Genomic DNA, 57,671 nt, shown 5'->3' with positions numbered 1-57,671 from the left:
ACACATGACGATGTGTATCGACAAGCCCTGGCATGATCACCATATCGGATGCATCGACAATGTCTGCATCACTTGCTTCAATCGAAGGTGCGACTTTTACAATGTGGGTTCCTTCAATTAATAGATCTCCCTTTTCCAGAAAACCTAAAGAAGAATCGAGTGTTAATAGGGCCGCATCTTTAAACAACGTTTTCTTCATTCATATCCCCCTTTTCAAATGACGAGGATCATAATCCTATCCTCACTGTCATTTTAAACCACAAAAGGATCAAATTAGAAGAAAAGTGACTCAAGGCAATTGTTTTACTTGGTCAGTCGGCGGAATAGTGTTAGACGCGTTTGAGCTTGGCGTGATGTCTCCCTTTAAGGAAGTAGTGGAAATCCAAAGATTCACGAATTAAAGATGTTCTCATTGTTTATACGCCTCACCACAATCGTTTGAACGGTGCTTTTATTGAAGGGAATCGACTTGACGAAAAACAGTTGATTGACAGACAAGAAGACCGTGATAACAAACGTTTTTATGCTATCTAGTAGATTGAATCGACCGTCCACGAACATCTACTTCAACCGAATGGATGACACCGTACAGGCTCTCAAATGAAAAAGGCATGAGCTGATCGCTCATGCAAATGATTTTTATTCTTTAATGTAAAGATGCTAATAGATACGTAATGAACCCAACGATTGGAATCAGTGGGATCATTAATTTTAATGTTTTATTCGTATTCTTATATAGATTCCAAAGTAATACTGGTACACCAAATGTCATTGTATCAAAAACAGCCAATATTGCCCCTTTACGCTGTTCTTTATGAGCCATTATAACAACCTCCAATTCACCAAACTTTTTTTACACAATAACCTGCTATTCCGGCGGATATCCCTGCATTAATGACTGTACATGCTATGCAGCCAGCAGGTCCTGTCAAACAAATATAATAACAAGCCCCAAGAACCATTGAACGGAGCGGAAGAGATTCATTCGGTCCACTTTTCTTTTTTAAACATTTCCAAAACTTGTTCCAATTAAAGCTCGTTTGAATTTCTGAATCCTCTACATTCGTCATTTCCTTATTTAACTCCATCATATCTTTTTTAAAATCATTTTCACCATAGGTAAAAGATCCTTTTAAAAACTCACCATTGGGATTGATATGAAATTCATTTTTTAATTTTCCATTTTGAATGAATGATGAATGCAAATTACCTTGGTCGTCGTATTCAGCTAGTTGAATATAATGAGACTTTTTTTTGTTCAATGACACTGAAATGAAAGAAGCTGTACTAAGCAAAAGTTGATCTGAGCCCTGCTTTGTCAAATAAAAATAAACAACATCCGTTTTGGCATCATTTAGATGAACTGCTACACTTTCTCCACTTAAATGATAGCCCTTTTGTTCGACTATTTCTTTTGCTTGTAAGAATTCAGAGCTCCTTTTTGCTTTTTTTATGAGCTTCTCAGCCAATTTATTATTTTGTATCTTTCCAAAAGGAATGTCCTCTTTTATGCTAACAGCCTTTCCTGCTGGGTACTGTCCACATAGAAGAGAAAACAATAATAATACAAAAAACATATTCTTTATCTTCATTAAACAGCCTCCTTTTACAAAATATCACAAGAAAATTATACCTATTCCTAACAAAAGGTATAAGAGGCTAATTTACCAAAAAAATACATTGTAAATAATGTAGCATATGTCCTGCTTTTTTTCATTTCCACTAGGCAATTGAAACATCAACATTTCTAATAAAATAAATTTGATGTTTCCGGAGCACCTTAAGAAAATGGTATACAACAAAAAAACGCTGGATGCTTTCCATCCAACGCTTCTTTCTACTTGTTATGAGGTTGCTTTTCTTGCCAGTTCTCTCTCCCTCAGCTCGACACGACGGATTTTCGCTGATGGTGTTTTTGGCAGTTCGTCAATGAATTCAATTTCTCTCGGATATTTGTAAGGTGCTGTTGTATTTTTCACGTGGGTTTGCAGTTCTTTTATCAGCTCGTCACTTTGTGTCGCTGAATCGCGTAACACCACGTATGCTTTAACGATTGAGCCTCTGATTTCATCTGGGCTCGCCACAACCGCACATTCTTTGACGTCAGGATGCTTGATGAGCGCATCTTCTACTTCAAACGGCCCAATCGTATAGCCTGAGCTGACGATGATGTCATCTCTGCGGCTTTCAAACCAGAAATACCCGTCTTCGTCTTTTTTCGCACGATCACCCGTGATAAAGTATTCGCCTCGGTGCTGTGCCTTTGTACGTTCTTCATCTTTATAGTATTCCTTAAAAAGTGCCGGCGTTTCAAGGTGAACGGCAATGTCACCAATTTCTCCTGCTGCACATACGTTGCCTTCTTCATCAATGATGTCTACTTCGTTTCCAGGAGTTGGTTTCCCCATACTACCTGGTTTGATTTCCATGCCTTTTAATACACCGACTAAGAGTGTGCTTTCTGTTTGCCCATAGCCATCGCGCACTTCTATATCAAAATGTTTTTTGAATGTATCAATGACTTCACGGTTGAGCGGCTCTCCCGCAGACACGGCACTATGAAGCTTTGGCAGCTTGTATTGACTCAAGTCATCTACTTTTGCCATAAATCGATATTCTGTTGGCGTACAGCATAAAACATTGATTTCATTTTTTTGAAGCAATTCTAAGTACGTATTCGGGTTAAATTTGCCTCCGTAGACAAAGCCTTCTGCTCCGCTCCCCAAGACAGATAAGAGAGGACTCCATACCCACTTCTGCCAGCCTGGTCCTGCTGTTGCCCACACTTTATCTCCTTCATGTATGGAAAGCCAGGCTTTAGCAGCCGTGCGTAAATGGGCATAAGCCCAGCCATGTGTATGTACAACGCCTTTCGGGTTACCTGTTGTTCCTGATGTATAGGATAAAAACGCCATGTCAGTCCGGTCTGTTTGTGCGATTTGCAATTCCTTTGATTGATGATCTTTTCGTTCTAGAATATTCGCCCAGCCATGATCATTCTCACCAATCGAGAAGGTTTTAAAATCCTCTGGTTGATTCGTTCCTTGAAACGATTGAATGAATGACTTGTAGACGATCGCACCCTTTGCTTCTGCATGGGCGATTCGGTAATCTAGATCCTTCGCACGAAGCATCTCTGAACAAGGAATAACGACCATTCCTGTTTTTAAAATCGCTAAATAAATGCTGTATGCCTCTAGCATGCGTGGCACCATCACAATGATTTTATCACCTTTTTTGAAGCCAGCTTCTAACAGAGCATGACCAATTTGATTGGCCTCTTCCACTAATGCGGCATAAGTCACATGCGCTTCATGACCATTTCCATCTTGCCAATGAAGAGCGATCTTTTCACGATCTTGAGTAAAAGCTTCTATCTCACTCACTAAGTTATATTGTGCTGGTGCAATTAAGTCTTCTCTTTTCATGGGTACAGCTCCTTTTGACTCTTTCTTGAAACCCATTCGTGTTTCAATTCCCCTATTCTAACACTCCTCACAGAAAAATGTTTGAATTAGTACCTACTCCTAGTATTATGCCATAATTTTTTGATTCCGTCTTTATTTTTTAAAAATATTCAAATAATTCCTCTGTATGTACAAAAAGAAAAGAGCGGGAATGATCCCGCTCTAAAGCCATCGCTTTTTCATTTTTTTGTCTTAGAAAGATCCGCCACCCATATGTTGTTGAGCGTAAGATACTAGACGTTTTGTGATTTCTCCACCAACTGATCCGTTAGCGCGAGATGTTGTTTCTGGACCAAGGTTTACACCAAATTCAGAAGCAATTTCGTACTTCATTTGGTCGATCGCTTGTGCAGCGCCTGGTACTAGTAATTGGTTAGAACTGCTTTGTCTGTTTTGTTGAGCCATGTGTTCTCACCTCCTTGTGAATATAGAATGTGTAGAAACACATGACTTCATGCGATCGTTCTCATGGTAATTATTATGAAATTTCGCTCTTAAAATAAATCAGCAAATTCAGCAGCTGCTTTCTTTTCATTAGTGACCACAATCGTTTCAATGTTCTCAACGGCTTCGTCAAGTAACGGCTCGAAATCAGCAAAGCTTTCGTATCTTTCTACTTTTTCCAGCTTTGGTTTTGTTTTTGGAGATGGTGGTGTAAAAATCGTACAGCAATCTTCAAATGGCTGAATGCTTGTATCGTAGGTACCAATTCGTCTTGCTTCTTCGATAATGTCATTTTTATCAACAGCAATGAGTGGACGAATGATTGGTGTGTTTGTGACATGGTTAATGGCATACATGCTTTCGAGCGTTTGACTTGCTACTTGGCCAAGACTTTCACCAGTCACAATGGCAAGGGCGTCACGCTCCGCTCTAATTTTATCAGCGATTTTTAGCATCATTCTTCTCGTCGATGTCATCGTATAGTTTTCTGGCACTTGTTTGTGTATGAGTTCTTGGATTTTTGTAAAAGGCACAATGTGTAGCTTGACCTCGCCTCCATAGGCAGCAAGACAGCTTGCAAGATCAATGACTTTTTGCTTTGCACGTACACTTGTATATGGCGGGCTAAAGAAATGGACCGCCTCAATTTGAATGCCTCGTTTCATCGCCTGATAGCCAGCAACTGGGCTGTCAAATCCGCCTGAAAGCATGAGCATCGCTCTTCCGCTCGAACCTACTGGCAGTCCGCCTGCTCCTTTTACATCTTTAAACGTAATGTAAGTCGCATTCTCTCTGATCTCAATTCGCAAATGGACATCCGGCTGTTTGACATTGACTGTTAATTGTTCAGTATGTCTCAATACATGACCGCCTATTTCACGGTTCATTTCGTTTGAATCTAGCTCAAATTGTTTGTATGAGCGTTTCGTTGAGACTTTGAATGTATTCCCCTTCTCATATACTTCTTGAACAGCAGTAAGTGCCGCCTTCTTAATGGCGTCAAGGTTTGTTTCACATTTAACAGCAAGACTAAAGCTCTGAATACCAAACACACCTTTCAGCGCGTCTGAAATAGGCTCAGGATCTTCTCCGTTCAACATGATGGTGATGCGGTCTCGATCTGATGTATACTTTAATGCTTCAAAGTCCTTTAATACGAGCCTGATATGCTGTCTTAGCTTTTCAATAAATTTCTTTCGGTTTTTCCCTTTTGTTGAAATCTCTCCAAAACGGACCAAAATATGATCATATTTCATGTTGTTATCTCATTCCTTTTAATTTTTTCACACTTTTCGTGATGGCTGTCATGATATGCGGCACAAGTTCAGAATCTTGTCCATACGTTAAACTAATTCTCATACTGCTTTTTGCGATCTCTTCTGATTTCCCCATCGCCAATAGCACATGGCTTGGTTCTTTTTTCTTGGCAGAACAGGCAGAAGTCGTCGATACGAAGATTCCCTCTTTTTCAAGCATATGAAGAAGCACTTCGATTTGAATATCTGGGACTGAAAAATTGACAATGTGCGGCGCACTTTGCATAAGTGGTGTGTTGATGACAACACCTTCTATTTCACCAAGCTGATTTTGCAGTTGTGTTTTTAGTGCCAGCATCTCATCCTCATGTTTGTCGAGGTTTTCTAATGAGTGCTTAATGGCTTTCGCTAAACTAACGGCTCCAGCAGGGTTTTCTGTACCTGAACGCACACCAAACTCCTGCTCTCCGCCTGTCATAAGCGGCGTGAGTGCAGTCCCTTTTTTTACAAAGAGAGCTCCTGTCCCTTTTAGACCATGAATTTTATGTCCTGACATCGTGAACAAATCGATATCGGTCTGTGGATGAATGGCTACCTTTCCCATTCCCTGAACACCATCGACATGGAAGAGTGCGTCTTTTGCATGCTCACGTATGATAGAGGCAGCGGCTTCAATTGGCTGAATAGCGCCTGTTTCATTGTTTACATGCATGATACTGACGAGTACTGTATCAGGACGCAGTATGTCTTTTAAATGCACCAAATCAAGATGTCCATGGGCATCGACTTGAATATAGGAGATCTCAAAGCCGAATAATGACCGTAACTGTTCGAATGACTCACGGACGGAAGGATGCTCAATCGCTGTTGTGACAATGTGTTTGCCACGATTCATTTTAGAAAGCGCAGCCCCTTTGATCGCGATATTATTGCCCTCTGTAGCACCAGAGGTGAATATAATCTCATATTGTTTGAATCCTGTATAGTGAAGGGTTTGTTTTCTTGTTTCATCAAGTAAACGGCTTGCATCAATGCCGAGTTGATGGAGTGAAGATGGATTTCCAAAAAAACGTTCACTCACTTGTTGATACACTTGTAAAACCTCAGGATAAGGTTTGGTTGTTGCACTATTATCAAGATAAATCATAACGGAAACTCCTTACAAAAAGCTTTAAAATCATGTGTCTATCTATGTTATCATATCGATATTAATCAGAGAATTTTCTGAAAATGAAGTTGACAACTTTTCATTTCCACTATATCATGCATAGTACAAACGTCACATAAAAAAATAAATTGTCTGAATTTTTAAATTTAGGACATAACATTGGATGAGGAGGGACTATTTTGAAAAATAGTTTAAGTATAAAAGAAACATTAGCCATCGGTTTAATGCTATTTGCATTATTCTTTGGTGCAGGAAATATGATTTTCCCACCTGTCCTTGGACAATATGCAGGTGACAATGTCTGGCTTGCCATCGGAGGATTCTTACTGACAGGGGTGGGACTTCCACTTCTAGGAGTCGTCGCTGTCGCACTGACAGGTACCGGTGCAAAAGGACTTGCCGATAAGGCTCACCCTAAATTCGGAACCATTTTTACCGTGATCCTGTATTTATCAATCGGGCCATTTTTCGCCATACCTCGAACTGGAACGGTTTCTTATGAAATTGGTTTAGCACCATTTCTGAATGAAACACAATCCTCTTCTTGGATTCCGCTATTTTTGTTTACTGTTGTCTTTTTCACTGTTACTTACTTATTAGCGTTAAACCCTTCGAAGCTAGTTGATCGAATCGGGAAAGTATTGACACCTATTTTATTAGCTGTTATTGCCATTATTGTGATTAAAGCGATTGCTACACCTATGGGCGACATTGGTAATCCAGATGCCACTTATAAAGCAAATCCACTCTTCACTGGATTTTTAGAAGGCTATAAAACGATGGATGCCCTTGCTTCTATTGTGTTTGGAATCGTTGTTGTCACTGCCGTGAAAGCAAGAGGCATTACAGAACGAAAATCTATTGCTGCTGCATGTATCAAGGCTGGTGTTGTTGCAGCCATTGGACTTGCGCTCGTGTATATTTCACTCGCATATGTTGGTGCATCAAGTACTGATTCAACAGGAATGGTGAACGCAAATGAAGGAGGCAAACTGCTGTCTCTGTCTGCTAGTGTCTTATTCGGATCTGCAGGTAATATTGTCCTCGGCGCTGCCATTTTATTTGCTTGCTTAACGACAAGCGTCGGACTCGTTTCATCTTGTGGCGAATATTTCTCAAGATTATTCCCTGCTTTTTCCTATAAGACTGTCATTCTAATCGTTTCTTTATTCAGTACGTTCGTTGCAAACTTAGGTTTGACTCAAATCATTTCGTTATCCGTTCCAGTGCTATCTGCCATCTATCCACTGGCAATTGTGATCATTTTATTATCATTCCTTGATCGCTGGATTAACGGTAGACGAGTGATTTATATCGCATCGTTGGTGTTCACAGGTTTCTTCTCCATCATCGATGGATTAACGGCTGCCAATATCAATCTTGGTGCATTGCCTGAAGTATTGAACATATATGTACCGTTTTACAATCTAGGTGTTGGCTGGATCATTCCTGCAATCCTTGGAGCAGTGATTGGTGTACTCATTTCCATCTTCACTAGCCCACCTAAACAGCTTGCTTCATAATACGTTTGTACATCCCCTTCAAAGATGAAGGGGATGTTTTTTTGTCGTTGTTCATATACTAAAATAGAAATAATCATGATTTTTGTATGAAAACATATGTTGACATCAGACGTACATCCTTTATAATTAGTGATTGTTCATGATGAAAAACATTTAGCAACTAATTAACAGAATATTTCAACATAATATTGGAGGCTTTATATTCAATGAAAGCAACATTGTCAACAAAAGATACGGTGATTATAGGGTTTATGTTATTTGCCCTATTCTTTGGCGCCGGTAATATGATTTATCCGCCCGAGCTTGGTCAATATGCAGGCGAAAATGTGTGGAAAGCCATGGGTGGATTTTTACTAACGGGGGTTGGATTACCTCTCCTTGGGATTATTGCGATTGCGTTAACAGGTCGCGATGCCAAAGGACTTGCAGATAAGGCTCATCCTGTATTCGGTACCGTGTTTACTGTCATTTTATATTTATCAATCGGACCACTTTTTGCTATTCCTCGTACAGGAACCGTTTCTTATGGCGTTGGAGCATTACCATTTTTAACAGGTATACCTGCCTGGTTGTCACTTTTCTTGTTCACACTCGTCTTTTTTGGAATTACGTATTATCTTGCTTTGAATCCAACAAAGATTGTCGACCGTGTTGGGAAAATTTTGACACCGATTAAATTCGCGATTATTTTTATTATTATTATGAAAGCCATTTTAACGCCGATGGGTGTCATTGGCACACCAGATGCATCGTATCAAGATGGTTCATTTTTTAAAGGATTTCTAGAGGGCTATAAAACAATGGATGCTCTTGCCTCTATTGTGTTTGGGATTGTCATCATCAATGCCATTAAAGGACAAGGGGTTACAAGTAAAAAGGCACTGGCTACTGCTTGTATTAAAGCAGGTTTGATTGCAGCTGCTGGCTTAACATTTGTTTATCTGTCACTTGCTTACTTAGGTGCTTCTAGTACACAGGCCATTGGATTCGTTGGAGACGGCAGTAAAATCTTAGCGCAATCTTCACAATTACTCTTTGGTAGTTTAGGGAATCTTGTATTAGGGCTAGCGATCACAGTAGCATGCTTAACAACAAGTGTTGGACTTGTGACATCATGTGGTGAGTATTTCTCAAAGTTAATACCGAAACTTTCTTATAAAACAGTTGTGACGCTTGTGACGCTATTTAGTTTCATTATTTCAAACTTTGGATTGCAACGTATTGTCGCTTTTTCCGTACCCGTTTTAACTGCGATTTATCCGCTGGCCATCGTGATCATTGTTCTGTCACTTGCCGATAAATGGTTTGGACATCGTAGACCTGTTTATGTCCTTTCTCTCATTCTCACGGGTTGTGTGAGCTTATTCGATGGCTTAGCAGCGGCCAAGCTTTCAATTGGTCCACTCAAAGACATCTTCAAGGCTTTGTTACCATTTTATGACCTTGGGATTGGCTGGATCGTACCTGCTTTACTTGGAGTTGCGATTGGATTTGTTATTTCTCTATTTACATCTTCTGCTCCCGAAAAAGGGCAGAAACAAGCATCATAAGATAAAAAAAGCTGAAGTCCGTATTAGGACTTCAGCTTTTTTATTGATGTTGATAGTCTGTTTCCAGAAGCTTTTGAACAGCTCCAGGTGATGCTTTTTCAACTGCTGCTGCGGCTACGTCAAATGAACCTGCATAGTCATAGGCGTAGAATCTTCGTTCTGCTTCTTTTAGTTGTTCAGATAGAATGTGATTTTGACTTCTAAAACGGTTGCCGTATTGAATGATTCGTTCAATTTGGTTTACTTTATTGAGCATATCTTGCGTATCGTCATAGGTACTTTTTACAGTGTCAGACGCATCTTTTAATTGTTGATTGACTGCCGGCATGTTTAAAGGGAGGTTCTCAAGCTGTTCGTGAACTCGCTGAATCAGCTCTTGTGCTTTTTCTATACGCTCCTTTATGTCAGCAGGTATGCCTGGGATATTGCTTTTTTGCAACTGGCGCACCGCATCCGTCACCATGGTTTTCAGATCAGATAGTGTTTCTCTCGCTTGTAGCTCTTCTTTTCTTAATGATCGGAGATGATCTTTAAACGTTTCATGAAGTGATTTTGCTTCTTCGATAAATGTGCTCAGTTGATTGATTTCATCCATGATCAATGAATATGCGACGTGATCACGATCAAGCTTTTCGCGTATTTGCTTCATGAGCGTTTCAATTTCTTCTAAACGTTTCTCGAACGCTTTTTGTTGATCAAGCTCGCCTGACGTCAATTTGTAGCTCTCTTTCACAAGAGCCGTCTCTTCCTTCGTCTGCTCGTGATCTTGTTTGAGATTCTCGTAGGCTTCAGTCAGATGTGGCATCTTGCTTTTGATTTCATGACCCGCTTCCACTTCTGCTTCTAGCTGATCATACAATGTTTGAATCGCATCATCTATCATTTGAAGCGTACTTGATGCCTCATCGAGATTGAGCTCATCAATGAGCAATTTTTCAGCTCGTTGAAGCTGTTTATTTAAATTCTCCAGCTCTTTTATGATTTGAATATGCTCGAGCTTGTAGCCTTTATCTGTCATTTCTTTATAACCGTCTTTTAGCTTTGTCAGCTGTCCTGGTACGGTTTGTTTACAATCTGCAATCAGCTTCGGTACGTCATTGATATATACTTGGAGCTGATCCAGTTTACGGTCTTGTTCTAGAAGGATTTTTCTCGCCTTCATGTAGTTTCCGTTCTCTGTCTCTTCTTCGTACTGCTTCATGCCTTCCCAGGCCTCATCTAAGTCCTGCTCCATTTTGTCATAAAGAGTGCCATAAAGGTGACTGTACGCAAGTAGATTTTTTCGAACGGTTTGATACTGTTCTTTGACCTTTTCGATGTCCTTGCGATTTTGTTCCTCGCTTGTGACAAGATCTGCAATTTCCTTTAAAATGTCTTCAATATTTGAATCAGCAGCAGTTAGCAATTCTTGAATATGCGCCAGTACTTGCTTGGCTTTGGAGAATCGATATTTATCAGAATACTCTTCTGCATCATATAAAAGCTCCTCTACCTTTGGAAGATGGGCAGTGACGATATCGTCCCACTCTGCACGCCATCTTTCAAAAAACTGCTCTGTTTCTCCGGTCATTTTTAAGTGTTTGATTTTTGAAATTTCTTCTACAATTGATCTGTTTAAAATTTCAATTTTCCATGCTTCCAATCGGTCGATCTCTTTATATATATTTTTCCGTAGAAAATAACCGACTGAAAACAAGGCAAGCAAAATGACAATTAAACCGATGATTAACTCCATAATGAGCCCCCTTGTTGTGATCTAAGTGATGTCAGGGTAAATGTGTCCCGAGTAGACCTGAGAACCCTTTCGTGTCCGCTTTGCATGTGTTTTTATCAGCAGGATCATCTGTCATCCAAAAATGATCCTTTCACAGTTTTATGTATGTTTTTTCAAGAAAGTTAAAACACTTTCTATCATTTGATCACACGTATCCTGTGTGACCTCATTTTATGTATGCGGATGCTGTCGTTTTCATTGTTATTATGATACCATGTAACCAGCATTTTGGGTCATGATTTTTCATTATTTTCGCTATACATATCACGTTTTTCAAAAAATCGACAAGAGGTGACGACATGCTGAAACAAGATGCACATGTACATACACCATTTTGCCCGCACGGCTCGCTTGATTCCTTTCATTCTTATATTGAAAAAGCCATTAAAAAGGGATTTGATTCCATCACCTTTACCGAACATGCCCCGCTACCTCCTTCGTTTCAAGATCCAACCCCGCAAAAGGATAGTGCCATGAAACAACAAGATCTCGAATCTTATTTGACTACACTGGATCGGCTGAAACAGGAGTACAAAGGGGAATTAATAGTAAAAACTGGGCTTGAGGTTGACTATATCAAAGCGTACGAAGAGGAAACAAGTGCCTTTTTAGACTGCTACGGTCCCGAATTAGATGACGGGATATTATCTGTTCACTTTCTTCCTGCTGGTCATGACTACATTTGCCTTGATTTCGACGAACATGCCTTCAAGGAGCTCATCAAAATCTATGGACATGTAGAAGGCGTCTATCAAAGCTACTATGAGCAAATTCATGCTTCTATTCTATCATCTTTAGGTCACTATAAGCCAAAGAGAATCGGTCATATCACACTTGTCCAGAAATTCAAACAGCTTTTCCCATACGATATGTCTCCTAGGCTCTGTGAAATGGCCACCCTTTGTCTTGAAGAAACGGCAAAAAAAGGCATGTCCTTAGATTTTAATACATCAGGACTCCGTAAAACATATGCCAGAAGTATCTATTTAGATCCATGGATGATTGACCTTGCCAAAAAGAAAAAAATTCCGCTCATTTTTGGGTCTGATGCCCATCAAGCGGAAGATGTCGGGTATGCCTATGATCAATTTGAAGACATGATAAGATTCATATGAACATCTAAGCTCTGTTCCTTCGGTTCTAGCAAATGGTGAAGCGACCGGCAGAGTTCCTTGTAATACATCTGATAGAAGTAAGGCTCACTTGGGTTCAGAAAAAGCACCTCTGTTAAATATTGCGGCTGTAAATAAGGCATCATCAAAAGTGATTTTAATTGAATCATGAACGATGAGAGTGAGAGCTGCTCACAAATCACATGGGTGTTTTTCCCTTTTTCTATCATAAGCTGAAACAAATATTTCTCCTTTGTTAAATAGGTCGACATGATTTCTCTGATTAACGTAGAGTCAATCGTCACCTCTCGATAAACGAAACGGGTTAATTGACGATGTTCGTGCTGATAAGATAAAATATCAAAAACCACATGAAGTAAACATTCTCTTGCGTGACAAGGCTCCATGTGATGGACTTGTGATTCGATCATGTGAATGTACCCTTCATAAAAATTGGAGACGAGGTGTTCAAGCAACCCTCCCTTCCCTTGAAAGTAATACGATATGTGGGCAACGTTGACGTTTGCTTCCTTTGCAATCTCACGGACAGAGGTTCCAGAAAATCCTTTTTGGTTAAAAAGTCTGATGGCAGCATCAATAATACGGTCTTTTGTTTGCACGGTTGTTGATGTTTTCATCCGCTCACCCCTCTTCATACGTACATACTTCAAGATGGAAGCCGAAGTTCCTTTTACATTCGCTCGACAAATCCTTCACGAAAGACGCAAGTGTTGTATTTTTTAGATAGAAAGTAGGAGATTTTCATGTTTCATGTCGAAAAACAGTCTGGCGATCCATCGAAAGACTACCAAATGATGATTAAGCAAGTAGAAGCGATTACGGAAGGCGAACCAGATCTCATCGCCAACTTAGCAAATGCGGCCGCTTTATTGTATCACTCGCTGCCTGAAGTCAACTGGGCCGGTTTTTATTTGGCAAAAGACGGCGAACTTGTGCTTGGACCGTTTAACGGGCTCCCTGCATGTGTGCGTATCCCTTCTGGAAAGGGCGTTTGTGGCACAGCCTTTGCAACAGGTGACGTCCAGCGAATCGCAGATGTACATGCATTCCCTGGACATATTGCATGCGATGCGGCTTCACAATCTGAGATTGTCATTCCCCTCAAAGTAAACGGCCAAATCATCGGGGTGCTTGATATTGATAGCCCTGTGAAAGATCGTTTCAGTGAAGTGGATGAGACATACTTAATTCAATTTACAGAGGCTCTTCAACATGCTTTGTCAGCCTCTACGGATGCATCATCATGACGAAAAGCAGACAATTGTCTGCTTTTTTCTATTTTAGTGATAGTCCCTTGATGCTTCCCTTCTAATATAGGTTGACTTCTCCAGATCAGCGTCATATAATAGAGTTTGTGTGAAATATGGCAGCCTTTTTGTTCGGCTTTTTTGTATCATTTTGTTCCTTCTATTAGGAGGTGCATCTTGTAACTCCCTGCTGCTGGAGCGAGGGTGCATGAAAACATAATGACGAAAAAGAGGAAGAACAGACGGTTTTTATTTTTCACAAATAAAAACAATAAGGAGGAGTCACATTATGGCTCGCTATACAGGTCCAAGTTGGAAGATTTCCCGCCGTTTAGGCATTTCATTAAGCGGAACAGGTAAGGAACTTGAAAAACGCCCTTACGCTCCAGGCCCACATGGTCCAGGACAACGCAAAAAACTATCTGAATACGGTTTACAATTACAAGAGAAGCAAAAGCTTCGTCACATGTACGGTGTGAACGAACGTCAATTCCGTACACTATATGACAGAGCTGCTAAGATTCCTGGTAAACAAGGTGAAAACTTCATGATCCTTCTTGAAACTCGCCTTGACAACCTAGTATACCGTCTTGGCCTTGCACGTACTCGTCGCCAAGCTCGTCAGCTAGTAAACCATGGTCACATCCTTGTTGATGGAAGCCGTGTAGATATCCCATCTTTCTCTGTGAAACCAGGTCAAACGATTTCTCTTCGTGAAAAATCTCAAAACCTTGCAATTGTGAAAGAATCAGTTGAAGTAAACAACTTCGTTCCTGAATACCTTTCTTTCGATGCTGAAAAGCTTGAAGGTACTTTCACTCGTCTTCCAGAGCGTTCTGAATTATCACCAGAAATCAGCGAACAACTTATCGTTGAGTTCTACTCTCGTTAATTTCACTACAGTGATCAAACAAACCCTAGAGACCTTGATTATTCAAGGATATCTAGGGTTTTTTGTTTCATTCGTTTTCTCCCTGACCATATTGTCCCAACGGTCATGCGCTATTGGACTTTACCCCCTCTCCCATTTTCCTTATAATGGGCATAGACAGACATGCTTTCAAAAAACAAAATGCTGATGATAAACTTAATAGCACGTTGCTCGTCTTATTCGCTTGAACTGGGGGAAATTCATTTGAATATCATCACGATTCTTTTAGTGCTACTGCTTATCGCTCTAATTTTCTATACGATTTTAAGAAAGACACATGTGATAGATGAACCACCTGGCGTGATAGCTTCCATCCTACTCATTTTCCTTCTCTTTGTTTCCTTGAGTTTTGCTGTCATGTTACCAAGCGCGATCCTTTACGTTGTCTCCATCGGAGTGAACTTTCTTTTCGGTGAATATATCACCTATGATTCGTTTATATCGCTGTTGACGTTCTCTTTATTGGTCAGCCTCATTGTGATATTCTGGTCAACCTTCTTGCTATTCATCGGGAAAGGCATTTTCTATTTATTGAAATTCCCCGAGTGGCTCAAATATGTACTTGAATTTATCAGTTCGTGGATCGTGATGTACCTTTCAATTCGATTTGTACTCGACATGGACGTAGTGAATGTTTCTATTTGGGGCAACGGCACATTGATTTTATCTTTCTTTGTTTGCTTTTTATTCGTGGGAATTGACATCATTTATTCAGGTATTGAGCATAGAAAACAATCTCGGGATGTGCAAGCTTAATAGGTGAAGATGAAAAGCTCCTAGATGTGATTCTAGGAGCTTTTCATTGTATTGGCACATTTTCATTTATACGCGATGAGGGGTTGTCAATTAGCATTTTTGAATTTGACTTGAAGTAAAAACAAGAAAAACATACTAGCTATGAGATAATAGATCCCAATGATTGATGTACAGTTAGAAAACACATCCAATAATTTAGCTGATTTGACTACATACATCCATATGAAATAAATGATGAAAAAAGATATCGGGAAGTAAAGGAAATACCCTAAGAAATATAACTTTAGTTTTTGCGTCATTGTCTCACTCCTATTATATTAAACCCTTCCGTCCATTTAGCTGAATACCAATTAAGGAAAAATAGTTAACCTAAGATCAAAAAGACAGCACATTTCGCTGTCTTTTTTAATTTACCAATTCGTATTCTGTCCCCCGCCATTCAGCCCTTCTTTCAAATAGCCATTCACTTGGCTGGAGGCTAATAGGCCGACATGTCCGACGCCGTGGATGAGGACGTTTCTTGCTCCGATTAAGCGGGAAAGGCTGTTGACAACGATGAGATCGGCTGAGCTATAGATAGAAGTGTAAAGAATTTTTTGGTTTGGATCAGTGCCTGGCAATGCTCTGAGTGAAACGAGTCCGTTTGCTCCACCTAGTGTCACGACGTTCTCTATTTTATTTCCACCGTCTAGGTGTTTGATATAGTACAACGTATTGGCACCACCCATGCTATGCGCCACAATATCTACTTTTTTCGCGCCCGTTTTTGCTAGTACATCTTTGACATATCTTGATAGACGTGGGCCATTGTTTAAGTTGTTGCCAGTTTTGTCTAGGAAATCAATAGCATATAATTGGTTACTGTCCCAGCCCTGTGACACCAAATATCTTTTGATTGAAGCAAAGTTATAAGAAGCTCCGCCCATACCATGAACCATCACAACTGGATTATGCTTAGCCGCTTTGATCTCTTTCGGCTGGATGAAAACCATTGAACCAACCACCAATGCAAGTGCAACGAGAATCTGCAAACTCCTTTTCATCAATAATGACACTTTCATTCCCCCTTATTTATCTTGTTCGTCTCTATTTTAAACAAGAAAAATATGACAAAAAAGTGAACAAGGCACTGTTTGTCCAATCATTTAATAGACATTAAATAATGAAAAAGCACCTTTGACTTTCGCAGCGTTCAATGCCAAAAGACTAGACAACCTCTCTTCTAACAGCCTTTTAGTCTCTATGTGGCCTCTCATAGCTCAATTTGCATAAAAAAGCAGCCGGTTTTTCGCAGACCGGCTGCACACATTCTTACTTGTAAGTCACGAGGAAGTATTTCTTTTTCCCTCTTCTTAAGACCGTAAATTGGTTCTCAATTCGGTCTTCAGCTGAAAGGACATAGTCTTTATCCGTTTGTCTCTCTCCGTTGATGTAAACTGCACCATTGGTAATGTCCTCACGTGCTTGACGCTTCGATGGAGACAGCTTTGATTCAACAAGTGCATCGACAAGTGTTAATTCTTCTGTGTTGCTTTTCTCCATTGATGGAACATCTTTAAAGCCTACTTTGACTTCGTCAGCTGTTAGAGATTTGATGTCGCCTTTAAATAGCGCATTTGAGATGTTCACAGCCTGTTCTAGCGATTCACGTCCATGAACAAGTGTTGTGACTTCTTCTGCTAAACGGCGCTGTGCTTCACGTTTTTCAGGCGCTGTTTGCACTTTTTCTTCGTACGATGCAATCTCTTCTTTTGATAGGAACGTAAAGTATTTTAAGTAATTCACGACGTCTCGGTCATCTGAGTTGATCCAGAATTGGTAGAATTCATATGGTGACGTTTTTTCCTTATCTAGCCAGATCGCGCCACCTTCTGTTTTACCAAATTTCGTGCCATCTGCTTTTGTCACTAGAGGCATTGTCAGACCGAATGCTTTTGCGCCTTCTTCTTCGGATTTACGGATGAGCTCTAGTCCAGATGTGATATTCCCCCACTGATCACTTCCACCGATTTGCAGCTTACAGTTTTCATTTCTGTAAAGGTTTAAGAAGTCTAACGATTGCAGGATGACGTAGCTGAACTCTGTGTAAGAAATTCCTGTCTCAATACGTGAGCTGACGATATCCTTTGCTAGCATGAAGTTCACACCGAAGTTCTTCCCGATATCACGAAGGAATGTGATGACATTCATTTGGCTGATCCAGTCATAGTTGTTGACGATGACTGCTGGGTTTTCTCCTGCTTCAAAGTCAAGAAATTGAGAAAGTTGGCCTTTGATTTTTTCTGACCACTGTTCCACGATCTCTGATGGATTTAAAGAACGCTCTGCTTTTTTGAAACTTGGATCACCGATCAATCCAGTAGCGCCTCCAACAAGTGCGATTGGGTGATGACCCGCTTCTTGGAAACGACGTAATGTTAAAATCGGCAGTAAGTGACCGATATGCAAGCTGTCGGCTGTTGGGTCAAAACCAGAGTACAGTTTGATTTTTTCTTCTGATAATAATTTTTTTAGCCCTTCTTCATCTGTTTGTTGCTGAATTAATCCTCTGTATGATAAATCTTCCATCAATTGACTCATGTTCAAATCTCCTTTTTTTACAATTCAACATAAAAAACGCCCCTTCGAATGAACGAAGGGACGATATAGATCGCGGTACCACCCTGCTTAAAAGACGAAACATCATGTCTTTTCACTTACACTGATAACGGATAGATCCGTTCTTTCACTAATCAGGCAGCTGATAGGCTCCTTTTCGTAAAAGCGGTTCGTGAGGGTAATTCGAATATCTCTTTGTACTGACTCGCACCGACCGTCAGCTCTCTTAAACAGGGAAAGATGATTCTACTGAATCTCAGTCAAAACCTTTTCATATTCAACTAATGTCATTTTTAACATACTTTCAGAATCAAGTCAACTGAAGAAAGAGATTAATCTTCCATTGTTGAAAGATCGCCAGCAGGTAAATTGAGCTCCCATGCTTTCAGCACACGTCTCATAATTTTTCCGCTGCGCGTCTTTGGCAGTTTGTCTTTAAACTCAATTTCTCTTGGTGCAGCATGTGCTGCGAGTCCCTTCTTCACAAAGGAACGAATCTCTTCTTTTAGCTCGTCTGTTGCTTCATATCCGCTTCGAAGGGCGATAAATGCTTTGATGATTTCACCGCGAACTGGATCTGGTTTTCCAATGACACCCGCCTCTGCGATCGCTGGATGTTCGACGAGTTTGCTTTCGACCTCAAATGGACCGACACGTTCTCCTGACGTCATGATGACATCATCTACACGCCCCTGGAACCAAAAGTATCCGTCTTCGTCCATATAGGCTGAATCTCCTGAAACATACCAATCTCCCGGCATAAAGTAAGATTCATATTTTTCAGGATTATTCCAAATGGCATGCATCATGGACGGCCAGCCTTTTTTAATCGCAAGGTTCCCCATCCGGTACGGAGGAAGTTCATTCCCTGCATGATCCACAATCGCTGCCTGTACGCCTGGAATTGGTTTCCCCATTGACCCTGGTTTGATGTCCATACATGGATAATTACAAATCAGCTGTGCACCTGTTTCTGTCATCCACCATGTATCATGAATTCGTTTTCCAAAAACGGCATCCCCCCAGCGGATCACTTCAGGATTAAGAGGTTCTCCTACACTTAATACGTGACGAAGTGAGCTCAGATCATATTTTTGAACAAGGTCATCCCCTGCCCCCATCAGCATTCTAAATGCAGTAGGCGCACTGTACCAAACGGTTACACCTAACGAATCAATCGTTTCATACCAAGTCTCAGGATGAAACCGTCCGCCTAAAATGACATTGGTTGCCCCATTTAACCATGGTGAAAAAATGCCGTACACTGTGCCTGTTACCCAGCCTGGATCTGCTGTACACCAGTACACATCATCTTCCTTCAGGTCTAGCACCCATTTACCAGTCTGTTTTTGCTGTACCATAGCGCCATGTACATGCAATACTCCTTTTGGCGTACCGGTAGATCCAGACGTGTAATGGAGCAGGAATCCGTCCTTTTCATCCATCCATTCAATCTCGAGTTCCTTCGCTGCTCGCTCAAACGTTTCCTCATATTGAATCGTCCGCACGCCATCAATGACTTGCTTCTCACCACCGACAATGATCACTGATTCAAGGTTTGGTAGCTCTGCAAACGGAATTCGCTCTAGTAAATCAGGCGTTGTCACAATGACTTTTGCATCACTGTTTTCTAAGCGATCTTTCACTGCTCCTTCCATAAATGCTTCAAATAATGGGCCAACGATTGCACCTATTTTGATCGCACCGAGTAAAAGGAAATACAATTCAGGCGATCTTGGCATAAAGATAAAGACGCGATCTCCTTTTTGGACGTGTGCGGTTTCTCTTAACATATTTCCTGCTTTGTTTGTATTTACTTTCATATCCCTGAACGTATACTTTTCATCTCGCTGTGAATCTTTGTAGTGAAGCGCCACCTTGTTCTTTCGAAACGAGTCTGCATGTCTGTCAATCGCTTCATAGGCTGCATTTATTTTTCCTGTTTCATACCAAGAGAAATCTTTTCTCGCTTCCTCCCATGTAAATTCTTTGTATGCCCGATCATAATCATTTAAATGATAGTCCCCTTTAACCGATGGTAGCGTTTTCAATTTCATCAAACAGTCCCCCTTTGCATACGTTTACAATGACCATTATAGTATAGATGACTTTTTTTCTCAATTTTTAAAAAACTTATGCTGAAACCGTTTTAATTACGACAAGATTTAAGATAGAATAGAAGCGACTCACTAGAATTTGAGGCGGTGGATACGTGGAGCATCCTAAAACTTATTATTCAAAAACAATTGAACGAGAAACAGTCACCATTCTGATTGAAGGCCCAGTACCTGCTAAAGAGCTAGCGACCTATACGTTTCACGAAGGGCTAACGGCTTTTCGTACACCTGACGAACAAAAACAAGCACTCGTTGAAATAGCAGATCTTCCGGAAGGACGTATGATTATTGCTAGAGTAGATGAGCTTGTCGTAGGGTATGTCACGTATTTGTATCCTGATCCGCTTGAGCGCTGGTCAGAGGGGAACATGGCAAACTTAATTGAGCTTGGTGCAATTGAAGTCGCACCTCCATTTAGGGGATGTTCACTCGGCAAGCATTTACTTGATGTGAGCATGATGGATGAGCAAATGGAGAACTACATTATCATTACAACTGAATATTATTGGCATTGGGATTTAAAGGGGACGAAGAAAAATGTCTGGGAGTATCGAAAAATGATGGAAAAAATGATGAACGCAGGAGGACTCGTTTGGTTTGCAACAGACGATCCTGAAATCAGCTCACACCCTGCCAATTGTTTAATGGCAAGAATCGGAAAAAACGTGAGTCCTGATTCAATTGAGCGCTTCGATCGCCTTCGTTTCCATCAGCGTTTTATGTATTAACGTTCATTCGTTTTTTTGGCAAAGGGGATTGGTAAAACATGATGATTGAACAAATTATGGTGCGTGATGTCATTACGCTTCGAAAAACCGATACGATTGAAACAGCGATTCAAAAGATGAGATCACATCATATTCGGCATATTCCCATCGTCTCTGATCAAGGGTCTGTGATTGGGATGGTGACAGATCGGGATATCAAAAATGCCAGTCCGAGTATTTTTGAAACAGAAAAAAGACATCTGTTTATTCAACGACCAGTTGAAGACATTATGGTACTAGAGACGGTGACTGCACACCCGCTTGATTTTGTGGAGGAGATTTCTAGTGTCTTTTTTGAACACGGCATTGGCTGTCTACCTGTGGTTAGACGGGGCAAGCTCGTAGGCATTATTACGAAAACAGATTTACTACGCACATTTGTCAGACTGACAGGAGCAGATCAACCTGGATCACATGTAGAAGTTGAAGTGGAGCACATGACAGAAGGACTCGCAGACATTACAGCGATTTTAAAGGAGCAACATATTCAAATGCTAAGTGTCCTTGTCTATCCACATGCAAATGAGGCGACGAAAGTGCTTGTATTCCGCCTTCAGACCATACATGCGGATCATGTGGCGAAATTGATTCGTGCCAAAGGATACAAGGTGCTCTGGCCTTTGGAGCAGACGATCAAATGAAGGAAGCAACCTTCGTTTTTTCACCCTCTTTTCAAACGTATCAATTTCACCAAGATCACCCTTTCAATCAGCTTCGCGTCTACTTAACCTATGATCTTCTTCAAAAGATGGGGGCATTGCAAGATGAAGAGATTGTCTTGCCGCGTATGGCGACACTCGAAGAGTTAAAGCTCGTACATACGGGAGATTATATTCAAGCCGTGCAAAAAGCAAGCGAAGGCAAGCTGTCGATAGAAGAAGGCGAGCGATATGGTCTTGGAACTGAAGATACACCGATGTTTTCAGGAATGCATGAAGCGGCTTCCCTCCTTGTTGGCGGGACATTAACCGCAGTCGATCAAGTCATGCTTGGACATGCCCAGCATGCTGTCAATCTTGGCGGAGGTCTTCATCACGGATTTAAAGGGCGTGCATCTGGTTTCTGTATTTATAATGACAGCTCGGTCGCAATTCAATATATTCAAAAAACATATGGAGCAAAAATCCTATATATTGATACGGATGCCCACCATGGGGATGGTGTCCAATTTAGCTTTTATGATGATCCACAGGTGTGTACCGTATCATTACATGAAACAGGTCGTTACTTATTCCCTGGTACAGGACAAGTACAAGAGAGAGGGCATGATCAAGGCTACGGCTATGCATATAATATTCCGCTTGATGCCTTTACAGAAGACGAATCGTTCCTTGAAGCATATCGACACGCAGTGACTGAGATTGCTGCTTTTTTTAAACCAGATGTCATATTGACACAAAACGGTGCAGATGCCCATTATTACGATCCATTAACTCATTTATCTTGTACCATGAAAATATATGAAGAAATTCCTAAGCTCGCACATCAGCTTGCACATCAATATTGTGATGGTAAATGGATCGCTGTTGGTGGAGGCGGCTATGATATTTGGCGGGTTGTCCCAAGAGCTTGGAGCCGCATTTGGCTTGAAATGAAAGGTATCACACCACCACATACTCTTCCGCAAGATTGGCTCAATGCCTGGGGGAAGCAATCGCCTGTCACGCTTCCATCCACATGGGCAGACGATGACAAATTATATTCACCGATCCCAAGAAAAGCAGAAATCACAGAAAAAAATGCACAAACAGTTGAAAAAGCACTCATGCCTGTCAGAAGAGAAAAGAAAAATGTGTGACAGAATTAAATCAATCATGCTTTCAACCAAAAAAAAGCAGGCGTTCACTGATCATGTGCGCCTGCTTTTTTTCTTATGATTTTGTTGATTGTCTCTCTTCAATTCTGTGTGGAAGTTCCACGATATGATCTTCTACTTGTTCTTTATTCATTAACTTTGTCAATAATCTCATGGCTACTGCACCAATATCATATGTCGGCTGAACCACTGTTGTCAGCTGCGGACGTACCATGAGTGATAGTCTTGTGTTATCAAAACCAATCACTTCTAAGTCTTCAGGAATCGATACGCCTCTATCCTGTGCGCCGTGAATGACACCTAGCGCCATTTCATCTGTTGACGCAATGACAGCTGTTGGCTTGTTTGATTGTTCAAGCAAATGAGCGACAGCTTCGACACCTGAATCATAGGAATAATCACCTTCTGCGACTAAGCTTTCGTCAAAAGCGATTCCGGCTTCTTCTAACGCGCGCTTATATCCAGTAAGCTTTCTAACCGAGTTAATCGGTTCTGACATTGGACCAGATACAAATGCCACTCGTTTATGTCCCTTTTCAACTAGAAATTGGACAGAATCATGGATCGCTTGTTCATAGTTAATATTCACAGATGGCGTTTGACCTTGCTCTTCAACTGAAGCGGCTAGGACAATCGGAACAGGAGAGCGCTTAAATTCTTCGACAAGCACATCCGTAATGTTTCCACCCATAAACACAATGCCATCTACTTGTTTACCTAACATGGTATTTAATAGGTGTAGTTCTTTGTCTGTATTTTGGTCTGAGTTGCTTAAAATGATATTGTACTTATACATCGTCGCAATATCTTCAATTCCACGTGCAAGCTCTGAGTAGAAAATACTAGAAATATCAGGGATGATAACCCCAACAGTCGTTGTTTTTTTACTCGCAAGTCCACGCGCCACAGCGTTCGGGCGGTAGCCAAGACGATCAATCGCTTCTAGTACCTTTTTTCTAGTTGTTGGTTTCACGTTTGGATTCCCGTTGACGACACGTGATACGGTTGCCATACTTACGTTTGCTTCTCTTGCTACATCATATATTGTAACATTATTCACATAAATCACTCCTTCAAATACACTTCATATCTATATAGCATTCACCAATTAGATACAGACATGTCAGATATGTGGAAAATAATATCCTATTTGTCATCAAAACGATGAAAAGAGACACATAATTTTTCAATCTACATCAAAATTACATTCTTTTAAGAAATTATACACGTTTTTTCGAGATATGAAAACGTTCCCTTTCTTTTTATAACTAAATTAAACAAACTTTTATCCGTTTATGATCGGTTCATTCAATGATCGATTATAAAAAAATGTCGTGAACGCCAGCTATGACAATGATCTTAGCAGATTTTGTCGAATAATAAAAATGAAAACATTGTGAACAAGTCCTTTTTGGCTTGCAATGTGCTATCTCGCTTTTTCTTCCATTTTCAATCTTTTTTTTCCATTAAAATAGCCACCGGTATGATCCGGCGGCTTTTCATGCAATTGTTATGCGTGAATGTTTACAAGTGGTCTTAAAGCATCTAACCATTTTTCGAATTCAGGAATATCCATTTGCTGCGCTGAATCTGATAGGGCAACGGATGGATCTGGATGTACTTCTGCCATCACACCGTCTGCTCCAATTGCAAGGGCTGCTTTTGCCGTTGGAAGGAGAAGATCTCTACGTCCAGTTGAGTGCGTCACGTCAACGAAGACTGGTAAATGCGTCTCTTGTTTTAAGATTGGCACAGCAGAAATATCTAATGTATTACGTGTCGCTGTTTCGTATGTGCGAATACCACGCTCACAAAGGATAATTTGATCGTTCCCTTGGGCAATGATGTATTCAGCTGCATTGATGAATTCTGAGATCGTTGCTGCAAGACCGCGTTTTAATAGAACGGGTTTATTCACAGATCCAGCTTCTTTTAATAGTTCGAAGTTTTGCATGTTACGAGCACCGATTTGAATCACATCGATATGTTCAATCGCTTCTTCAATATGCGCTGGATTTACGATTTCACTAATGACCGCAAGACCGTATTCATCAGCAACACGCTTCAAAATTTTCAAACCATCTACACCAAGGCCTTGGAAGTCGTATGGACTTGTACGAGGTTTAAAGGCACCACCACGAAGTAGCTTAATCCCCTGTTGTTTCGCTGCAGCTGCTACTTCTGCGACTTGCTCATAGCTCTCAACAGCACACGGTCCAACGATGAAGCGTTGTTTACCATCACCGATGGTTTCCCCATTTATGTTCACAATTGTATTTTCCGGTTTTTTCTTACGAGAAACAAGTAGCGCCTTACTGTGATCATCTTCTTGAAGCTCTAGGCCTGCTTTGAAAATTTCTTTGAAAATATGCTGAATGGTTGAGTTCTCAAATGGGCCATCATTTTTCTCAAGAATTTGGTTCAGCATTGTGCGCTCTCTGACAGGATCATAACGGTTGACACCTTGCGCTTCTTTCGTCTTTCCTATTTCTTTTACAATGTTTCCTCTTTCATTGATCAGTTTTAAGATTTGTAGATTTAGATCATCTGCTTGCTGTCTCAATTGTTCTAGTTCATTATTGCTCATTTTTGTCATCCTTTCCTCTGCCTGCTCTCGCTTTTTATTTTTTATTGTCGTATGATAGGGTTTATTATAAACAAAGATTTCGGAATTGTCACGAAAAATTTCTTTATTACCCAAACGCTTTTAAGCGATAAAGTATTGTGTGTAAGATTATAACATACTTTTGTTTTAAATAAACCTTTTTTATAAAAAAACGTCAGCAAATGCTGACGTTTTTTGTTTGACTACATATTTTGTTCAAGTGCTTCTTTTGTAATGTTGGAATGTGATGCATGCCATTTGACTTTTCCACCACTAAAAATGAGTGCCTGCGGGCTTTCGTGCTTGATCCCTGACGCTTCTGTTACATACGCTGAAAGCTCTCTCGTGTTTTGGATTTGTAAGAAATATGATGGGACGTCTTCGTGTGCAGACGCAAATGCATCAAACTCTTGAAAAGCCGCTTGGCTGATTGGGCATGTCAAACTATGCTTAAAAAAGACAAAGGTTCCATCTTGATTCTTTAGTTGATCAAACTGTTCTTCTGTTTCAATGAGTTGTTTAGACATGGTGTGCTCCTCCTAATGTTGAACCGCGTTAGCTTTTTGTCGTTTGTTCTACTTTTTCTTTCGCATCCTGGATGCCTTGTTCAATGTCTGACTTTGTTTCCTGCGCTCTATTTCTTGCTTCGGTTGCCACATCTGAAACGTCACTAGCAAGATCTGCCGCTGCATCTTCTGTTTCACTTTTCAGTTGATTAGCTTTTCCAGCTGCACGGTCTTTTATGTCTTTCACTTTGTCTAAAATTTGGCTTGATTGCTCTGCTACCAATTGAGACAATTCAGACGTTTTATCTTTTGCAATTGTCACATATTCAGTGCCTTTTTCTTTCGCTTCTGTTGTGAGTCGATCTGTTCTTTCTTTTAATGCATTCGCTTGGGTATTCAAATCATCGCGAAGCTCTTTCCCTGACTTCGGAGCTAAAAAGAGTGCTGTTGTTGCCCCAATAATGCCACCGATCAATGTTCCAATCAAAAAGTCTTTACTATTGATACCGTCTTTGCTCATGATTATTCCTCCTATGCGAAATTAGGTTTATTTTTGGTTTTTGCGTTCTTTCCACTTTTTATAAATTTCAAGTGCCGCATTACTCCAGCTTACAACGTCCGTTACTTTTTCTTGATTTCTTTCAACGGATGATGAAACCGCACCAGCTGCCTGCTTTATGCTTGTATTGAATTGGTTGATTGAACCGCCAATTCCCTGCACCGCATCCACAACTGTGTTGAGTTTTGCCGATTTGTCTTGAATATCTTCCGCAAGTTGATTCGTTTTATGTAGCAACTGTGTTGTTTCTGTGGTGATACCTTGCATTTGTCCTTCAAGACCTTCTAAAGTTGACGCCACATTTTTCAATGTCAGCTGTAAGGATTTTAAGGTTTTGGACAAATAGATGACAAGAATGAAGAAAGCAATTGCGATCAGTGCAACGCTTAAATATAAAATGAGAATCATCTGGAACCTCCTTTGCTGCGGGCATATTCATTTGATTACCCTCTCGTTGTATCATTCAAACATGACCTAGAATGACCGATTAAGTAATAATTCTACACTTATTCGCTCATTCCTGTCCACAGACAGCGAAAAAAAGCAGAACTTCTTGCTTTGTCACATTTTTTTCAATATAAAAAAGTGCCGCATAAGCAGCACTTTTCATTAGACAGCGACCTTTTCATAAGCACGCAAATATTTTTGAATATCTCCTGCGCCCATAAAGATTAAAATGGCATTTTGATGTGCTTTGAGCACAGATGTATCTTCTTCGTCAATGAGCTGCGCTTGCGGAATCTTTTCACGCAAATCTTCAATGCTCAGTTTCCCAATGTTTTCACGAGCAGACCCAAAGATATCGCATAAATACACATAATCAGCTTGTTTTAAGCTGTCTGCAAATTCCGTTAAGAATTGCTGTGTACGTGTGAAGGTATGCGGCTGGAAGACAGCCACAATGTCACGGTCTGGATATTTTTGGCGGGCAGCCTCAATGGTTACTTCAATTTCAGTTGGATGATGAGCGTAATCGTCAATCAGCACTTGCTCACCAACAACTTTTTCATTAAAGCGTCGTTTCACACCGCCAAATGTCGTTAATGCCGCTTTGATGAGTTCTACATCAATGGCTTCATAATGACATAAGGCAATCACCGCTAGAGAGTTAAGCACGTTATGGTTTCCGTATGCAGGAATATAGAAAGTATCATAAAACGTATTGCGTACAAATACATCAAATGTGGTACCTTCCGTATTTTTCACAACGTTTCTAGCTTGAAAATCATTTTCTTCGTTCAAGCCGTAGTACACAACAGGTACTTTCGCTTGAATCTTGAGCAAATGCTCATCATCTCCACAAGCGATAATGGCTTTTTTCACTTGAAGTGCCATGTTTTGAAACGCATCAAACACGTCATCAATATCAGAGAAATAATCTGGATGATCAAAATCAATATTCGTCATGATCGCGTAGTCTGGATGGTAGCTTAGGAAATGTCTGCGGTATTCACACGCTTCAAAAACAAAATACTCACTATTTTCTTTCCCCATTCCAGATCCATCACCGATTAAATACGAAGTAGGCTTTGCAGATTGCATGACATGTGCAAGAAGACCTGTTGTCGATGTCTTGCCATGTGCACCCGTAATCGCTACGTTTGTAAATGATGACATGTACTCACCAAGGAATTTGTGATAGCGAATCACAGGAATTCCTTCAGAAAGGGCACGCTCAATTTCAGGGTGTGTATCGGGAAATGCATTTCCTGCAATTACTGTCATCCCTGGCTGAATATTATCTGGGTCAAACGGGAGAATGTTAATGTTTCGATCTTCTAATGCTTTTTGTGTAAAAATGTGTTTTTCGATATCCGATCCTTGGACAGTGTACCCAGTATCATGGAGAATTTGGGCCAGTGGACTCATACCTGTCCCTTTTATTCCAACAAAATGATAAACAGTCATAATTGTACCTCCAACAAACGTCTATCTGACTTACAGTATATGACGCTCATTTCAATTTGCAACTTGTGATTTTGTCACTTCATATCACAGGCTGCAGCTCCAAATAAAGATTTTTTCCGATCTTCCTATTCTAATCAAAATTAACTATGGATAGTATCCGACAACTTTCCCATTTATAACACCTATTTCTGCTCACTTTCATGAAAAAGCGGTCAACAGGCACGCAAAAAGTGTCCAATTACAAAATTGCACCTATGTGCTATCATACCACGATTATCAAAAAAATGAACCGATTTATTAGATCAATTGTTCTAAATCACTCAGTGTCATTAGGACTTCTCTAGGTTTACTGCCTTTCGCACCTGAAATCATGCCTTCACGTTCCATCATGTCAATAAGCCTTGCTGCGCGGTTATATCCAATTCTAAATCTTCTTTGTAAACTAGATGTACTTGCACTATTTTGCTCTATCGCAAATCGGCAGGCATCCATAAACAATTCGTCTTCATCTGTAATGGCCGAGCCTTGCAGCATTAATTCTTCCTGTTCAAAAAGGAATACCGGCTTGCGCTGTTTTCTGACATGTGCCACGACTTGATCAATCTCACGGTCTGACACAAAGTTCCCTTGAAGCCTTGTTGGCTTCCCAGAACCATTTTCTAAAAAGAGCATATCTCCTTTTCCAAGAAGCTTTTCTGCACCACCCATGTCAATAATCGTTCTTGAATCCACCTGACTTGAGACAGAAAAAGCGATTCTTGTTGGGATATTGGCTTTGATGAGACCTGTAATGACATCAACTGATGGTCTTTGCGTCGCAATGAGCAAATGAATGCCGCATGCCCGAGCCTTTTGGGCGATTCGGCAAATACTTTCTTCTACTTCATTCGGGGCAACCATCATTAAATCAGCGAGCTCATCAATGACAACAACGAGATAAGGGAGCTTTTCCCCCATTTGTTTTTCTTTCACAAGCTCATTAAAACGTTTGATATCTCTCACACCGGAATGGGCAAACAGCTCATATCTTCTTTCCATTTCATCAACGACCCATTTTAGCGCTGCCGTTGCCGTCTTGGCATCTGTAATCACAGGACTGACGAGATGTGGAATGTGATTATATGGGGCTAATTCGACCATTTTAGGGTCGATTAAGAGCATTTTCACTTCATCTGGTGACGCTTTAAACATTAAGCTCACTAAAATGGTGTTAATGCACACACTTTTCCCTGAACCAGTCGCTCCTGCGATCAAACCATGCGGCATTTTTTGCAAATCAACCACGACCGGCTGACCTGAGATATCCAATCCGAGCGCTGCTGTCAGAGGGGATGGATTGTCTCTAAATGCACTGCTTCTGATCATTTCTCTCAAAAAGACCATTTTACTTTGTAAGTTCGGCACTTCAATTCCGATTGTGTTCTTGCCCGGAATAGGTGCTTCAATTCGGATATCTTTTGCAGATAAACTCAATTTAATATCATCAGACAAGTTCGTGATTTTGTTCACTTTTACGCCCGGTTCAGGATGCACTTCAAATCTTGTAACGGAAGGCCCTTGAGTGACATGCACCACGCTAGCTCTCACATTAAAGTTTTTCAAGGTGGCATTCAGTAGATCTGCTCGCTCTTTCACCCATGTCCCGTCTTCTTCTTTCTGTGCGGGCGGGACGTCTAATAGGGCTAAGCTAGGAAAGACATATCCTTGTCGATCTGACGTATTGTGTTGCTGGACTCTTTTATCACTTTTTAACATCATGACGTTAAAAGGAACTGTAGATGTTTGGTTGCTTGAACGTTTTGTTGATTGCGGTGACGTCTGTTTCTCTTCTACTGGCTGCACCTCATGAGGTGTTTCATGCTGGTCAGACTGGTCGATCGGCATGTCTGTTTCTTGAGAAGCTAGTTCTTCTGTCGATTCTTGATCGTCTTTGACGTCATCCTCTTGCATCAATAATTCGTCTTCCTGATCGATGATCGCCGATTCAGCCTCATTGGAGGTGGCTGGTACTTCTTCTTGACTATCGTCTAAGCAAGCGGCTTCATCTGGATCTTCTATCACATCTTCTCTGACGTCACTGATCTCTGCCTCTTCGTCGATCGGATGTTCTACTTCCATTTCAATCGCAATCGGTGCGTCTTCAGTTTTTTCAGTTTCACCGAGTTTGAACGTTTCCACTTCTTCCGCATCATCTTCTAGCTGATGTTGCGACTCATGATCTGTTTGCTGTAATTCTTCTTGTTCAATGATCGTTGTCTCTACTGTTTCTTGCTCTTGTTGTATCTGTTCCTGCTCCTGTTGCTCTTGCAAGTTCGCTTCTTGATGTTCACTCACCTTTGACACTTCTGGCTCGTCTTCAATTTCATGGCGAGGCTCATCGTTTAAGCGTCCCATCATCGTTTGCACTTGATCTTGATAGGCCAACTCCTCTTGCAATGTTGAAGGAGTTTTTACTTCTTGCCTATCTGCGCTCTGTTCGAATGGAGCTTCTTTGTCGATTTGGTTTTCTTTCTGGATCGACGGGATGTTCATTTGCTGTCTAATCGTCCGTTCACGTTCCGCCTCTTCTGATAAAAGCGTCACTCGATGTGTTGCTTTTTCACTGAATGGCTTTTGAATATAAGTGGCTTCTTCCTTCAACTTGGTTCGTTTTGGACGCAAGTCATGGTGATAGCCATAAACCGGTGAAGGAATCTCTTCCGTTTTAAATGGCTTTTTATTGATGTCAGGCTGTATCTTTTGTGTCGTCTGAGAAGTCGCCTGCTTTGTTCTAGGGTTGCTTGGGCGTACCCGCTGTCTCTCATGAGTCCCGTCACGTCTTGGTTCATCAGGAACAAGTGGAAAGCGGAAATTGCCTTTTGGATATTCATAAAACACTTTTGTATCTTCAATCTTTTTATATTCATTATTTTGTTCGTAAGATGACTGTTTTGGCATGACAGGTCTATCTTCTACCTGACTGCTTGCCTTTTCTTTTTTCTTTTCTTCACCTAAAAATACACTGAACAATTTATCTAACCAACTCATCATGTATCACTCTCTTTAACTCCCCTTACATTTTCTTGGGCGATTTTTAGTATACCATTGCTTTTTCTTGCAGGAAAGCGAGAAAAGTGCCGCTTCTTATCTGTTCGTCCTGTATGTAGATGAAAAAAAGTCACTAAGTACAACCTTAGTGACTTTTGGTATAACACATTCTTCGCTCATATGTGCCCGTTTATGGGAGGTTATCCTTCAAAGGGTTCGCCAGCTTTGCGGCTTCCTTCTAGTACAAGAATCCCTTTTTCAGTTGGTGCATTTGGAAGATCTAATTCTTTTGCTGAACAAATCATACCACTTGATGGTACACCTCTTAGCTCAGCATCTTTAATGACCATTCCGCTTGGCATAACTGCGCCAACCTTGGCAACGACAACGTATTGACCTTGGTCTACGTTCGGTGCACCACATACGATCTGTAACGTTTCTTCGCCAACATCGACTTGGCAAATGTTTAGTTTGTCGGCATTAGGATGCTTTTCCTTTTCTTTCACATAACCGACGACAAACTTTGGTGAAAGATCGACTGTCAATGTTTCACTGACACCATTGCGATTTAAAATGTCGTTGATGTTTTGAACAAGTGTTTCAGATAACGGCACAGATCCGTTGTCTTCAATTTTCATATATGTGGAGGCGTTGAAGATGTTAAAGCCTGTTGTTTCTTTTGTGTCTAGATGAAAGATTCTGACCACATCTCCAAATGTCTCATATGCCACATCGTCTCTTGTCACATCTTTCAATGAAATGAGGAGTGTATCGCCTACTCCTTCTGCATTATAAAAAACATTCATTCTTCAAAATTCCCTTCTACTACTGTTTTGGTCTGCTTTTAGCAAGAATAAAGATCGGTTCAAGCTTGCCCTCGTCATATAAAAATGACAATGCCGTAATCGGCACCGTGCCGCTCGCGAAGAAGCTCATCGACATTTGTCCTAAAATGTCATAGCCTGCATCATTTCGAACGTCTGCAATAATGAGCACATCTTGATGAGGAACAGAGATCGTCATCTGCCCTTCTATTTTTTGGGCATATTCTTGTAAGATCGATTCATTTAAAATCCTACTTGCATCATATCCGTCATTTGCCCGGAAGAAATAAAAGAGATTGCCTGCGACTTCATCCATTTTCACAACGGCTTCAAGTGACCGGACATTAAAGCTTGCCGTTTCACGGATTCGTTCTTTTGTCCAATTTTCCTTTTGGAGCATCTTCTCATCAATTAATTTGTAGGTGCTTCCAAGATCAAGTGCATAATAGATCCTTGTTTCAGCAGTATGTTCGTCAAAAACAAGGGGGATTTCATCACTTGATGCCTCTGGAAATGACGTTGAACGAATAACCGGATAGATCTGCTTTTCTTTGCCCGTCATGTGCTGGGCTTCGCCATTCATTGCGCTTAGTGCCTCTTTCACATAATAAACCATTTCATCCATTGTTTCATCAGGCTTTACTTCCCACTTCGCTATGATTGGCGGGAGCTCAAGGGTAATTCCTTTACCTGTTTGTTTATCTTCAATGCGAAGCGTATCTTTTTCGCGATCAAATTTGTGTAACCAACTCTGATTGTCAAGACGGCTTTTCAATTCATTGGCAAGCTGTCTTGATGTCATTTTCGCCATTTATAGACTCTCCTTTCGATTATTTTGCAAGAGAATCTGTCAAAAATGCTTCAATTTCTTCTTTTGACTTGCGGTCTTTGCTGACAAAACGGTTGATCTCTTGTCCGTTTTTAAAGACTAAAAAGCTTGGAATACCGAATATGTCCCACTCTGCACAAGTGTCGATGAATTGATCTCTGTCGACGTAATAGTATTCAAATTCTGGGTAGTTCGCTTCAAGCTCTGGTAAGAACGGTTCAATAAATGTGCAATCTGGGCACCAGTCAGCTGAAAATAATAGGACAGATAAATCGTCTTGAATGACTTTTTGTAATTCTTCGTTCGATTCAATTTTTTTCATGTTTGTTTCCTCCAGTTTGTATCGTAAAATCTCCGAATTGAATATAGCCTTTTTTTCTCATCCATTCTGATACTACCAAACTAATGACGGCCGGGCCAACGAAATGCAAGAGTGCAATGGCGAGTAAAACGGGTGGATGAAACCCCATGACAGTGAGCGTCATGATTTGTCCAACAAGACCGCTCGTTCCCATACCTGCTCCTGCCGCATTATTGACCATTCCAAAGCCAATAATACCAATTGGCGCAAGGATGAGACCAGCAATCGTCGGTGGAATTAATATGAGGGGGTTTTTCACAATGTTTGGCAGCTGTAGCTTTGATGTCCCGATACCAACTGCCGCAAGACCGCCGAAGCGATTTTCTCTAAATCCTGCCGCTGCAAAGCCAATCATTTGTGCACAGCATCCAATCGTTGCAGCACCTGCGGCGAGACCGCTTAAATCAAGCATCAAGGCAAGAGCTGCACTTGATATTGGTGAACTCAGGGCAAGACCGACAATGGTTGCGACAATCATGCCCATGATGAGTGGACTTTGGTCGGTTCCCCACATGATGAGTCCGCCTAGCCCTGTCATCATCGCCTGAATTCCTGGGCCGATTAACGTCGCAGTAAGAAACCCAGTGAAAATGGTCACAAACGGTGTGAGGATAATATCAATTCTTGTCTCACCACTCACAAGCTTACCTAATTCCACACCAATTAAAGCAGCCACAAAGCTTCCAGCAGGGCCCCCAAGCTCTGCCCCAGCAGCACCTGATACGACACTCGCAAAAATGATCAAAGGAGATGCATTTAAGCGATATGCAACCGCTACGCCAATGGCTGGCCCCATAAGCCCCATGGCGAGCGTCCCCATTTTGATGATGAGCGCAAGTGATAATAGATCGCCGGCTGTTTTTAATATAAGTCCTACGACCAATGTGGCAAATAGACCTAAGGCCATATAAGAAAGTGCATCAATGAAGTACACCTTTGGCGAAAGGGAAACACCCTTTCTTTTTAAATAAGTCATCAACGTCGTCTTCCCGCTTTCTCATAGGAAAGACGAAGAAGCCTGTCCTTCCCATTATATGTAGTCTTCTTCTGATGAAAATCGTTTCTACCATGAATATCATAATCATATTTTTTTTGCTTTATCAAGCACTTCTTGTGTAACATGAACAGAAACAGGGCAAACCTTTATTAAGTTTGTGCAAAAGGAGGAGTTCGTTATGCAATTAACTGTATATTTAGCTGGAGAAATCCATAGCCAGTGGCGTGATGAAATCAAGGAGAAAAGCCAATCTTTGAAGTTGCCTATCACCTTTGTTGGTCCAATGGAGCATCATGACCGCTCAGACAACATTGGGGAAGATATTTTAGGTGTGCAACCAAATGCCATTTTAAAAGACGATGCGGCTTCTGATTTAAATAATTTCCGAACTGAAATATTAATGAATCAAGCAGACGTTGTCATTGCCCGTTTTGGCGAAAAATATAAGCAGTGGAACACTGCAATGGATGCATCAACTGCCATTGCGAAAGGAAAACCACTCATCTTGATACGCCCAAAGGAGTTGCACCATCCGTTAAAAGAGCTGTCAAACAAAGCAAACATAACCGTTGAAACTGTCAATCAAGCGATCAAAGCGTTATCTTACGTTTTTGAACAGCAATAAAAACAAGGCTGCCTTCATGCAAGAGGCAGCCTTTCTATGACAATTACACTCGTTGATAAATGGCGTTGACCGTACTTTGATCACAGCTTTTCACAAGACGGACAATTAATTCTTTTGCTGCTGCATAATCATCTACATGCAAAATCGAATGACTCGTATGGATGTAACGCGCGCAAACACCAATCACAGCAGATGGGACGCCTTGGTTGGATATATGTACACGTCCAGCGTCAGTGCCCCCTGGTGATACGAAATATTGGTATGGAATGTTGTTCGTTTCGGCCGTATCAAGCACAAACTCTTTCATGCCTCGATGCATGATCATTGTTCGATCAAAAATTCGAAGAAGCGCACCTTTTCCAAGCTGACCAAATTGTGTTTTGTCTCCTGTCACATCATTTGCAGGACTAGCATCTAAAGCAAAGAACAAATCTGGCTGAATCATGTTGGCTGCTACTGCTGCCCCTCTAAGCCCTACTTCTTCTTGCACCGTTGCCCCTGAATACAGCTCGCATGAGAGCGTTTCGTCTTTTAACTCTTTTAACAACTCAATCGCTAGTCCACAGCCATACCTGTTATCCCACGCCTTTGCCATTATTTTTTTCGGGTTGGCCATTGGCGTAAACATGGTTGCAGGGACAATTTGCTGTCCTGGACGAATGCCAAGTGCGATGGCTTCATCTTCACTATCAGCGCCAATGTCAATGAGCATATCTGCCGGCTTGACGGGTCTGTTTTTTTGTTCAGGTGTGAGTAGATGAGTTGGGATACTCGAGATCACACCAGGAATTGGTCCTTGATCGGTATGGACGTCTACACGCTGCGCTAGCATGACCTGACTCCACCATGCGCCAAGGGTTTGGAAACGAATCATTCCGTTTTTCGTAATGGCTGATACCATGAAACCAACTTCATCCATGTGACCCGCTACCATCACTTTAGGTGCCTTCTCCGGTCCTTTCCGTATGCCAAATACGCCTCCAAGACGATCTTGAATGAGGTCATCGGAATACTTATCTAGCTCCTTTTTCATAAACGCACGCACTTGGTGCTCATTACCTGGAGCGCCGTGTAATTCTGTTAACTGTTTGAACAACAACATCGTTTCTTCGTTCATTCTACTGCTTACCTCGTTTCTATGTCATGACCATATTCTTTCCTGTAAAAGCAATCCTCATTTTATACTATAGAAATTCTTTCGGTTTTCCAAGTATCTCGCAATTTTTTTTGAATATGCTTTCAACCATTCGGATTCCTTAACAACAATGGACAAGTTTTGTATAATGGAAAAAACAGCAATTCGGAGGTGCAGCACGTTGAAGTTAAAACATGTTCTGATTGGTGCGAGTATTGGCGTAGCCGCTGCAATCGTTGTAAAGAAAGTCTTCTTCCCTACGTATATCTCATCTGAGAAAGCATTGAAAATTGTCAAATCAGCTTTTAAACAGCGTGGCCCGATTGATGGCTCTTGGATTTATACTGTACCAGAACCATATACCTTAAATGGCGAAACCATTGATGTATATAAATCTGGCATTACACGTTCTGCTTTTGGAGAGCTTGAACAGTACGAAGTCATGATCGATGCTAGAACTGGTATGATTGTGGATGTCATTGATTCTGTTGCTTAATAAAGAAAGCTTCGCAAAGACATGGTCCATTGCGAAGCTTTCTTTTTATACATTTATGTTTTCATCAAGAGTCTCACAATGAGTCTCCTGTTTCTCTTTTAATTGCATGGGTCATATCCCCTTCTTTGTCCCACTTCACGGCGCGGTAGATGGCATCATGGTAAAACAAATACCAAGCATTCTTTTCTTCAGCAAATGCCTGCCATGTTTGTTTAGCGGGTATGGAGGTCATCGGATAATCATCATACGCCAACACCCAAAGTGGATTTTTATGTGCATGGGTTGGCATGATATCAGCTAAATGAATGGCCGTCTCCCCTTGACTGGTCATTGTTAAGATACTATGTCCATGGCTATGACCGCCTGTGTGAAACATGTGGATTCCATCTGTCACTTCGATGTTCTTCTCAAATGTGACCACTTGGTCTGATAGCGGCTCCCAGTTTTCTTTCCAATATGTATTTCGAGAGCGAATGTTCGGATGTCTCATTTCATCCCATTCGATCTTGGATGTGATGATTTTTGCCTGTTTGAAGACAGACACAAGTTGATCACCTTCGCGTTTCGTTAATCCACTCGCATGATCAAAATGCAAATGCGTCATCAAGACATAATCTATATCATCTGGGCTTAAACCTAATAAGGCAAGCGACTCTTCTATTTTCGTCTCTTCTGTCACACCGTAATTCCGTTTTTGTTTATCTGTCAGTTTTCCTGCTCCAACACCTGAGTCCACTAACAGATGAAGCCCATTCCATCGAATGAGAATTGGATCACACCGTAATTCAATTTGATTTCGATCATTCACAGGATATTTTTTCGACCATAATGGCTTTGGCACGACACCAAACATGGCACCGCCATCCATATGCGTATCTCCCCCATTTAACCAGAACAATTCCATTTGACCAATCTTCATTGTCTCCATTGCTGTCATCCCCCCTTCCTCTATGGTAGCAAATTGAGGTCAATTGATCATTAAAAAAAGCTGATCGCAATCATTCATTGCAGTCAGCTTTTCACTCTAGTTATTCAGGGAATCTTACTTCTGATCGATAGATAGGTTGTCCCATCGATGAGAATTTTTCTTCATATTCTGTCATCACATTTCCTTCTAAACCATCCGCGTGTAAATCTAAGCTTACATACGTTAAGAGAAGTCCATATTGTGAAAAACTCTTTAATGAATATTGAAATAGTCCACGATTATCTGTTTTGAAATGCAACTCACCGCCTGGGCGGAGAACTTGCTCATATCGCTCTAAAAAGGTTTTAAAGGTCAGCCTGCGCTTTTCGTGTCTCGATTTAGGCCATGGATCAGAGAAGTTCAGATACACTCGATCAATCTCATTTTCCGCAAACACGTCTGTAAGGGTCTCTGCGTTTATATTTAAAAGCTTCACATTGTCGACATCTGTTTCTTTGATTTTATCTACCGCTGTCACCAGGACACTTTTAAACAATTCAATGCCGATGTAGTTCTTGTCAGGATGAAGTTTGCCCATTCCAGCAATAAAACTTCCTTTCCCTGTCCCAACTTCAATATGGATGGGATGATCATTGCCAAAGACCTCATGCCATTTCCCTTTATATTGTTCAGGGTTTTGTAAGGCAATGTGTGCATGTTCTGCTAAGTAGTCATCCGCCCAAGGTTTATGACGCATTCTCAATTTGATACACCTCTATTTTCTTTACATTTTATCAAGATACCATGAAACATAACGTGCCGCAAGACAGCATTTGATACGATTGCATCAAAAAGACCAGCCTTTTGCTAAGCTGGTCTGTCACATGTATAAAATCAACGCTCGATGCACAGTTTAACCTCATAAACGACACTTCGAAAGGAGCATACGCATGGGATTAAACCGCCAACATCAGCTTCAATTAATCAAAGATATTTTAACTGATCACCAGCTCGATTGCTGTGGTACTGTTGCAGAATATGAACAGGTGGGACGAGTCATTCAATTAATGCTAGCAAAAGAAGATCTCGATGCCGATATTCGCCAGCTTTTAACCGATATTTACGCATATAGCCAAAAAGGAACATCTGTCCAATCTATTGATGCCCATATTCAAGAACATCAATCAGATCTATCTCAGTGGGTCGAACACATCCCACTGTCTTAACGGATCTTTAATCGTTTGAGCAACGCACCTAGCTCAGCTTGCATGTCTTGTTGTGCTTTTTCATTTCCTTTTCTTTTATGCCAGATGACAAAGGATACCGTTTCTGCGAGCACATACCACGCCATGCGTTTTCGCAGGTTGTCAGTAAGCGGTGCACCGTACATTGACAGCCAGCTTTCCCAGTTCTCTTCTTCAACATAATGGTAGAGGAGCGGTCCAAGATCGATTGCTGGGTCCGCAATCATGGCACCATCCCAATCAATCAAATACAGTTGATCTTCATCTGTGAGTAGCCAATTGTTATGATTGAGATCACAATGGCACACAACCTTATCCTCGTAATGGACGTTTTCAACATGCTCCTCTAAGTACTGGATGGCACGCGTCAAGTCATTTGATTCAATCTGCTCGTTTACAATAGACTGCTTGAGATGCTTGAGAATGGTGGCAGGTTCAAGCGCATGCTTTTCTAATCGTTTCAGCATATCAAGCAATTCTTTAGATGTATGGATTTTCCTTAGCTGTTCTGCAACCGGACGGTCATTCATGTCCTTTGGCTTCAGCTCTCGCCCGCTCAGCCAGTGCTGGGCTGTGATGACATCCCCATTTTCCATCCGCTTTGTCCAGACAAGCTTCGGCACAATGCCTTCAGCTGACAAAACTGCAAGAAACGGTGACGTATTGCGTTTTAAAAATAGCTTTTGGTCATTGTGTGTTGCGAAATAAGCATCTCCTGTAGCGCCTCCTGCAGGAGAAATGTGCCATTCACTACCTAATATTTGTCCCAACCAGTTCATATCAATTTTCAACCCATCATTTCTTAAAATATTTTAAATCGTGCTTTTTTAGTCGACAAAATTCAGCCAATTGATCATCAATCGGCTGTTTATTTTTTATTTATATGATCATAAAAACAAAAAGGACAGCTATTGAGAATGAGATGCTAAACAATAGCCGTCCTTTAGATTTTATCGCTACCCTCTTATCCTCGTCAAGCAAAACTAGAAAATCAGGACAAGATCCTTATCACATTGTGGGTTTTTACTAATGCAATTGCCAATTTTGTTTATGCACGTAATTTTAAAGACCGCTCACTTGCTTTCACATAAACAGGGGTTGCCCCAATCACTTCGCCATCTGCGTGGAATAAAATCTTTTCATCTGCTTCTAAATATGCTTCATTATGTTGGAAGAGAGTGACACCCTCCATGTTTAGGTGCTTGCGAAAGACCATCATACAAAAAAACATCAACACTTTCCATGGGCTCAAATCCGTGACAACAAGCGTTTGAAAGCCGGATTGTCTCGCATTCGCTTCTGGCGCTACTTCTAATCCACCCCCATAGTATGGATGGTTGCAGATGATGACAAACCACACGTTACGAAAGACTTTTTTCTCATTTTCAATAAATAATCCAAGGTCAAAAGGTTTAAACGACCACATCGCATGGAGAAACGACAGCGGGTAGATGATGAACCCTAGTTTGAGCCGCTTCAGCCACTTTCTTCCTTTGAATTGGACGGTTTTTCTGAGGACATGGGCGTCAAACCCTACACCGATATGATTGATGAACAAGACCGTTTGAGGGCTTTCTGCATGATCTTGAAATGATCCGAGAGAAAATGTTTTCGTCAGCATTCTTTTTTGCTTTCTCACTTCTTTTAACACATCATGACGACTAACTCCTAGTCCCTTCGCCGCATCATTCCAGTGACCAGTTGGGACAAAACTAAGCTGCACATGCTCTGTTTCTTTTAAACCATTCAGCACTTCATGAATGGTGCCGTCACCGCCTATAACGATAAGACGCTTCAGCCTATCATCTTGCATGGTGCGTATTTGTCTTGCCAACACCTCTGCATGACCTTCATGCTGCGTGAGGAAGGATCGATAGGAAACCTCCATCTTCTGCATCTCTTTCTCTATGCTCCTCCATATACGGAGTCCTCTTCCATGTCCTGCTGTTGGATTGACGATAAAGTACCATTCATTCATTTGTTAGCTCCACTCAGGTCTCGTATTTTCGCAACCTTGATTCATCCAATTAATCGAGCCATTCTTGTCTTCTTTTGCTATCTGATTCACCATAAGCGAGCAATACTTTTGTCGCTTTAAATTGTTGATGCTTTGTTGGCGCTGTGTTTTTCCGTTGCTTTTCAAACCAATCGTCCGCCTTCTTCTTATCAATGACCTCCATCCCATACGGGACTTCAGGTAAGTCAATATATGAGGTGCGGCTGATGAGGATCTTTTTCACAGGAAGTTCTACGCCACTTTGTTGCAATATTTTCGACACCACTGTGCCTGCACGTAGAAGGCTCGCACAAGGGTTCAAGACAGACTGCACAGCTTTGCCAGTCGCGCGCTTCTCCCAGAAACGTTCTTTCGATCCGATGTATACACTGTCTGGCTCTGCCTCTAAGAAGGATAAACAAATCACTTCAAGTGGCGTAATGAGAATCGGACATAACTCCATCTCAGCCTTCTGAATGAGCAGCACCGGCTTGTACATCACAAAATAGGAATCCGGGAGCTGTCTCGCAAGCATACGAAGCTTTTCATCATATCGAATGTGATGGGACATGGTCGAAATGTGAGAAATGGTTGAGCTGGCCCATTTTAATTGAACATCAAACAGATGATCTTTAAAAAAGTGAATCAGCTTCGTTTCATCGGTCGGAACGTTTCGGAACACACCTTGCTCTATATCTGTTGGCTCGTTAAAAAGATTGAGGTCGCGTTCTTCTTTCATATCGGCAGATTTCTGCTTTCTCTTTATGGAGAACTTCTTCTTTTTCTCTTCTTGCATAGGCGCCTGTTCAGTGATTGAATCAAATGATGGTTGTGCCTCTTCTTTCGATGCTTTCTTTAACTCGTCCCATCTTTGTTTTTTCAAACGAATAAATTGATTGATGTAATGATGCGGATCTTGTTCGTATCGAGAGATATAATCTTGAATTTTGATAATTTGCGCCATCTACTGCTCACTCCAACTTCTAAAATCATTTATGTAATGTAAACTGTTTGACTGGATGATAACGTGGTGTTTCCTTCGGACGTATTTCAAATAAGGTGATACTTGAAACCTCTAGCAAATACGGCTCCTCACGTAAAGGCGCTTGTTCTATATACGGTTGTTCCGCATTCCATTTACGGGCAATGGTCATATGCGGATGATACGGTCTCTTTTCGACAGGATGACCTGCTCGTAATACGGCTTCTTTGACCTTTTCCCTTAACTGCATAAGCGGCAGGCTTTCATTTGGTCTTGCAAAGAAGACCCTTGGCCGCTCCTTAACCCCAAACTGACCTAACTCCTCAATCTCAAGTGGAAAGGCAGCTGTCTCGTGTGCCAATTTTTCAAGCCCGCCAATCATTTCATCTAAGCGTTCTTTTGTAATAGCACCTAAAAACACAAGCGTCACATGATAATCTCTCGGGTCTGTCCATTTTTGAAATGACAGTCCCCTCCTCGACTCTATATCTGTGTTCATTTGATACGCAAGTTGTTTAGGGATGTGAATCCCAATAAAGTAATGACGGCTTTCTAACATCTCATCACCTGTCCTTTTTTAACAAACTTTACGAATCCCCATTGGTAATAGTATAACTAAAGTCATGAAGAATGAGAAGAAAGGGTGTCATATGATGAAGATTGCACAAAACATCGCTGAGCTCATTGGCGATACGCCTCTAGTTAAATTACAACATCTTCAGCCAGAAAATGCGGCTGATGTTTATGTAAAGCTTGAATATTTCAATCCTAGTAGAAGTGTAAAAGACCGAGCGGCCTATCATATGATCGTCGAGGCAGAAAAAAAGGGGGTACTGACAAAAGGATCGACCATCATTGAACCAACAAGCGGGAATACGGGGATTGGATTAGCGATGAACGCAGCAGCAAGAGGGTACAAAGCCATTCTTGTCATGCCAGATACCATGACAAAAGAAAGAATCAATATTTTAAAAGCTTACGGTGCAGAAGTTGTCCTAACCCCCGGAGAAGAAAAAATGCCTGGTTGTATTCGAAAGGCGGAGGAATTAGCGAACAAGATTCCAAATAGTTTTATCCCAATGCAATTCGACAACAGTGCTAACCCTGATGCACATCGAAAGACGACCGCATTAGAAATTGTGGAGGCAGTGAATCAGATTGGCAAACCTCTGGCCGCATTTATCGCGACAGCTGGAACTGGCGGAACAATAACTGGTACTGGTGAAGAATTAAAAAAGGCTTTCCCCCAATTGACGATACGTGTTGCCGAACCGAAAGGCTCACCTGTTTTGTCTGGAGGAAAACCTGGTAAACATAAGCTCGTCGGCACAAGCCCTGGCTTTATTCCAAACATTTTAAATGAAGATGTATATGATGATATTGTCCAAGTAAGTGATGAGGATGCCTACCGTATCACACGACAGCTTGCCCGTTTGGAAGGAATTTTGGTCGGTCCATCATCTGGCGCGGCGTGCTATGCAGCCATTGAAACAGCTAAACAAATGCAAAAAGACCACATTGTCATTTGTATGACAGCTGATACAGGCGAACGCTATTTATCAAGTGATGTATTTGAAGATTAAAAAAAGGAACAGGGATGTGCCCCTGTTCCTTTTTTGTCTTTATTTTGCTAGTTCATACATCGCTTGTGCATATAAAGCTGTAGCTCTCAATAAATCGTCAATCTCAATGTATTCATCCTTTTGATGGGCACAGTCTGGTCGACCAGGAAAGAGTGGACCAAATGCCACGCCTGCTTTTAAAGACCTTGCATACGTTCCTCCGCCAATCGCAATAAGAGAAGCTGGATCTCCGGTTTGTTCCTCATACACACGTTGTAAAGTTTTGACGAGTGGGTGGTCTTTTGAGACGTGATGTGGTGGGCTGTCATCAAATTTCTCTATAGTTGCGCCTTCGATGCTTTCAATCCCTTTCTTGACGTCATCTCCGTTCGCAGTCACTGGATAACGGACATTTAAGCCGAGCTTCGCTTCCTCGTGCTGCGTATAACGAATAGTTCCGACATTGAGTGTCAAATCTCCACTGATCTCATCTCGGCAAGCAATTCCTAATGTCTTCCCTCTTGTATCCTGATCAAATAAGTTGTTTATTTTGGATGTAAAAGCGAGTCCTTGCATATCTAATGCTTGTTCAGATAAAAAATTCGCCATATGAATCCCTGCATTAACCCCGTTTGCCGGTTCCATTGCATGGACAGAAACACCTTTTAAAGTCAATTGTAGACCGTCCGCTGTTTCCTTTGCTTCACCTGATAATTGATTTTCGTTCATGTAGGCTGCAAATGCTGTCGTTAACAGGTATTGATCTTGCGCTTTTTCAATCATAACAGTTGCAGAAGCGTCATCTGGCACCATATTGAGACGCATACCAGAAGTGAAATGCTTCAACGTAACAGGCGCATGCCCCTCTGCTTTTTCATATGTAAATGACACAATGGCATCAATAATCCCTTTTTCAGCATGAATAATGGGGAAATCTGCATCTGGGGCAAAGCCAATTTCCGGCATCGCCTCATGTTTGAAATAATGATCTACACAACGCCAATCACTTTCCTCATCAGTGCCGATGATCATGCGGATTTTTTTCGATAATCGAAGGTTCGCATCTTTTAACAACTTCAGCGCATAAAAGGCTGCCATCGTTGGTCCTTTATCATCTATGGCCCCTCTTGCAAAGATTTTATTCTCCCTGATCTCAGCTGAAAATGGCGGCGCTGTCCAGCCATCTCCTGCAGGCACGACGTCTACATGACATAGCACGCCTACAATGTCTTCTCCTTCTCCATATTCAATATGACCAGCATATCCATCGACATTCTTGACTGTAAAGCCTTCTTCTTTCCCTTTATTCAGCATGTACTGAAGTGCTTCATCAACTTTTGCACCAAACGGCTGTCCTTCTTTTCCGCCTTCTTCATCGAGTACACTTTCAATTTGCAAAAAAGATTGAGTATCCTGTATCAGCTCATCTTTTTTGCGTATTACTTCAACTTCCCAATTCATTTTCTATTCCTCCTTGAAAAAAGGTTGCATTCTCCCCTTAAAACGAATATTATATTAATTGTTTTGTATTAATGTTCGTAAATGGGGGATTTCATGTTTCAATTAAAAGAAAATCAAACCAACATAAAAAAAGAGTTAATCGCTGGAATGACCACATTCTTTACAATGGTATATATCGTTGCCGTCAATCCAGGAATCCTTTCAGATGCAGGTATTCCTTTTGAACAAGTGTTTACTGCGACAATTATTGCGACTGTCGTTGGAACACTGTGGATGGCTTTATTTGCAAATTATCCAATTGCCATTGCTCCGGGTATGGGCCTGAATGTCTATTTCACCTACACTGTAGTTGGTGGCGGCGGTATCAGCTATGAGGTGGCATTCAGTGCCGTATTTGTCGCAGGTATCCTGTTTATTATTTTATCGTTAACATCACTTAGAAAACAACTCATTGCAGCCATTCCAGATAATTTAAAATACGGAATTACAGCAGGTATTGGCCTTTTTATTGCGTTTATTGGTCTTCGACAATCTGGCATCATTGCCGCTGATCCACAGAATCTTGTGAAGCTCGGGAATTTGAGCTCACCTGTTGTTATATTAACATTGGTTGGTTTAATCATTTCGGTTATTTTAATGGTTCTCCAAGTAAATGGAGCATTGTTCATTGGGATGTTAGCAACCACAATCATTGCAATTGTGACAGGCCAGCTTCATTTCCCAAAAGAACTCGTAGAAGTCCCTACATTACCTGAGGGCATGCTCATTACAAACCCATTCGCTGCCTTTGGTGATGTCTTCTCTCATCATTTGTATGCTGTTGTGTTTTCATTCTTACTTGTGACGATTTTTGACACGACAGGGACGATGATCGGAGTAGCAGAACAAGCAGGGTTAATGAAAAAAGGAAAGCTACCAAAGGTGCGTAGAGCCTTGCTTGCCGATTCTGCTGCAACAACGGTTGGGGCAATGTTTGGTACAAGTCCAACGACGGCTTATATTGAATCATCATCAGGAGTGGCAGCAGGTGGAAGAACCGGACTGACTTCTTTAACGGTTTCTGCACTTATGGTTGTAGCATTGTTTTTTGGCCCATTCATCAAAGCCATTTCATTGCTCCCTTCTATCACATCACCTGTTTTAATCATTGTCGGCTGTTTAATGATGAATTCAGTAGCTCGCATTCGCTGGAATGAGCTTGATGAAGCATTTCCTGCTTTTCTTGTTATTCTCTCTATGCCACTCACCTCTAGTATTTCTACAGGGATTTCACTTGGGTTTATTTCGTACCCGCTTGTGAAAATAGCGAAAGGCAAATGGAAAGAGGTTCATCTCCTCGTCTACATTTTTGCTATTTTATTTTTCATCCAGCTTTTTTTCTTAGAAGGATAACGCGAAACAGACACATTTCCCATTTGAAATGTGTCTTTTATTCGTTTGCTTTTTTTATTTTGTAAATTTTCTGTGTTTATTTTATTGATGTCTAAAAAAGGATTCAACTTCATTTTCCTTATGGGGATTGAGTTGTAACCGGATTCAACCCATGCTATATAACACATCTTCTTTCGTGAAGACAAGTTAAAAAACACGTAAAGTTGACTTTTTGGTGGAACTCTATGCATAATTACGTGTATAATAGAATAAAACATTAAGAAACACGAACATTTACCATTGTTGCATGTCCTTATTTCGCAGTTTTAGTGTAGTAAGTTGTGGTTAGTCAAGTCCATCCGATCTTATTGATAGGGAGTGGTTTTTTGAAACCTTCAACAAACCGTATGATGACTCGAATTAAATCAGTCTATATGTTCATTCAAGAAAAAGGCCTTGTGACCACACAAGAGCTGGTTGATGAATTCGGGATCACACCTAGAACCATTCAAAGAGACTTAAACGTGCTTGCCTATAACGATCTTGTTCATAGTCCAAGCAGGGGCAAATGGGAAATTACAAGAAAAAAAGTGAAAATATCTTAGCGTATAATGAAATGTTTATATAACAAAAAAGCCGGCATCAGCCGGTTCTGTTTCGTTGGAGACAAAGGGCTTATTGAAGCTCTTTGTCTTCTTTTTGGTCTTCATTAAAGAACACATTGTTTCGTCTATAAAAAGGAAAGAACCGGCGAATAGCCGGTTCTTTTTCTATTCTCGATTGATTAAGCTGTCTAATTCCTCATCCGTTAATTCTCGATACTCACCAGTCTCTAATGCTTCATCAAGCTTTACTGGGCCCATTGACAGACGTTTCAAGAAGATGACTTCATTCCCTACTGCTTGAGCCATCAGCTTCACTTGGTGGTATTTCCCTTCCGTAATCGTTAAACGGATGCGCGTATCTGACACTTGATTGGCATCGACTTCCACCTTTGCCGGCTTCGTCAGATAATCATCTAGAATGGTAACCCCCTGCTCGAGGCGCTCGATATCCTTATCTTTTAAAGAATACTTTAAATGGACTTCATATGTTTTAGGGACATGCTTTTTCGGCGAAAGTAATTGGTGTGCGAGCTGTCCATCATTCGTCAAGAGTAGGAGGCCGACTGTATCCTTATCAAGTCGACCGACAGGGAATGGATCTCTTGCACGATCCTCCGGCTCTAGTAAATCCACAACTGTTTCATCTCGCAGATCTTCTGTTGCTGAAATAACGCCATCTGGTTTGTTCATCATGAAATAAATAAACTCTTTATATTCTACTCGCTCCCCGTGTACAAGCACCTCATCATGTAATGGATCAACATGATCTTTTACCTGCTTCGCCAATTCACCATTTACTGTGACAGCCCGAGCCTTGACCAATTTTTTCACATCTTTTCTTGAACCAAATCCAGTATTGGCCAGCAATTTATCAAGTCTCATGACATGCACCTCTTTTAACCCTTTTTATTTAAAAATGACGGCAAACGTTTGCCAAGAATGCGTTCTAGCAATCCAATTTTATAAGATAAGAACAGATACACACCGCCACCGGTAATGACAGAAATCAAAATCACAATCCCTGCTTGTACCATTCCGTCCTCATAAGAAATGAATTGATTCACTACCTGACTTGTCACAAATGCCACAACCGCCATGATAGCCGTTAACAAACTAATTAAAATGAACCGCTTGAAGATCCGACGGAAAGAATAACCGGCATGGCGATTTATCATAATGAACATATACAATATCGACGCACTGTAGCCAAGTGCTGTCGCAAGCACCGACCCATTTCCTTGTAGCCAGCTAATTAACGGAATGTTTAAGACTGATTTAATCAAGATGCCTATCAAAAGACTGACAATCGCAAATTTTTGTTTATTGATGCCCTGTAAAATGGCTGCATTAATGGTGAATAATGAAAACAATAATGCAACAGGTGCATACCAAAACAAAATAGAAGTCCCAATCTCAGGGTGAACAGACGGATAGAAGAACGAATAAACAGGTCCGGCCAACGCAGAGATTCCAATTGAAGCAGGCAATACGAAGAATAAGATGACCTGCATCGTTTGATCAATTTGTCGATTGAGTAATTTAAAATGACGTGATGTAAAGGATTCCGTGATCGTTGGAATCAATGTTAATCCAAATGCTGTTGCAAGTGACACAGGGATCATGACAAGCTTCGGTAAATATAGCGTCACAATCGACAATACCGCTGTACTAATGTCCTGATATCCCGATGCAATCATTGCTCTGTTAATCGTATTTGTATCGATATACGAATAAATTGGAATCGCTAGTCCAACAAATACATAAGGTCCTGCATAGCTAAACAGCTCTTTAAACATTTGCTTATATGACAAATGGGAGGAAGCCCCTGTATTCATCTGCATCGACACGAGTCGATCCTTCCGTTTCAACCAATAGATATAAAGGGTAAAGAGTCCGCCAAAGGCGCCAATCAGCGCTGCAAACGTCGCATAGCCTACAGCAATGACAAGACCGCCGTCTAGCACCTTTAAAATCAGAAACGTTGCTGTTAATAGGAAGATGATTCTGACAAGTTGTTCAATCACTTGTGAAACAGCTGTCGGTCCCATCATGGAGTGCCCTTGGAAAAAACCACGCACAAGACTCATAATCGGAACAACCAACAGCCCTAAACTCACCATCCGAATGACGTATACCACTTGATCAACAGTCAAGCCACCCGTTTCATTAGATCCGCCAAGCTGAATTTTCGCAAAAATCGGTGCGGTCAAATATAAAATAGAAAAGGCAATGATGCCGGTGACAAGCATAACCGACATCCCAGCCTTGAACATTTTTCTAGTCGTCTCATAATCGCCAATTGCATTATACTTAGAGACAAATTTTGAAACAGCTGCTGGAAAACCAAGCGTAGCAATACTTAAAAAGATCGTGTACTGGTTGTACCCATATTGAAAAAGCGCACCACCAGTAGCGCCAACCATTGCACTAAATGGAATTAAGTAAATCATACCAAGAATACGAGAGATATAAGTCCCTATCGTTAAAACCAACGTACCACGAAGCAGTTTATTAGACATGTGCGTAACCACCATTTTTCAAATGAATATTCAACTTAATTATTCTACCACATACATCCATCGCACAGGTAACAATTCCAATACAGAAGTCACAAAACCAAACAATTCTTATTTCAGCCTACCCATATCTTCGTTATAATAGAAAAATGACTGAAGTAGAAAGAGGAATGTCACATGAAACATTATGATGTCATTGTTATTGGCGGTGGGCCTTCTGGACTGATGGCTGCCATTGCATCAGCAGAGCACGGAGCTTCCGTTCTATTAATTGACAAAGGAAACAAACTTGGCAGAAAACTGGCCATTTCTGGCGGAGGACGCTGTAACGTTACCAATCGCCTTCCAGTAGAAGAAATCATCAAACATATTCCCGGAAACGGTCGTTTTCTATATAGTGCATTTTCTGAGTTCAATAATGAAGATATTATTGCGTTTTTTGAAAATCTAGGAATTGAACTAAAAGAAGAAGATCATGGCCGAATGTTCCCTGTCTCAAATAAAGCTCAATCTGTTGTGGATGCCCTTTTAGATAGGCTCCGCGCTTTGAATGTCACCATTCGAACGAATGAAAAGATTAAAACCGTACTGTATCAAGACGGACAAGCAGCTGGAATTGTTACAAATAATGATGAAAAAATTTCAAGCAGTGCTGTCGTCATTGCTGTCGGAGGTAAGAGTGTGCCTCATACCGGCTCTACCGGTGATGGCTACGCATGGGCAGAAGCTGCGGGTCATACCATCACAGAGCTATTCCCAACAGAAGTACCAGTCACTTCAAATGAGCCGTTTATCAAAGAAAAAGTGCTTCAAGGGCTCTCATTAAGAAGTGTCGCAGTGAGCGTGTTAAACAAAAAAGGAAAACCAATCGTCACACATGTCATGGATATGATTTTCACCCATTTTGGTTTATCAGGTCCAGCCATTCTTCGTTGCAGTGGATTTGTGGTCAAAGAGTTAAAGAAACAGCCGACCGTTCGCCTAGAAATTGATTTATATCCGAAGCTCCATGACGAAGAACTTTTTCAAAAGCTTCAAAGTGAGTTAAAAAATGCACCGAAAAAATCAATCAAGAATGTGTTGAAGTCTTGGATGCAAGAACGTTATTTACTGTTCCTTTTAGAACGGAACCACATCGATCCACAAGAAACATTTTCGGGTCTTGCCAAGGATAAACTGCGTGCCTTCGTACACGACTGTAAACATTTCATTGTTCATGCAAATGGCACCCTTTCCTTAGACAAAGCATTTGTCACGGGAGGCGGCGTCTCTGTCAAAGAGATTGAACCGAAGAAAATGGCTTCTAAAAAAATGCCAGGTCTTTATTTCTGCGGAGAGATTTTAGACATTCATGGATACACCGGTGGCTATAATATCACGTCAGCACTTGTGACAGGCAGACTAGCTGGCATGAATGCCGCACTTCATACAAAGGAGAATGCTGAATGATCAAGCGTTCACTTCCGATTCTCATCGCCGTTATGATTAGTTTGACAATGGCCTTCTTCTTGAACATATCGATTCCCCCATGGAAATTGGTCATTGTTTTGGCATTCACCGTGATCGCCGTTTGTTTAAAAGAATACCTCTACCGTCTTCGCAAACGGATAGAAGAAAAATCTTCTTCACATATCGATAGTTGAAAAATGGAAGATATTCATGTTACCGTAAAGTAGAGGTCGAGTGAAAAAACTCGCCTCTTTTTGTTTGAAAAAAGTGAAGATGGGGGACATTAAACTAAATCCTCTGCTTCAACACGTAGAGCAACAGGAGAGTGAGATGATTGAAAAACATATCAAGTGTGTTTTGGATTGTGATTGCGATCACATGTATTGCGGTATTATGGGGAGCTTTTTCACCAGATACACTGCAATATGTGACAGGTGTATCCCAAACATACATCACAAATAACTTTGGTTGGTATTACTTGTTAGTGGTGTCGTTACTCGTTGGCTTTTGTCTATACTTCATCTTTAGCCCCATCGGGAAAATTACGCTAGGAAAGCCGGGAGAAGAACCTGAATTTGGCCTATTTTCTTGGTTTGCTATGCTCTTTAGTGCAGGGATGGGAATTGGACTCGTTTTTTACGGAGCAGCTGAACCGATTAGTCACTTTGCGATTCAATCCCCAACAGGAGAGACTGGAACCGCGCAAGGATTCCGTGACTCGCTTCGTTATACTTTTTTCCACTGGGGACTTCACGCATGGGCGATATATGCGATTGTCGCATTATGCATTGCATACTTTAAATTTAGAAAGGATGCACCTGGTTTAATCAGTGCTACCTTATATCCAGTACTAGGCGATCGCATTCATGGCTGGATAGGCAAAACCATTGATTGTATTGCAGTGTTTGCAACAGTCGTTGGCGTTGCAACGAGCTTAGGTTTAGGCGCGGCCCAAATCAATGGCGGGTTACATTATCTATTTCAAATCCCGAATTCCTTTGGCACACAACTCATCATTATTGTCATTGTGACTGTGCTTTTCCTTGCATCCTCTTTAAGTGGGATTGGGAAAGGGATTAAATACTTAAGTAATCTCAATATGGTCTTAGCCGCTGTCCTCATGTTTTTCTTACTATTGGCAGGTCCGACTGTCTATATTTTAAATTCATTTACCGACTCCATTGGGCAATACTTATCGAACATTGTTCAAATGAGCTTCCGGTTATCCCCGACCGATCCTGAAAAGCGAGAATGGATTAACGGATGGACGATTTTCTATTGGGCATGGTGGATCTCTTGGGCACCATTTGTCGGAATTTTTATTGCAAGGGTATCCCGCGGACGGACGATTCGCGAGTTTTTAGTGGGGGTTTTACTTGCTCCTTCAATCCTTGTATTCCTATGGTTCTCTATTTTTGGCGTATCTGCTATGGACTTACAGCAAAAAAATATTGTGGATGTTGCAGGCCTTTCAACAGAAACAATGCTGTTCGGTGTTTTAAGTGAATACCCGCTTGCCATGGTGACGTCGATTTTAGCCCTCATTTTAATTGCGGTCTTCTTTATTACATCAGCTGATTCTGCCACATTTGTGTTAGGTATGCAGACAACATATGGATCATTGAATCCTTCTGGCAGTGTGAAAGTGAGCTGGGGCATCATCCAATCAGCTGTCGCGGCTGTTCTCTTATTTTCAGGAGGACTTGAAGCGTTACAAAACACAGCAAAACTCGCCGCATTGCCGTTCTCCGTCGTCATCATTTTGATGATTGTGGCGCTATATAAATCGTTAAATCAAGAACGGCGGGCAATCAAACAAGCAAACAAAGTCAATAAACCACGCAGTCCACGAGTAAAAAAAGCATAAGCAACAAAGAAAAAGCCGTTTGTCATTTCGAACGGCTTTTTCCTGTTGATAGACGAAGCCCATCAAGGGACCTATTTTTTATATAAAATGAGAGCAGAAAAACAATAAAGCTGTTCTCCTCCTTGCTCACAAATCACCGCCACATTGTATTTGATATCAATGACTTGATCATCATCCATTCCTTTTAAAAAGAGATTCATCTCACTTTGTAAATCCTTTTCATGTTCTTCATCAAATACGGCTACTTTAAGCACTTCCTCCACTCTCCCTTCTCTCGCTACTCTATCTTTATGCACATAGAGACGGGCATATGAAAAAAACCTTTCATCTCATCGATGAAAGGTTTCTTCCTTATTGCTTCGGCTTTGTTTCTCCAGTCCAAGCAAGCATTCCACCTACCACATTGGTCGCTTGATAGCCTTGGTCTTCTAGATAATAGCAGACGTTTTCACTTCGCTTACCAGAACGACAAATGATATAGTACTCCTCATTTGGATCAAACGCATCTAGCTTTTCAGGGATATCCCCCATTCGAATATGAACGGCTTCTGGAATCATCCCTTCTGCCACCTCTTCGTCCTCACGCACATCGACCAATTGAATCGTGCCTTCTTGCTCTAGCTTTTGCTTTAATTCGTCTATTGAAATCTCTTTTACTGACATGTCGTAATCTCTCCTTCTATTCTAGGTGAGACCATTATAGCAAATCATTCGCCTAAAGTTGAATTACTGCGTATTCACCCTCTTTGATGGAAGGAAAGATGGGATTCGTTTCTTCACATCTACTGCCTTTTGCTCGCTATCAGCCTCTACCTTTTTAAACACTTGATACGCGAACCACATTTGAACATATGCTAGAATACTCATGCTAAAAAACGGCACGATTCCCGGTAAATAAGCAAATAGAACAAATAATATAGCTGTGAATGCAAACATCACGAGTGTGTATTGCAAATACGATATGCCGAGAAGGAGGGAAAATTTTAAATAAAGGCGTTTTTTCCAATCATAATGTGCAAGCAGCGGGAAAATATAAAACAGGCTGACAATGAACAGAAAGCCAAAGATATAAATCGCAAAACGAAGCACATGTAATAAAAAGCTAGTGGGATAAATATAAGCCAGATCGACATAAAGAATGACGCCAATCATAAGCAGCACAAGTCCAATCAGATTCGCGCGGAAAAACTCCTCTCGATACACGTTCCAGAACGTGCGGAATACCTTTACCTGTTCATGCCCCTGTATCCATTTTCTCATCACAGAAAATAGTGCGGTTGTGGCGGGCATGAATCCAAAAAGACCGCATCCTAGTATTGTAAACAAAAGCCAGAGCAAATTTGTGTAGGACAGTCTCATCACCCATTCACACATCCGTAGCATTCTACTCATTGACCCATCATGATCCATTCAAAACTCCCTCCCTTCTTCCTCGCTATACGGGTTCTTTTTGAAATAATTCCTCTATTTCAATTGGTCGATTTTCTCTGACAGAGCGCCACATGCCTTCTCCAAGAGCGATAGAATAGGCACCTGCCTCTGCCCCTGCAGAAATGTCATACGGAATGAGTGGGTCTTTTCCTAAAAATAAATCAGCCAATAATAGCGGATCTCCCCCGCCATGTCCTCCTGGCTGTTTGACCACTTCAATCGTCTCTTTAGCACCAAACATCGGATAGTAAGAGATCGTTTGTTCAGGGTATTGAAATGGAATTCTCGACGGCACGTGAAACTCATTTGTTTCAATTCTCCCTTTTGTGCCATTGATGGCAAGCCGATACCCTTCATAGGGGGCTGAGAATTGAATCGAATAATTCAGCAGTGCGCCTTGATCATAAGCGACGGATGCCACATATGTATCTTCAATGTCAATTTCCCCATCAAAAATACATGCATCTGGGCGGTAGTGTGAATAAAGCTGTGACTGTGCCTGACTTGCTTCGATATGATCATCCTCCACCTTCGAACGCATGACCCGCGGGCTCCACCTTGATTCATAACGACATTCATCTTTTACCTGACATGTTCCGCAGTATCGATTCTCTTCGTTAGCCAAAGGATTCCACGGACTTTCGTTTCCATAATAGTTCAGCGCCCCGTAGGCAAATACTTGCTTTGGCTTTTGTTCAATCCACCAGTTGATCAAATCAAAGTGATGGGTGGACTTATGAATCGAAAGCCCGCCAGAAAATTGACGTGTTCGGTTCCACCGTTTGAAATAGCTGGCTCCATGATACGTATCAATGAGCCAGCTCAAATCAACGGACGTCACCCTGCCAATTTTCCCCTCTAAAATAAGCTCTTTGATCTTCCGATGAAATGGGTTGTAGCGATAATTAAAGGTCACTGTAACCTTCCCTTTGCTGTTTGCCTCTTTATCTATGACCTTTTTGGCATCTTTCGCTGTGGTCACCATCGGTTTTTCCGTGATCACATCTAGATGATGGTCAAGTGCCTGTAAAATATAAGTGACATGTGTGTCATCGCGACCTGCTACAATCACCAAATCCGGCTTTGTTTCCTTCACCATTCGGTCAAATTCATTCTCATCAAAAAATGGGACTCCTCTCAATGTTGGAAAACGCTCCTGACAAAGTGTATACCTCTTATCATCTATATCGAGAAGCCCTGTGATCCTATATTGCATATGAAAATCCTCTATTAACGGTTGAATAAACATATTAAAAGCACGATGACTGAGTCCACAAATCACCACCCGTTTCACTTTCTCCACCCCTTTTTATTGATTGTCACGAAGCTGCCAGATGAGTGACAAAGCCTCTTTCGACTTCTCTGCATACACAGGAATGAATGCCACCATCTCTCGGTTCAATCGAAATGTATAGCCGTTTAGCTTTTTTGTCCCTTTATTGATTTGCACCGCATAGTCGACCATTTTTCCTGTCTTTGGCTCTTTGATCGTATATGGTCCCACTGCCTCGCCGTCTTCCTGCATCCCATGAAGAAGATGAAAGCTCTCAGGATCATCATACGTTCGAAACAGCTCTTCAGGGACGAACATGACCTCCCCCTGTTTTGCTGTAATTTCTACAAGGAGCTTTTCTGGAATCGCTGGAAGGATCTTGACATCGTACATCTCTTCATCCGGCTGAAAAGCCTTTTCCATGAGCTGTTCCTTCATTCCCTTTGACATGTCAGAAAAGATCAGAACTTCTATTCCACTTGTCTTCTCCTGACACGCTGACAGACAAAAGACCATGAAGAAACTAATGAATAGCAGCGGAGCCCACCCGCATGTTCTCATCCTTCTTGAAAAACAGACAGCTTTGCAAGTTCAGTTAATGCCATGATAAAAGCGCCTGCCCCGTGCAAGTCATTTGTACTCCGCTCTCTTCCAACGTAGTAATCATAAAATCCTGCCGATGTGCCAATACAAATATCATGTACGACAAAATCTCCATTTTCTTTTTCCTGCGTTTTATGTTGAATCAGGCCATGATAAGCTTTGAGTACTTGATCGACATAACGCGGGCTCACATATCCTTTGTTCATCGCTTTTGCCATTGCGTATACAAAAAGACAGGATCCTGAGCTTTCAAGCCAATTGTCTGTATGGCCTCCTTTATCAATAATTTGATACCATAGGCCGGTCTGGTCGTCTTGATACGTTGCCACACTTTCGAGCATGTCTGTCAATGTTTCTTTCCACACTTGACGCCTCTCATGCTGCTCTGGTAAATCCTCGATCATATCAGCTAGTGCAAGGACATACCACCCAAAGGAGCGCGCCCAAAACTCTGGAGAACAGCCAGTCTCTTGATCTGCCCACGGCATCACTTTTCGCTCATCCCAAGCATGATAATATAAGCCTGTCTTTTCATCCCTTGTATGCTTTCTCATGAGCTCCTCTTGATGAATCACCATATCAACTAGCTCTTCTTCTCCTTTTAACTGGGCATATTTTAAGGCAAAAGGTCCGCCCATATAAAGTCCGTCTAGCCACATTTGATACGCGTAATGATCCTTATGCCAAAATCCTCCTTCAGACGTGCGATTTAACGTCCGATACAAACCGCGTAATTTCTCGGCTGCTCGTACATACCGTTTCTCACCTGTTTTTTCATACAGCGGAAAGAGGATAAGTCCTGCCTGAATGGCATCCAGCTCATCCCTGCGAAATAATAAATTTCCATAATCGTCAATTAACGAGTCCGCATAGGATTTCACGTACGCAACATATGACTCGTTGCCAGTTGCTTCGTACAGCTTCATCACCCCGCATAAAAAGACCCCTTGATGATAATGCCATCTTCCTGCGGGTGGCAGTTCTATCGGTGTATACGCTTTCATAATCGTTTGAGCTAATTTCTCTGCATGAACAAGTGGTGACACCTTTTCAGTCGATAAAGTCATTCTCTCATCTCCTTTTTAGTAAATCCCTTCTTCTCCAAACTTTTTCGCTAAACGGTTCGCCATCATGACCAAAATGAGACCAACAGCTGCTTTAAATAACCCAACAGCCGTACTATAGCTAAATTGCCCTTGCTTTAACCCAGCTGTATAGACGTACGTATCAAAGATCTCTGCGACTTCACGGTTTGTTGCATTTAATAATAAATACACATGTTCAAACCCAAGCTCTAACGTATCCCCAATTTTTAAAATGAGGAGCACAACAATGACACTTTTAATGGCAGGGAGCGTAATGTGCCACATCTGTCTCAATCTGCCGGCGCCATCCATTTTCGCTGCCTCATATAGCTGCGGGTCCACCGCCGTGATGGCTGCAAGATAAATGATCGTCGACCAGCCCGCTTCTCTCCATATCACTTGTAAAATGTACATCGGCCTAAACCAATCTTGACTAAGGAGGAAATTAATTTTTTCTCCCCCGAAGAACGCAATCAGTTCATTGATTAACCCGCCATCTACTGTTAACAACACAAAAGATAAGGACACGACAATAACCCATGACATGAAATGCGGAATATAAATCATCGTTTGAACAAATTTCTTAAATAAGGCCAATCGGACTTCGTTTAAAAGAAGTGCCAATAAGATCGGTATCGGGAAGAAAATCACCACATTCATCGCAAATAAAATCAAGGTATTTTTTAATAAAATGAAGAATGTCGGTTCTGTAAATAAGCGAATAAAATGTTTGAAGCCCACCCACTCACTGCCAAGAATTCCGAGAAACGGTTGGTAATCTTGAAATGCAATGATCAATCCCCACATCGGGACGTATTTAAAGACAATAAAATAAATAAGCCCTGGAAGAATCATCAAATATAAAAATTTTTGACTCATCAATTGATTAAGTAAGCGCTT

58 protein-coding genes and 1 other annotated feature (2 of these 59 cut by a window edge) are annotated in these 57,671 nt (G+C 41.2%); of the genes, 18 read left to right on the top strand and 40 right to left on the bottom strand.

Features of this window, described 5'->3' with window-relative positions; all coding sequences use genetic code 11:
* The 7 genes from AB1K80_RS03675 to AB1K80_RS03645 form a co-directional block, all read right to left on the bottom strand.
* Window positions 1–199, bottom strand: partial view of an amidohydrolase family protein gene (locus AB1K80_RS03675; protein ID WP_412855264.1) — the beginning only. The gene continues 1,151 nt to the left of window position 1, outside the view; only the first 199 of its 1,350 coding nucleotides appear in the window; it begins with the start codon at window positions 197–199; the stop codon falls past the left edge of the window.
* A 447-nt stretch (window positions 200–646) separates the two neighbouring features.
* Window positions 647–823 carry a hypothetical protein gene (locus AB1K80_RS03670; RefSeq protein ID WP_412855263.1) on the bottom strand — a complete coding sequence of 59 codons (177 nt, stop codon included), beginning with the start codon at window positions 821–823 and terminating at the stop codon, window positions 647–649.
* Window positions 824–839: 16 nt separating this feature from the next.
* Entirely contained in the window at window positions 840–1,592 is a 753-nt protein-coding gene (locus AB1K80_RS03665) for a hypothetical protein (protein ID WP_412855262.1), read from the bottom strand.
* A gap of 252 nt (window positions 1,593–1,844) precedes the next feature.
* Window positions 1,845–3,428, bottom strand: a complete 1,584-nt coding sequence (mbcS, locus tag AB1K80_RS03660; RefSeq protein ID WP_412855261.1) for an acyl-CoA synthetase MbcS — start codon at window positions 3,426–3,428, stop codon at window positions 1,845–1,847.
* Between the two features lie 231 nt (window positions 3,429–3,659).
* Window positions 3,660–3,872, bottom strand: coding sequence for a small, acid-soluble spore protein, alpha/beta type (locus AB1K80_RS03655; RefSeq protein ID WP_412855260.1), 213 nt, complete (start codon window positions 3,870–3,872; stop codon window positions 3,660–3,662).
* A gap of 89 nt (window positions 3,873–3,961) precedes the next feature.
* Window positions 3,962–5,167 carry a tRNA uracil 4-sulfurtransferase ThiI gene (gene thiI, locus AB1K80_RS03650; RefSeq protein WP_412855259.1) on the bottom strand — a complete coding sequence of 402 codons (1,206 nt, stop codon included), beginning with the start codon at window positions 5,165–5,167 and terminating at the stop codon, window positions 3,962–3,964.
* Between the two features lie 4 nt (window positions 5,168–5,171).
* Window positions 5,172–6,314 (bottom strand): cysteine desulfurase family protein, encoded by a 1,143-nt coding sequence (locus tag AB1K80_RS03645; protein WP_412855258.1) that lies wholly within the window; start codon window positions 6,312–6,314, stop codon window positions 5,172–5,174.
* Between the two features lie 200 nt (window positions 6,315–6,514).
* On the opposite strand from AB1K80_RS03645, the gene brnQ (AB1K80_RS03640) reads away from it, so the two are divergent.
* Both brnQ (AB1K80_RS03640) and brnQ (AB1K80_RS03635) read left to right on the top strand, forming a co-directional pair.
* Window positions 6,515–7,858 carry a branched-chain amino acid transport system II carrier protein gene (gene brnQ, locus AB1K80_RS03640; RefSeq protein WP_412855257.1) on the top strand — a complete coding sequence of 448 codons (1,344 nt, stop codon included), beginning with the start codon at window positions 6,515–6,517 and terminating at the stop codon, window positions 7,856–7,858.
* A gap of 206 nt (window positions 7,859–8,064) precedes the next feature.
* On the top strand, window positions 8,065–9,408 hold the full coding sequence (gene brnQ / locus AB1K80_RS03635) for a branched-chain amino acid transport system II carrier protein (protein ID WP_412855256.1): 1,344 nt from the start codon (window positions 8,065–8,067) through the stop codon (window positions 9,406–9,408).
* A 40-nt stretch (window positions 9,409–9,448) separates the two neighbouring features.
* Here the strand turns inward: brnQ (AB1K80_RS03635) and ezrA are convergent, their stop codons facing one another.
* The gene (gene ezrA, locus AB1K80_RS03630; protein ID WP_412855255.1) at window positions 9,449–11,143 is read right to left on the bottom strand and encodes a septation ring formation regulator EzrA; all 1,695 of its coding nucleotides are present in this window, start codon (window positions 11,141–11,143) and stop codon (window positions 9,449–9,451) included.
* 338 nt (window positions 11,144–11,481) lie between these two features.
* Between ezrA and hisJ the strand changes: the two genes are divergently transcribed.
* A complete protein-coding gene (gene hisJ, locus AB1K80_RS03625; protein ID WP_412855254.1) occupies window positions 11,482–12,297 on the top strand; it encodes a histidinol-phosphatase HisJ in 816 nt (271 codons plus the stop codon).
* On the opposite strand, the gene refZ is transcribed toward hisJ, so the two are convergent.
* Entirely contained in the window at window positions 12,267–12,932 is a 666-nt protein-coding gene (refZ, locus tag AB1K80_RS03620) for a forespore capture DNA-binding protein RefZ (RefSeq protein WP_412855253.1), read from the bottom strand. The genes hisJ and refZ overlap by 31 nt on opposite strands.
* A gap of 126 nt (window positions 12,933–13,058) precedes the next feature.
* On the opposite strand from refZ, the gene AB1K80_RS03615 reads away from it, so the two are divergent.
* The 3 genes from AB1K80_RS03615 to AB1K80_RS03605 all read left to right on the top strand — a co-directional run bounded on the left by AB1K80_RS03615 (window position 13,059) and on the right by AB1K80_RS03605 (window position 15,249).
* A complete protein-coding gene (locus AB1K80_RS03615; protein WP_412855252.1) occupies window positions 13,059–13,562 on the top strand; it encodes a GAF domain-containing protein in 504 nt (167 codons plus the stop codon).
* 289 nt (window positions 13,563–13,851) lie between these two features.
* Window positions 13,852–14,454: a 30S ribosomal protein S4 gene (gene rpsD, locus AB1K80_RS03610; protein ID WP_412855251.1), complete on the top strand. Its 603-nt coding sequence runs from the start codon at window positions 13,852–13,854 to the stop codon at window positions 14,452–14,454.
* 243 nt (window positions 14,455–14,697) lie between these two features.
* Entirely contained in the window at window positions 14,698–15,249 is a 552-nt protein-coding gene (locus tag AB1K80_RS03605) for a hypothetical protein (RefSeq protein WP_412855250.1), read from the top strand.
* Window positions 15,250–15,659: 410 nt separating this feature from the next.
* Here AB1K80_RS03605 and AB1K80_RS03600 read toward each other — a convergent pair whose 3' ends face one another.
* The 3 genes from AB1K80_RS03600 to acsA form a co-directional block, all read right to left on the bottom strand.
* Window positions 15,660–16,241, bottom strand: a complete 582-nt coding sequence (locus AB1K80_RS03600; RefSeq protein WP_412855334.1) for an esterase/lipase family protein — start codon at window positions 16,239–16,241, stop codon at window positions 15,660–15,662.
* 319 nt (window positions 16,242–16,560) lie between these two features.
* Complete coding sequence (tyrS, locus tag AB1K80_RS03595; protein WP_412855249.1) at window positions 16,561–17,829, bottom strand: tyrosine--tRNA ligase; 1,269 nt, start codon at window positions 17,827–17,829, stop codon at window positions 16,561–16,563.
* A gap of 53 nt (window positions 17,830–17,882) precedes the next feature.
* Window positions 17,883–18,120, bottom strand: a binding site (T-box leader).
* Window positions 18,121–18,179: 59 nt separating this feature from the next.
* Window positions 18,180–19,904: an acetate--CoA ligase gene (gene acsA, locus AB1K80_RS03590; RefSeq protein ID WP_412855248.1), complete on the bottom strand. Its 1,725-nt coding sequence runs from the start codon at window positions 19,902–19,904 to the stop codon at window positions 18,180–18,182.
* Between the two features lie 155 nt (window positions 19,905–20,059).
* On the opposite strand from acsA, the gene AB1K80_RS03585 reads away from it, so the two are divergent.
* The 3 genes from AB1K80_RS03585 to AB1K80_RS03575 are packed head-to-tail and all read left to right on the top strand — an operon-like array spanning window position 20,060 to window position 22,529.
* Window positions 20,060–20,692: a GNAT family N-acetyltransferase gene (locus tag AB1K80_RS03585; protein ID WP_412855247.1), complete on the top strand. Its 633-nt coding sequence runs from the start codon at window positions 20,060–20,062 to the stop codon at window positions 20,690–20,692.
* Window positions 20,693–20,730: 38 nt separating this feature from the next.
* Window positions 20,731–21,372 (top strand): CBS and ACT domain-containing protein, encoded by a 642-nt coding sequence (locus AB1K80_RS03580; protein WP_412855246.1) that lies wholly within the window; start codon window positions 20,731–20,733, stop codon window positions 21,370–21,372.
* Window positions 21,369–22,529 carry an acetoin utilization protein AcuC gene (locus AB1K80_RS03575; RefSeq protein WP_412855245.1) on the top strand — a complete coding sequence of 387 codons (1,161 nt, stop codon included), beginning with the start codon at window positions 21,369–21,371 and terminating at the stop codon, window positions 22,527–22,529. Before AB1K80_RS03580 ends, AB1K80_RS03575 begins: the two co-directional genes overlap by 4 nt.
* 73 nt (window positions 22,530–22,602) lie before the next feature.
* On the opposite strand, the gene ccpA is transcribed toward AB1K80_RS03575, so the two are convergent.
* From ccpA to AB1K80_RS03520, 11 genes are all read right to left on the bottom strand, one after another.
* Window positions 22,603–23,607, bottom strand: a complete 1,005-nt coding sequence (gene ccpA, locus AB1K80_RS03570) for a catabolite control protein A (protein WP_412855244.1) — start codon at window positions 23,605–23,607, stop codon at window positions 22,603–22,605.
* A gap of 450 nt (window positions 23,608–24,057) precedes the next feature.
* Window positions 24,058–25,134 (bottom strand): bifunctional 3-deoxy-7-phosphoheptulonate synthase/chorismate mutase, encoded by a 1,077-nt coding sequence (locus AB1K80_RS03565; protein WP_412855243.1) that lies wholly within the window; start codon window positions 25,132–25,134, stop codon window positions 24,058–24,060.
* A gap of 221 nt (window positions 25,135–25,355) precedes the next feature.
* Window positions 25,356–25,679 (bottom strand): bacillithiol system redox-active protein YtxJ, encoded by a 324-nt coding sequence (ytxJ, locus tag AB1K80_RS03560; protein WP_412855242.1) that lies wholly within the window; start codon window positions 25,677–25,679, stop codon window positions 25,356–25,358.
* 28 nt (window positions 25,680–25,707) lie between these two features.
* Window positions 25,708–26,178: a YtxH domain-containing protein gene (locus AB1K80_RS03555; protein WP_412855241.1), complete on the bottom strand. Its 471-nt coding sequence runs from the start codon at window positions 26,176–26,178 to the stop codon at window positions 25,708–25,710.
* A gap of 27 nt (window positions 26,179–26,205) precedes the next feature.
* Complete coding sequence (locus AB1K80_RS03550) at window positions 26,206–26,625, bottom strand: DUF948 domain-containing protein (RefSeq protein ID WP_412855240.1); 420 nt, start codon at window positions 26,623–26,625, stop codon at window positions 26,206–26,208.
* A gap of 201 nt (window positions 26,626–26,826) precedes the next feature.
* Window positions 26,827–28,125, bottom strand: a complete 1,299-nt coding sequence (gene murC, locus AB1K80_RS03545; protein ID WP_412855239.1) for a UDP-N-acetylmuramate--L-alanine ligase — start codon at window positions 28,123–28,125, stop codon at window positions 26,827–26,829.
* 297 nt (window positions 28,126–28,422) lie between these two features.
* Window positions 28,423–31,155, bottom strand: a complete 2,733-nt coding sequence (locus AB1K80_RS03540) for a DNA translocase FtsK (protein ID WP_412855238.1) — start codon at window positions 31,153–31,155, stop codon at window positions 28,423–28,425.
* A gap of 197 nt (window positions 31,156–31,352) precedes the next feature.
* The gene (ytpR, locus tag AB1K80_RS03535; RefSeq protein WP_412855237.1) at window positions 31,353–31,958 is read right to left on the bottom strand and encodes a YtpR family tRNA-binding protein; all 606 of its coding nucleotides are present in this window, start codon (window positions 31,956–31,958) and stop codon (window positions 31,353–31,355) included.
* 19 nt (window positions 31,959–31,977) lie between these two features.
* On the bottom strand, window positions 31,978–32,787 hold the full coding sequence (locus AB1K80_RS03530; protein WP_412855236.1) for a DUF1444 domain-containing protein: 810 nt from the start codon (window positions 32,785–32,787) through the stop codon (window positions 31,978–31,980).
* Window positions 32,788–32,806: 19 nt separating this feature from the next.
* Window positions 32,807–33,127 carry a thioredoxin family protein gene (locus AB1K80_RS03525; RefSeq protein ID WP_412855235.1) on the bottom strand — a complete coding sequence of 107 codons (321 nt, stop codon included), beginning with the start codon at window positions 33,125–33,127 and terminating at the stop codon, window positions 32,807–32,809.
* Complete coding sequence (locus AB1K80_RS03520; protein ID WP_412855234.1) at window positions 33,114–34,142, bottom strand: PTS transporter subunit IIC; 1,029 nt, start codon at window positions 34,140–34,142, stop codon at window positions 33,114–33,116. Before AB1K80_RS03520 ends, AB1K80_RS03525 begins: the two co-directional genes overlap by 14 nt.
* 199 nt (window positions 34,143–34,341) lie before the next feature.
* Here AB1K80_RS03520 and AB1K80_RS03515 point away from each other — a divergent pair, with 199 nt between their 5' ends.
* Window positions 34,342–34,788: a YtoQ family protein gene (locus AB1K80_RS03515; RefSeq protein WP_412855233.1), complete on the top strand. Its 447-nt coding sequence runs from the start codon at window positions 34,342–34,344 to the stop codon at window positions 34,786–34,788.
* 43 nt (window positions 34,789–34,831) lie between these two features.
* Here AB1K80_RS03515 and AB1K80_RS03510 read toward each other — a convergent pair whose 3' ends face one another.
* The gene (locus AB1K80_RS03510; RefSeq protein WP_412855232.1) at window positions 34,832–35,905 is read right to left on the bottom strand and encodes a M42 family metallopeptidase; all 1,074 of its coding nucleotides are present in this window, start codon (window positions 35,903–35,905) and stop codon (window positions 34,832–34,834) included.
* Between the two features lie 199 nt (window positions 35,906–36,104).
* Between AB1K80_RS03510 and AB1K80_RS03505 the strand changes: the two genes are divergently transcribed.
* On the top strand, window positions 36,105–36,419 hold the full coding sequence (locus AB1K80_RS03505) for a PepSY domain-containing protein (protein WP_412855231.1): 315 nt from the start codon (window positions 36,105–36,107) through the stop codon (window positions 36,417–36,419).
* A gap of 73 nt (window positions 36,420–36,492) precedes the next feature.
* On the opposite strand, the gene AB1K80_RS03500 is transcribed toward AB1K80_RS03505, so the two are convergent.
* Together AB1K80_RS03500 and trmB are read right to left on the bottom strand one after the other, a co-directional pair.
* Complete coding sequence (locus tag AB1K80_RS03500; RefSeq protein WP_412855230.1) at window positions 36,493–37,347, bottom strand: YtnP family quorum-quenching lactonase; 855 nt, start codon at window positions 37,345–37,347, stop codon at window positions 36,493–36,495.
* A gap of 100 nt (window positions 37,348–37,447) precedes the next feature.
* A complete protein-coding gene (trmB, locus tag AB1K80_RS03495) occupies window positions 37,448–38,089 on the bottom strand; it encodes a tRNA (guanosine(46)-N7)-methyltransferase TrmB (protein WP_412855229.1) in 642 nt (213 codons plus the stop codon).
* A gap of 187 nt (window positions 38,090–38,276) precedes the next feature.
* Between trmB and AB1K80_RS03490 the strand changes: the two genes are divergently transcribed.
* Window positions 38,277–38,552, top strand: a complete 276-nt coding sequence (locus tag AB1K80_RS03490) for a YtzH-like family protein (protein WP_412855228.1) — start codon at window positions 38,277–38,279, stop codon at window positions 38,550–38,552.
* On the opposite strand, the gene AB1K80_RS03485 is transcribed toward AB1K80_RS03490, so the two are convergent.
* The 4 genes from AB1K80_RS03485 to thpR form a co-directional block, all read right to left on the bottom strand.
* On the bottom strand, window positions 38,549–39,349 hold the full coding sequence (locus AB1K80_RS03485; RefSeq protein ID WP_412855227.1) for a phosphotransferase family protein: 801 nt from the start codon (window positions 39,347–39,349) through the stop codon (window positions 38,549–38,551). The two genes, AB1K80_RS03490 and AB1K80_RS03485, sit on opposite strands and share 4 nt — an antisense overlap.
* 269 nt (window positions 39,350–39,618) lie before the next feature.
* The gene (locus AB1K80_RS03480) at window positions 39,619–40,548 is read right to left on the bottom strand and encodes a YegS/Rv2252/BmrU family lipid kinase (RefSeq protein ID WP_412855226.1); all 930 of its coding nucleotides are present in this window, start codon (window positions 40,546–40,548) and stop codon (window positions 39,619–39,621) included.
* A 49-nt stretch (window positions 40,549–40,597) separates the two neighbouring features.
* A complete protein-coding gene (locus AB1K80_RS03475) occupies window positions 40,598–41,530 on the bottom strand; it encodes a hypothetical protein (protein WP_412855225.1) in 933 nt (310 codons plus the stop codon).
* 25 nt (window positions 41,531–41,555) lie between these two features.
* The gene (gene thpR, locus AB1K80_RS03470; RefSeq protein ID WP_412855224.1) at window positions 41,556–42,107 is read right to left on the bottom strand and encodes an RNA 2',3'-cyclic phosphodiesterase; all 552 of its coding nucleotides are present in this window, start codon (window positions 42,105–42,107) and stop codon (window positions 41,556–41,558) included.
* Window positions 42,108–42,198: 91 nt separating this feature from the next.
* Here thpR and cysK point away from each other — a divergent pair, with 91 nt between their 5' ends.
* Window positions 42,199–43,131 carry a cysteine synthase A gene (gene cysK / locus AB1K80_RS03465; RefSeq protein WP_412855223.1) on the top strand — a complete coding sequence of 311 codons (933 nt, stop codon included), beginning with the start codon at window positions 42,199–42,201 and terminating at the stop codon, window positions 43,129–43,131.
* 39 nt (window positions 43,132–43,170) lie between these two features.
* Here cysK and pepV read toward each other — a convergent pair whose 3' ends face one another.
* Window positions 43,171–44,571 carry a dipeptidase PepV gene (gene pepV / locus AB1K80_RS03460; RefSeq protein ID WP_412855222.1) on the bottom strand — a complete coding sequence of 467 codons (1,401 nt, stop codon included), beginning with the start codon at window positions 44,569–44,571 and terminating at the stop codon, window positions 43,171–43,173.
* A gap of 93 nt (window positions 44,572–44,664) precedes the next feature.
* On the opposite strand from pepV, the gene AB1K80_RS03455 reads away from it, so the two are divergent.
* Both AB1K80_RS03455 and AB1K80_RS03450 read left to right on the top strand, forming a co-directional pair.
* Window positions 44,665–45,963 carry an NCS2 family permease gene (locus tag AB1K80_RS03455; RefSeq protein ID WP_412855221.1) on the top strand — a complete coding sequence of 433 codons (1,299 nt, stop codon included), beginning with the start codon at window positions 44,665–44,667 and terminating at the stop codon, window positions 45,961–45,963.
* 365 nt (window positions 45,964–46,328) lie between these two features.
* Entirely contained in the window at window positions 46,329–46,547 is a 219-nt protein-coding gene (locus AB1K80_RS03450) for a DeoR family transcriptional regulator (protein ID WP_412855220.1), read from the top strand.
* A 165-nt stretch (window positions 46,548–46,712) separates the two neighbouring features.
* Here AB1K80_RS03450 and AB1K80_RS03445 read toward each other — a convergent pair whose 3' ends face one another.
* On the bottom strand, window positions 46,713–47,429 hold the full coding sequence (locus tag AB1K80_RS03445; RefSeq protein WP_412855219.1) for a pseudouridine synthase: 717 nt from the start codon (window positions 47,427–47,429) through the stop codon (window positions 46,713–46,715).
* A gap of 14 nt (window positions 47,430–47,443) precedes the next feature.
* Window positions 47,444–49,066, bottom strand: a complete 1,623-nt coding sequence (locus tag AB1K80_RS03440; RefSeq protein ID WP_412855218.1) for a putative polysaccharide biosynthesis protein — start codon at window positions 49,064–49,066, stop codon at window positions 47,444–47,446.
* A 174-nt stretch (window positions 49,067–49,240) separates the two neighbouring features.
* Here AB1K80_RS03440 and AB1K80_RS03435 point away from each other — a divergent pair, with 174 nt between their 5' ends.
* The 3 genes from AB1K80_RS03435 (at window position 49,241) to AB1K80_RS03425 (ending at window position 52,379) form a co-directional block, all read left to right on the top strand.
* Complete coding sequence (locus AB1K80_RS03435) at window positions 49,241–50,512, top strand: NAD(P)/FAD-dependent oxidoreductase (protein ID WP_412855217.1); 1,272 nt, start codon at window positions 49,241–49,243, stop codon at window positions 50,510–50,512.
* A complete protein-coding gene (locus AB1K80_RS03430) occupies window positions 50,509–50,706 on the top strand; it encodes a hypothetical protein (RefSeq protein ID WP_412855216.1) in 198 nt (65 codons plus the stop codon). The genes AB1K80_RS03435 and AB1K80_RS03430 overlap by 4 nt, the downstream gene beginning before the upstream one ends.
* A 140-nt stretch (window positions 50,707–50,846) precedes the next feature.
* A complete protein-coding gene (locus AB1K80_RS03425) occupies window positions 50,847–52,379 on the top strand; it encodes a BCCT family transporter (RefSeq protein ID WP_412855215.1) in 1,533 nt (510 codons plus the stop codon).
* A 71-nt stretch (window positions 52,380–52,450) separates the two neighbouring features.
* On the opposite strand, the gene AB1K80_RS03420 is transcribed toward AB1K80_RS03425, so the two are convergent.
* The 7 genes from AB1K80_RS03420 to AB1K80_RS03390 form a co-directional block, all read right to left on the bottom strand.
* Window positions 52,451–52,633, bottom strand: coding sequence for a sporulation protein Cse60 (locus tag AB1K80_RS03420; RefSeq protein WP_412855333.1), 183 nt, complete (start codon window positions 52,631–52,633; stop codon window positions 52,451–52,453).
* Window positions 52,634–52,730: 97 nt separating this feature from the next.
* Entirely contained in the window at window positions 52,731–53,042 is a 312-nt protein-coding gene (locus AB1K80_RS03415) for a rhodanese-like domain-containing protein (RefSeq protein ID WP_412855214.1), read from the bottom strand.
* A 63-nt stretch (window positions 53,043–53,105) separates the two neighbouring features.
* Window positions 53,106–53,789 (bottom strand): YesL family protein, encoded by a 684-nt coding sequence (locus AB1K80_RS03410; protein WP_412855213.1) that lies wholly within the window; start codon window positions 53,787–53,789, stop codon window positions 53,106–53,108.
* A gap of 25 nt (window positions 53,790–53,814) precedes the next feature.
* A complete protein-coding gene (locus AB1K80_RS03405) occupies window positions 53,815–55,104 on the bottom strand; it encodes a Gfo/Idh/MocA family protein (RefSeq protein ID WP_412855212.1) in 1,290 nt (429 codons plus the stop codon).
* A 15-nt stretch (window positions 55,105–55,119) separates the two neighbouring features.
* The gene (locus AB1K80_RS03400; protein ID WP_412855211.1) at window positions 55,120–55,644 is read right to left on the bottom strand and encodes a lipoprotein YteS; all 525 of its coding nucleotides are present in this window, start codon (window positions 55,642–55,644) and stop codon (window positions 55,120–55,122) included.
* The gene (locus AB1K80_RS03395; protein ID WP_412855210.1) at window positions 55,641–56,753 is read right to left on the bottom strand and encodes a glycoside hydrolase family 88/105 protein; all 1,113 of its coding nucleotides are present in this window, start codon (window positions 56,751–56,753) and stop codon (window positions 55,641–55,643) included. Before AB1K80_RS03395 ends, AB1K80_RS03400 begins: the two co-directional genes overlap by 4 nt.
* Window positions 56,754–56,768: 15 nt before the next feature.
* Window positions 56,769–57,671: the 3' portion of an ABC transporter permease gene (locus AB1K80_RS03390; protein WP_412855209.1), read on the bottom strand. Its footprint extends 63 nt past the window's final position; 903 of the gene's 966 nt are visible here — the last part of the coding sequence; its start codon lies beyond the right edge, outside the window; the stop codon is at window positions 56,769–56,771.

The sequence above is a fragment of the Bacillus sp. 179-C3.3 HS genome (assembly GCF_047229225.1).
GTDB lineage: Bacteria > Bacillota > Bacilli > Bacillales > Bacillaceae > Bacillus.
This window is presented reverse-complemented; position numbering and strand designations above follow the sequence as displayed.

What these genes read in the sequence shown, in the direction of transcription:
- AB1K80_RS03410 (WP_412855213.1), bottom strand. Translation starts at nt 53,789, where the DNA reads ATGGATCATGATGGGTCAATGAGTAGAATGCTACGGATGTGTGAATGG.
- AB1K80_RS03670 (WP_412855263.1), bottom strand. Translation starts at nt 823, where the DNA reads ATGGCTCATAAAGAACAGCGTAAAGGGGCAATATTGGCTGTTTTTGAT.
- AB1K80_RS03490 (WP_412855228.1), top strand. Translation starts at nt 38,277, where the DNA reads ATGGGATTAAACCGCCAACATCAGCTTCAATTAATCAAAGATATTTTA.
- hisJ (WP_412855254.1), top strand. Translation starts at nt 11,482, where the DNA reads ATGCTGAAACAAGATGCACATGTACATACACCATTTTGCCCGCACGGC.
- refZ (WP_412855253.1), bottom strand. Translation starts at nt 12,932, where the DNA reads ATGAAAACATCAACAACCGTGCAAACAAAAGACCGTATTATTGATGCT.
- AB1K80_RS03550 (WP_412855240.1), bottom strand. Translation starts at nt 26,625, where the DNA reads ATGATTCTCATTTTATATTTAAGCGTTGCACTGATCGCAATTGCTTTC.
- ytxJ (WP_412855242.1), bottom strand. Translation starts at nt 25,679, where the DNA reads ATGTCTAAACAACTCATTGAAACAGAAGAACAGTTTGATCAACTAAAG.
- AB1K80_RS03430 (WP_412855216.1), top strand. Translation starts at nt 50,509, where the DNA reads ATGATCAAGCGTTCACTTCCGATTCTCATCGCCGTTATGATTAGTTTG.
- AB1K80_RS03525 (WP_412855235.1), bottom strand. Translation starts at nt 33,127, where the DNA reads ATGAAAAAAATTGAATCGAACGAAGAATTACAAAAAGTCATTCAAGAC.
- AB1K80_RS03580 (WP_412855246.1), top strand. Translation starts at nt 20,731, where the DNA reads ATGATGATTGAACAAATTATGGTGCGTGATGTCATTACGCTTCGAAAA.
- rpsD (WP_412855251.1), top strand. Translation starts at nt 13,852, where the DNA reads ATGGCTCGCTATACAGGTCCAAGTTGGAAGATTTCCCGCCGTTTAGGC.
- AB1K80_RS03500 (WP_412855230.1), bottom strand. Translation starts at nt 37,347, where the DNA reads ATGGAGACAATGAAGATTGGTCAAATGGAATTGTTCTGGTTAAATGGG.
- AB1K80_RS03485 (WP_412855227.1), bottom strand. Translation starts at nt 39,349, where the DNA reads ATGAACTGGTTGGGACAAATATTAGGTAGTGAATGGCACATTTCTCCT.
- ezrA (WP_412855255.1), bottom strand. Translation starts at nt 11,143, where the DNA reads ATGGAGTTAATCATCGGTTTAATTGTCATTTTGCTTGCCTTGTTTTCA.
- AB1K80_RS03515 (WP_412855233.1), top strand. Translation starts at nt 34,342, where the DNA reads ATGCAATTAACTGTATATTTAGCTGGAGAAATCCATAGCCAGTGGCGT.
- AB1K80_RS03540 (WP_412855238.1), bottom strand. Translation starts at nt 31,155, where the DNA reads ATGATGAGTTGGTTAGATAAATTGTTCAGTGTATTTTTAGGTGAAGAA.
- brnQ (WP_412855256.1), top strand. Translation starts at nt 8,065, where the DNA reads ATGAAAGCAACATTGTCAACAAAAGATACGGTGATTATAGGGTTTATG.
- cysK (WP_412855223.1), top strand. Translation starts at nt 42,199, where the DNA reads ATGATGAAGATTGCACAAAACATCGCTGAGCTCATTGGCGATACGCCT.
- AB1K80_RS03445 (WP_412855219.1), bottom strand. Translation starts at nt 47,429, where the DNA reads ATGAGACTTGATAAATTGCTGGCCAATACTGGATTTGGTTCAAGAAAA.
- ytpR (WP_412855237.1), bottom strand. Translation starts at nt 31,958, where the DNA reads ATGAATGTTTTTTATAATGCAGAAGGAGTAGGCGATACACTCCTCATT.
- AB1K80_RS03665 (WP_412855262.1), bottom strand. Translation starts at nt 1,592, where the DNA reads ATGAAGATAAAGAATATGTTTTTTGTATTATTATTGTTTTCTCTTCTA.
- AB1K80_RS03600 (WP_412855334.1), bottom strand. Translation starts at nt 16,241, where the DNA reads ATGGTTTTCATCCAGCCGAAAGAGATCAAAGCGGCTAAGCATAATCCA.
- acsA (WP_412855248.1), bottom strand. Translation starts at nt 19,904, where the DNA reads ATGAAATTGAAAACGCTACCATCGGTTAAAGGGGACTATCATTTAAAT.
- AB1K80_RS03655 (WP_412855260.1), bottom strand. Translation starts at nt 3,872, where the DNA reads ATGGCTCAACAAAACAGACAAAGCAGTTCTAACCAATTACTAGTACCA.
- AB1K80_RS03395 (WP_412855210.1), bottom strand. Translation starts at nt 56,753, where the DNA reads ATGACTTTATCGACTGAAAAGGTGTCACCACTTGTTCATGCAGAGAAA.
- AB1K80_RS03480 (WP_412855226.1), bottom strand. Translation starts at nt 40,548, where the DNA reads ATGAATGAATGGTACTTTATCGTCAATCCAACAGCAGGACATGGAAGA.
- AB1K80_RS03555 (WP_412855241.1), bottom strand. Translation starts at nt 26,178, where the DNA reads ATGAGCAAAGACGGTATCAATAGTAAAGACTTTTTGATTGGAACATTG.
- AB1K80_RS03565 (WP_412855243.1), bottom strand. Translation starts at nt 25,134, where the DNA reads ATGAGCAATAATGAACTAGAACAATTGAGACAGCAAGCAGATGATCTA.
- AB1K80_RS03615 (WP_412855252.1), top strand. Translation starts at nt 13,059, where the DNA reads ATGTTTCATGTCGAAAAACAGTCTGGCGATCCATCGAAAGACTACCAA.
- AB1K80_RS03645 (WP_412855258.1), bottom strand. Translation starts at nt 6,314, where the DNA reads ATGATTTATCTTGATAATAGTGCAACAACCAAACCTTATCCTGAGGTT.
- AB1K80_RS03435 (WP_412855217.1), top strand. Translation starts at nt 49,241, where the DNA reads ATGAAACATTATGATGTCATTGTTATTGGCGGTGGGCCTTCTGGACTG.
- AB1K80_RS03415 (WP_412855214.1), bottom strand. Translation starts at nt 53,042, where the DNA reads ATGTCAGTAAAAGAGATTTCAATAGACGAATTAAAGCAAAAGCTAGAG.
- AB1K80_RS03475 (WP_412855225.1), bottom strand. Translation starts at nt 41,530, where the DNA reads ATGGCGCAAATTATCAAAATTCAAGATTATATCTCTCGATACGAACAA.
- AB1K80_RS03455 (WP_412855221.1), top strand. Translation starts at nt 44,665, where the DNA reads ATGTTTCAATTAAAAGAAAATCAAACCAACATAAAAAAAGAGTTAATC.
- AB1K80_RS03400 (WP_412855211.1), bottom strand. Translation starts at nt 55,644, where the DNA reads ATGAGAACATGCGGGTGGGCTCCGCTGCTATTCATTAGTTTCTTCATG.
- thiI (WP_412855259.1), bottom strand. Translation starts at nt 5,167, where the DNA reads ATGAAATATGATCATATTTTGGTCCGTTTTGGAGAGATTTCAACAAAA.
- AB1K80_RS03440 (WP_412855218.1), bottom strand. Translation starts at nt 49,066, where the DNA reads ATGTCTAATAAACTGCTTCGTGGTACGTTGGTTTTAACGATAGGGACT.
- pepV (WP_412855222.1), bottom strand. Translation starts at nt 44,571, where the DNA reads ATGAATTGGGAAGTTGAAGTAATACGCAAAAAAGATGAGCTGATACAG.
- mbcS (WP_412855261.1), bottom strand. Translation starts at nt 3,428, where the DNA reads ATGAAAAGAGAAGACTTAATTGCACCAGCACAATATAACTTAGTGAGT.
- tyrS (WP_412855249.1), bottom strand. Translation starts at nt 17,829, where the DNA reads ATGAGTCAATTGATGGAAGATTTATCATACAGAGGATTAATTCAGCAA.
- AB1K80_RS03530 (WP_412855236.1), bottom strand. Translation starts at nt 32,787, where the DNA reads ATGGCGAAAATGACATCAAGACAGCTTGCCAATGAATTGAAAAGCCGT.
- AB1K80_RS03575 (WP_412855245.1), top strand. Translation starts at nt 21,369, where the DNA reads ATGAAGGAAGCAACCTTCGTTTTTTCACCCTCTTTTCAAACGTATCAA.
- AB1K80_RS03510 (WP_412855232.1), bottom strand. Translation starts at nt 35,905, where the DNA reads ATGAACGAAGAAACGATGTTGTTGTTCAAACAGTTAACAGAATTACAC.
- thpR (WP_412855224.1), bottom strand. Translation starts at nt 42,107, where the DNA reads ATGTTAGAAAGCCGTCATTACTTTATTGGGATTCACATCCCTAAACAA.
- murC (WP_412855239.1), bottom strand. Translation starts at nt 28,125, where the DNA reads ATGACTGTTTATCATTTTGTTGGAATAAAAGGGACAGGTATGAGTCCA.
- AB1K80_RS03520 (WP_412855234.1), bottom strand. Translation starts at nt 34,142, where the DNA reads ATGACTTATTTAAAAAGAAAGGGTGTTTCCCTTTCGCCAAAGGTGTAC.